The organism is Sphingomonas natans (assembly GCF_030546695.1).
Taxonomy (GTDB): Bacteria; Pseudomonadota; Alphaproteobacteria; order Sphingomonadales; family Sphingomonadaceae; genus Sphingomonas_I; species Sphingomonas_I natans.
The window spans coordinates 516,309-573,979 of record NZ_JAUOTP010000003.1 but is presented as its reverse complement, the minus strand read 5'-3'; the positions used below and the strand labels follow the sequence as shown (position 1 = coordinate 573,979).

Here is a 57,671-nt window from a genome sequence, read left to right as displayed (position 1 = left end):
ATGAGTAGTATAGCGAGTGTTGGGGTGATTGCCGCTAGCGAAGTTATGCGTGAGGGCATATCCAAAGTTCTAGCCAGTCGCGATTTCTCGGTTCCATTAGCAGCCTCATCAATCTGTGAGTTTTGTGCGCAACCGGCGCGTGACGTCGACATCGTGTTGATGGCTCTGGAGCCCAGCAGCGTGGTCGGTGATGTCTGCACAGAGTTGTCAGCAGCGTGCCCGCAAGCGCGTCAGGTTTTGACCGCTTCGAATTTCGAAATTGACGATATTGTCATCGCCTATCAGCGCGGTATCGCTGGCCTCATACTGAGCAGCGGTACACGCGACCAGTTCGCCGCGTCGCTACGCCTTGTCGCCCTGGGCGAGCGAGTGCTTTCCGGCGACGTGGTAGACTTTCTGGTCGAGAGGGGTGCCAGCGAAGATCCTCAGCCGGTCGGGCCTGGCGCTCAACTGTCCGAACGCGAAATCGACACACTGAATCTTCTTGTGCAGGGCGACGCCAACAAGGTTATAGCAAGGCGACTAAATATCAGCGAGGCAACCGTAAAGGTACATGTTAAGGCCATACTGCGGAAGCTTCGATTAACGAACCGAACCCAAGCTGCGCTTTGGGGCGCGCAACGGCACGCTGGTAAGACGCCTATTCGATAACGGGTGTACGAGCACTCCGATGTAACACCGAGAACGGGATAATAATCACTATTTACCCATTGAAAGCTTCTAAGTCACGGGTTTGCGGGTGCTGTGATCCATGCGATCAGAAATCGCAGTATTGTAATCCGTTAGAACAGTGCCCGGCTGAAGCCGGTCATTACGTAATCCGCCTCTCCTCTCCGCGGATGAGGCTCGATGACAGCGGGTCGACGCCACCCGCTGAGTATCTCCCCTGCGGCCACGCCTCGCACCGCCTGATCGCTTGCCTTCCGGCTGCGCGGCGCCGCTGATCGGGACAAGTCGGCCGAATGCTGGTCGTTGACGATCAGCTGCCCCTTGCATCCGGTCTGTCGCAGCTGGATTCGCCGCGCCCGGACCGGGAATGACCGCGCCGGACTCCTGTGCGGATCTGGAACCGCGCGCCATCAATGTCGCTTCCGGCGCTTTCTTTGCCGTGCCCGTGCCACCTGCGGCGAGACGGCGCGGCATCGCAACCCCTTTGGTCGCCCGGGTAGCCGCTACGCGGCGGCCCGCGCCAGCTCCCGACAGGGGTTTCCAGCCACGCATCACCCTGAGCAGAAGCCCTGTCGTTTGCAGGCGTTCGCGGACGAGGCGCGTCAGGTCCGTCGATCGGATTGCGGTCCGACCCGCCGTCTGAAGAACATGGAGAGCCTCTAGAGAGTCATTGAGGTTGGCGGTCGGGTGTACGATGGCCCATCGTATCATATTTCGCTTTTAATGTTGTACCAATCCCGCGCCCAGGCTGTTGCCGGTCAATAATTGTCGACCAGTGAGCGCTTCGACATCGAAGGATCCGCTTCGACAGTGAGCTGGCCTGACTTGCCCACGCGTAACCCCCGATCGCGACCGATCGACCTGCCTTCGCGGTGTTCGCAGCCCGCTATAGCCAGGTCGAGCCACCATCGACCACCACGGTCGCTCCGTTCACATAAGACGATGCCGGGCCGCTCAGATAGGCGATCACGTCGGCAATCTCGTCCGCGGCACCCAGTCGGCCGAGCGCATTGCCTCCCGCCAACCGCTCGCGAATCGCAGGGTCCGCCAGCAGACCGTGGGTCATGGCGGTCTCGATCGTGCCGGGGCAGACGGCATTGACCCGGATGGTCGGTGCTAGTTCGACCGCCATGCACTTGCTGAACATCAGCAATCCGGCCTTCGCCGCGGAATAGGCCGAGACGCCCTTCGCCGGCCGCAACGCGCCGACCGAGGCGACGTTGACGATTGTGGCGAAGCCGGCCCGCTTGAGCGATTCTGCCAGAAATTTGCACATGAGAACGGCGCCCAGCAGATTGACTTTGAGGCTTCTGGCCCATTGATCAAGCGAGAGCTCATCCAGCGAACCCTGGACGAGCACGCCCGCAGCATTCACCAGCCCATCGACGCCGCCGAGTGCGCTCTCGGCCTCCTTCGCGGCCCGCTCGACCTCTTCGGCAACGCTGATGTCGCACACGATCTTGGCCATTCCGGGCGCGACCGCGACGGCATCCAGCGCTGCCCGGTCGCGATCAATCAGCGCAACGCTCGCACCCAAAGCGACGAGACGACGGGCGGCCGCGAGACCAATGCCATTGCCGGCACCTGTAACGACGATCTTACGGCCTTCGAGATCAGGAACCATAGTGACACCCCGGTTATGCTACGAGCCAATTGCATTCGCCGACATCTACCCGCACATCGGCCACCGGGCTAGGATCCAAACGACACGGCGCATGTGCGATGGCTCGCAGACGCCGATCGCAGGGCGGTGGCCCGGACAGGATCAGCGTTGCAACAAGGGACGTCTCGACAATGATGCCAGGTACGGCGCGTGCTTAAGAACGAGTGGCGCCAGAACTGGCCGACGATCTTTGCAGGTACGATCGGGCTCTCGCTGACCACGGTCTATGTCTATTCGATGGGCGCGTTTCTCGGCCCGATCCAGCGGGACACCGGCTGGACGCGTTCCGAAATCAGCTTCGGCCTGACGATCGCGACCACGTGCGCCGCTATTCTCGGACCTTGCGTCGGAGCCGCCATCGATCGTTATGGTCCGCGCAAACTCGCGATCCCCGGCGTCGTCATCTATTGTGTCGCGATCGCGCTTGCCTCGACCGCGCACAGCTTGGCCGGGTGGTGGGCAATCTGGACTCTGATCGGTATCACGAGCGCGGGCGTAAAGCCGACGATCTGGGTGTCCGCGGTCTCGAGCCTGTTCACGAGGGGAAGGGGGCTGGCCCTGGCGATAACGCTGAGTGGCGCCGGCCTCGGTTCCGCTCTGGTTCCGCTCGCTTCGACCGTCCTCATCGCCTCCGCGGGGTGGCGACCGGCTTATGCATGGCTCGCCCTGCTGTGGGGCGGGGTCACCTTTCCGCTGGTGCTCCTGCTGTTCCGAAGCGCGCACGACACGCGCCGGTCCTCCCTGGTGGCCGGCTCCGGCGGGCGTCTGGCCGGGTTTAACGCGCGCGACGCACTGTTCTCGCGCCAGTATCTCTTCATTCTCTGCGCGTCTGCGGTCTGTGCTTTGGTGCAGATGGCGTTCGTCATCTCGCTCATTCCGATGCTGGCAGACGCCGGCATCGGGTCCGCCCGCGCTGCAATGCTCGCAACGATTGTCGGTATAACCTCAATCGCCGGCCGCCTGATCTCCGGGCATCTCGTTGATCGGACCAATCCGCTGTTCGTCGCGAGCGCCAGCCTCGCTATGCCGGCGCTCTCAGCGGCTCTGCTCCTGCTGGCCGGACCCGGCTCCACCGTGGCCTCGACGCTCGCGATCCTGGTTCTCGGCCTTTCGGTCGGCGCCGAACTCGAGGCAGCGACGTTCCTCACGGCGCGATATTTCGGCCTTCGCAGCTTTGGTCTGCTGTTCAGTATCATTGCGAGCAGCGCCACCGTCGCCACCGGCGTCGGCCCGCTGCTGGCCAGCTACGTGCATGACCAGACCGGATCCTATCGCTGGATGCTCATCACGGCCATACCGTTGAGCCTAATGGCCGGAGCGATGATCCTCTCTCTCGGTACGCCCACGCGGCGCGCAACCGAGACCAGCGACTGAGTCTAAGAGCCTGGTGACGCCGGCTTACTGCCAGTTTCAACCGAGATCGAATTAGCGGGCGAGATAGAATGCACACTAGGCATTGCGTTGCCTATTGTGGCGGAGCTGATGCTCGACTAATCCAGCCGCGTTGATCGTGCGCCCTTCAAGCCGATGCGAGGCTGGCGCGCGCCATCGGATAACAATGCCGCGCGCAAGAAGCGGCGAGGGAGGAACTTGATGTATCGCCATCTTCATGTCGCGCGCCAATTGCTGGCGGGCACGGCGGTTTTGGCGGCCTTTCCGGCCTTTTCCCAGGTCAGGCCACCGACGGCGCCGGCTGCGGGCGACGCGGCTCCTGCCACACCCCCGGCCGCCGTCAGTGCCGCCGACGCCAACGACATCATCGTCACGGCGCAGCGTCGCTCTGAACGGCTTGAGGCAGTGCCGCTGTCGATCACCGCGGTTTCGGGATCGAACCTCGTCCGCTCCGGGGTCACCCGCTTCCAGGATCTCGGCAATATCGCGGCCGGCGTCCAGGTGTCGCGCGGCGGCGCCTTTACCCAGCCATCGATCCGGGGCGTCACGACGCTGACAACGGGTCTCGGCTACGAGAATAACGTCGCCGTTTATATCGACGGTTTCTATCAGTCGGACACGCTCGGTATCAACGGAGACCTGGTCAACGTTGCCGACGTGCAAATCCTCAAGGGCCCGCAGGGCACTCTCTATGGCCGCAACGCGACGGGCGGCGCCATCCTCGTCAACACGCTCGATCCGTCCAGTCAGCTCTCCGGAAACTTCAACGTCGCTTATGCACGGTTCAACGACAAGCGCGCCCAGGCGTATCTGTCCGGTCCGTTGGCCGATGATATCGGGTTCAGCATTGCCGGCTACTATCGCAACAGCGACGGGTACATCAAGGATATCGATGCCACAGGAAAGAAGGACTTCGACGCCGCGCCCTTCAAAAGCGCTTCGCTTCGCGCCAAGCTGAAGGCGCACCCTTTCGACGGCGTCAAGCTTACGTTCGGCTATAACCATCTGTACCTGCTCGACGGGCGTGGTCTCGTCTATGTTCAATATGCAAACGCGCCATCTTCGATCAACGCTTTGCCCGGGCGGGCGACCGAGCGTAACACCGCTTCGCTGAACCTTGTGCCGAAGAACACGGTGAAGGTCGACGAAGGCACGCTCAAGAGCGAAGTCGCCACCGGCATCGGCACGCTGACCTCCTACACCGGCTACACCCATCGCTCGGTCTACATCATCTACGATTTCGACGGGTCGAAAGTGCCGCTTTCGAGCACGTCACAGTCGGGCCGGCAGAAAACCTTCCAGGAGCAGGCCGACTACAATATCGATGCGATCAAGAATTTCGAGATCGTCATCGGCGGCCTCTTTTACCGCGACAAGCTTAGTTCAAGCTTCGTCCCATCCTCGTTTGGGGTCAATTCGCCCGAGCAGTTTTCGAATGCCAGCAGCCATGCTGTGGCCGCCTATGCGGACGTCACCTATCATCTGACCGAAAAACTCTTCCTGACGGGCGGAGTTCGGTATAGTCGCGAGCGCAAGCATGTTGACTATCATGTCGCGGCGCCATCGCCGATCCTTCCGGGAAGCACGAACGCCACCTTCTCGGGCGTGGCGCCGCGCGCCGTGCTGCGCTACGAGATCGCGCCGCGGACCAACGTCTATGCCTCGTTCACGGAAGGGTTTCGCAGCGGCACCTTGCCGCAAACGCCGCAGGCGCGGCCGGAATTGCTGATCCCGATCAGCCCCGAAAAAATCAAGGCCTATGAGGTCGGCTTCAAGACGGCCAGTCGAACCATCCGCTTCGATACTGCCGCCTTCTACTATGACTATCGTAACTTGCAGGTCGGCCTGACCGTACCCGATCCGACTTGCACGGGCCTAGGCTGCGCGATCGTGAACGTGATTGGCAACGCGCCGAAAGCACGTAGCTATGGCGGCGAAGCCTCGCTAACGGTCACGCCCGCGCCCGATCTCAATCTCCGCGCAAACGGCGCCTATACTCACGCGCGATACATAAATTTTGCAGGGGCGACGGGCACCGGGCTCAATGCGGTGACCAACCTCAATGTTCCCGGACAGCGGCAGAACTGGAACGGCCAGCAGATGGCGCGGGCGCCAACGTGGAGCGGCAGCTTGGGGGCAGATTATTCGGTACCGTTAGCGGGCGGCAAGATCACGCTAAGCGGAAACGGGACTTATACGAGCTCGTTCGTCGTCGGGAATGCGTCGCTGTACGGACCGACCGGTCCTGCCGCTCTCCAGAACGAACAACGTTTCCGCCAGAAGGCCTATGCGATGCTCAACCTGTCGCTCAACTGGGTCGACGCGAGCAATCATTTCTCGCTGGGCGTCTATTCAGAGAACGTCACGAACACCAAATATCTGGTGATCAGTTCGGGCAGCTCCTTCGGTTCGTTCCGTCAATATGGCGAACCGGTCACCTACGGCGTTCGCGCAGGCTACAAGTTTTAACGCAGCGCCGGGGCCACTCCCCGGCGCTCTCGGAACCGACGCGGGAAACATCCGGGCATGCCATCTCCTCGTGATCGGACTGCGTTCGCCTCTCCAGCCGCCTGGAGGCCGAACGGATCGGCGGCCGATTAGGTCTGGAGCGTCGCCTGCGCGCCTGCGAATTCGACGCATTGTTACAGGCCACGGCCGGCTTGCCGATCGAGGCGATCGACAGGGACACGTTGGCCATCCCGCGCCGCAGAGCGAACGGGGCGATCTGCTCGGCCGGGTGCGCCAGGAGGCCGACAATCCGTTCGGCCGGGGATATATCAGCAACACGGAGCTGAGCTTCCACAACGACTTTCACGAAACACTCTCGTTGGCCTACCCTGAGACGGCAACCAAAGGCGGGGAGAGCGGGCTCGCATCCAGCCTGGCGATCCACAACATCTTGCTGGTCGAGCGACCGGACCTTCTGGAGGCGCTGTACACCGGCTGGTATGATGGCTTGGAGGCCTTCTACAGAATCTTCCGACCGCGCGACGCGCTCGCGCGCACGTTCGTGCCCTATTACTCGGTCACAGACGACGTCGGCAGTTTCCATGGGCTGGGCGCGATGTTCAACGATCGGGCCGCCGCCGAGCAGGACGAGTCGGTACCGGCCCTGCTGGTGAAGGCTCTGGCGGCGGTGCGCGGGATTGCCCATCGCCCCGGGGTCGGCCTATGGTTCAGCTTGCAACCCGGCGAAATGATCTTCTGGCACAACTGGACCCTGCTGCACACGCGTACCGCGTTTGAAAACGCGCCAGGGCGTGAGCGAGAGCTCCTGCGATTGTGGCTGAGGCCACATTGCCGGCGCGTTGCGTCGCCTGTGATCACGCAACGCGCGGATGCGGTTGATCGCATTCATGCGACAGACGGTATAAGTCCTAGTCGGTTCGGACCCGCCCCTGGACACGCAAGGAATCCCGTGGAGGGCAAGTCCGGAGGGACTGCTCGCGGGCCTCTTATTCTAGCGGACGACAGGCGCGATGCTGTCCGACATGCGGTCGAAAGAAGAAAAGCTGTGGGTCAAAGCTGTCAGAGCAAGCCCGTCGACCAAAAACCGTAGATTAGCAACCCAATCGCCGGGATGCTAACGAATACGGCATAAACGTCCGAGCAGGATTCCGTGCGCTCGAAGCGGGCAGTCATCCAATTCCGCATAATCATCTCTCCAGGCTCTGTGTGCTCCGAGACCACATCAGGAGCCGGCTTGGAGGCCGACTTCTTGTGAGGTTCCCGCCGAGGCGGTCTCCGCGGGTTCGATAAGGAGCCCTGCTCTGAGCATTATGCAATGCATAGGCAGCATGTCAATAAGATTACGGCGGTGCGCGAGACGATTTCCGGCGGACAGGGGGCGAGCGGGTGCGCCTGCGCCGAACGCTCCGCAGCCTTGGGGCGGCGGAGCGGAATAGGAATCAGAGGTGCGCTTAGGCGTGTGGGCGCGATACCGCGCGACGGTGCCCGCTTCGAATGCAGTGACGCGTTGGGCGTCAGGTGCTGGCCTGAGCCGCACCCTGTGCCCGCGGGCGGCGCTTGGGCTTAGTGCGCGATGCCTTTGCGATCCGCGGTCCGAACCGTCCGGCGATGAACAGTTCGATCTTGCGCTCTAGTTCGGACGTGCTCGGACGAATGGTGTGCCAGTGTGTGTAGACCATGATCGGCGTGTTGCCGAGGATCAGGTCGACGAACAGGCGCGCGGAGGTCGCATGGTCGTCGGCGGGGATCTGTCCGTCCTCGGCGAGGACGGTGAATACGTGAGTAATATTGTTTAGCACGCGCGCGAACGTGGCGTTGGCGACTTTCTTCATCAGGTCGGGGAACCGCCGGCTCTCTGCGACCATCAGGCGCATGACGTCGACCGAGTGAGGATCTAGAACATATTGAAGCAGTTCTTTGGTTTCTCCAAGAAGCGCATCGAACAGCGACGCATCGCGATCCGGCTCCGACGGCGGCATCAGGGCTGCGACGCGACGGGCGAAGACGACCTCGCGGAAGATCGCCTCCTTGTCGCCGAAATGCTGATACAGCGTACGCGTCGCCACTCCCGAGCGCTTTGCGATGTCGACCAGCGACGTCTCGGCATAGCCTTGCGCGACGAACAATTGCGTCGCCACTTCCATGACATTGGCCTTGCGGCGTTCAAGCTCGGCCGTGGTCGGGCGTCCGGCTTGTCCGCGCGCTGGACCGGGAGCGGGGGCCGGCTCGGCCTGTCGCCGTGCAATGGCCGTCTTCTTCAGCACTCCCGATTCCTCCGTTCGCATTCGACTTTTCGCCTTACGCGTTTCCGCCTTCACGTCGAGAAAGATGACGGTCCTGCTGCATGATGGCAAGCGCGTGGTGCAATCTTTGCCCTCTCAGCGCCCCGTTCATCGGGGTTGCATGCGGATAGCGCCGTCCAGCCGGATCGTTTCCCCATTCATATAGCCGTTGCGCAGCAGCTCGAGCGCGAGACTGGCATATTCGGAGGCGTCGCCCATGCGCGGCGGGAACGGGACCATCGCACCCAGTTTGTCGAGCATGGCCTGGGGGGCGCGCAGCATCATCGGCGTGGCGAACAGGCCGGGCTGGATCGTGTTCACCCGGATGCCGAAGCGCGACAGGTCGCGCGCTACGGGCAGCGTGATGCCGACGATCGCGGCCTTGCCGGCGGAATAAGCGGCCTGGCCCATCTGGCCGTCAGTCGCGGCCGCCGACGCCGTGCTGATGATGGCGCCGCGCTCGCCGGCGATTGGCTCCAGCGTCGCCATGCCGGCCGCGCCGCGCGTGATGCAGCGGAAGGTGCCGACGACGTTCAGCCGGACGACGAGCTCGAACTTGTCGGTCGGGAAAATCGTGATCGCGCCCGTCTCGCGATCCTGCTTGATGGTCGTGATCGCATTGCCGCCGCCGGCGCAGCAGATGAGCGCGCGCTCCTGTCCCTGCACGGCGCGCGCGGCGGCAAAGGCCCGATCGACACTGTCGTCCGACAGCACGTCGCAAGGCACGAACGAGGCGCCAGTTTCGGCGGCGGCGGCAGCGCCGGCTTCCTCGTTCAGATCGAAGATCGCGACGCTGGCGCCTTGCGCGCGCAGCGCCTTGACCGTCGCGAGACCAAGTCCAGACGCGCCGCCGGTGACGACAGCTGACAGAGACGGGTCAATTTTCACGGTTGCTCTCCCTGATCGGATCTGTGCCGGAATGCACGTCGGGGTTTGCAATGCGTCCCGGCGCAGACGCGAGCAAGCGATCCAAAGGCCGCGCGTATCGCGCCGACGATGACTGCCCGCAGCGGCCCTGCGCGGCTATGCCCGCCGTAGCCTTGCAGATACTTCGGACCCCATGATCGGCTGACGACAGACCGCATGATTGCCGGGGACAGACTATCTTATGGCGCAGGTAATGAAGGGCGTACGCGTGCTGGAGGTGGCTCAGTTCACCTTCGTTCCGGCGGCAGGCGCGGTGCTCGCCGACTGGGGCGCGGACGTCATCAAGATCGAGCATCCGGTGCGCGGCGACACGCAGCGTGGCTTCATCAACATGAATGGCCAAGGCGTAGATCCCAACCGCAACCCGATGATGGAGCATCCCAATCGCGGCAAGCGCAGCGTGGGCATCGACGTGTCGACGCCGGAGGGGCAGGAACTGCTCTACGAGATCGCGAAGACGGCTGACGTCTTCCTGACCAATTACCTGCCGTCCGCCCGGCAGAAGAACAAGTTCGACATCGAGCATATCCGGGCCGTCAATCCGAACATTATCTATGCGCGTGGATCGGCCTTCGGCGACAAGGGGGTCGAGCGCGCGGCGGGCGGATTTGACGGGACCGCCTTCTGGACCCGGACGGGCATCGGCCAGGCCATGTCGCCCCCCGAAATCGACGGCATCCTGACCCAGCCGATCGGCGCCTTCGGGGATTCGATCGGCGGCATGTTCATCGCCGGCGGCATTTCGGCGGCCCTGTTCCACCGCGAGCGGACCGGCGAGGCGACGGAGCTCGATGTGTCGCTGCTGTCGACCGCCTGGTGGGCGGCGGGACTCGGCATCAACCAGGCGCTCGAGACAGGCGTGGCGTCGCAGGCGCGGATGCCGGTTTCGGGCGGCATGCCGGGAAATCCGTTCCTCGGCAATTTCAAGACCGCCGACAATCGCACCATCAATCTGTGCACACTGACGCCAGAGCCCTACGCCCAGAGCCTGTTCGACCATATCGGCCGCCCTGAACTCGGCCAGGACCCGCGCTTCGCGACCGGTCGGGCACTCATGGAAAACTGGCAGCCGATGAGCGACATCCTCGTCGAGGCCTTCGCACAGAAGCCCTTCGAATATTGGCGCAGCCATCTGAAGAGCTTCACCGGGCAATGGGCCCCGGCGCAGAGCCTGCTGGAGCTGACGACCGACGAGCAGGCGCTGGCCAACGACATGCTCATCGAAGTCGACGCGATCGACGAGGGTACGCCGTCGATGAAGCTGGTCCGCAACCCCGTGCAGTTCAACCACGCGCCGGTCGAGACCACCCGCGCGCCGCAAGCCTCGGAGCATACCGAATTGTTCCTGATGGAGCTCGGTCTCGAATGGGATCAGATCGAGGCCCTGAAGGCCAAGGGCGCGATCGCCTGAACCGGCCCGCACTGGAGAAGGATCGACATGAAAGCCGGCACGAAACTCAAGAGCGCGGTGTGCGACACCGAGGTCATGGTGATCAAACTCGGACCGGGTAGCATCGAATGCGGCGGTGCCCCGATGGTCGAGGAGCGCACAGGCGACAAAGGCGTGCCCGATCCGGCCTTCGCGGCGGGCACCAAGATGGGCAAGCGCTATAGCGACGCGGCCGCCAGCTTCGAGCTGCTGTGCGTGAAGCCGGGCGCCGGGTCTCTGTCGATCGATGGTGTGGCGTGCCAGCTCAAGGACGCCAAACCCCTCCCTTCCTCCGACTGACGGCATCCTCCGGCCAGCCGCCGGCTGGCCATCAAGGCTGCGGCACCGAAAAGGCGGCCACCACCTGTGGATATCTCTCTGCTTCTCAAAATGGCGGCCGACGCCGAACCCGACCGGGTCGGGCTGACCTGCGACGGTCGCGACTGGACCTATGGCGAACTATGGGGGGCCGCGACCGGCGCCGCCGCGCAGATCGCCGCCAGCGGGGTCGAGCATGTCGCTTTGCTCGACACGGGCAGCGAGGCGGCCGCGATCGCCCTGTTCGGCGCCGCACTCGCCGGCGTGCCCTATTGCCCGCTCAACTACCGGCTCGCCGACGTCGATCTGGGGGCGCTGATCGTCCGCCTCGAGCCGGCTTATGTCGTGGGCGATGCGGCGCGGGTGGGGACGCTGGCGACAGACCCCCGCAACGTCATCCTCGACCGCGCGGACTTCCTCACCGCCGCCCTTGCGACCCAGGATCCCGACCGGGATGCCGGCGAAGGCGCGGGCATCGCCGTCCAGCTGTTCACGAGCGGCACCACGGCCGCGCCCAAGGCCGCGATCCTGCGCCACTTCAATCTCGTGTCCTACATTATCGGATCGGTCGAGTTCGGCGCCGCGGAGGAACAGGATTCCGCCCTCGTGTCGGTGCCGCCTTATCATATCGCCGGCATTTCGGCATTGATGAGCTCCATCTATGCGATGCGCCGCATCCTTCTGCTGCCGGCCTTCGATCCGGCCGAATGGATCGGGCTGGCGCAGGCCCACCGGGTCAGCAACGCCTTCCTGGTGCCGACCATGCTGTCCCGGATCGTGGAAGAGCTGGACAAGACCGACGGGGCCGACCTCTCCAGCCTGCGCGCCATCGCCTATGGCGGCGGCAAGATGCCGATCGAACTGATCGGCAAGGCGCTCGACCTGTTTCCCCAGACCGCGTTCACCAACGCCTATGGGCTCACCGAAACCAGTTCCACGGTCGCGCTGCTTGGACCCGACGAACATCGCGCGGCGCAAGGTTCGGCCGACCCGGCGATCCGGGCTCGGCTCGGCTCGGTCGGCAAGCCGTTGCCCAGCGTCGAGATCGAGATCCGCGACGAAGCCGGCCACGCACTGCCGGCGGGCGAGGCGGGCGAGATCTATGTGCGCGGAGATCAGGTGTCGGGCGAATATAAGGAACGCAGCGCCCTGATCGCGGATGGCTGGTTCCCGACGCGCGATGCCGGTTATCTCGACGCCGACGGCTATCTCTTCCTGTCCGGGCGCGCGGACGACGTGATCGTGCGCGGCGGAGAGAATATGTCGCCGGGCGAGATCGAGGACGTGCTGCTGTCCCATCCGGGCGTCGCCGACGCCGCGGCCGTGGGCATTGCGTCCGCCGAATGGGGCGAAGCGGTCGGGGTCGCGATCGTCCCCAAGGGCGACATCGCCGCGAGCGACGACGATCTGAAGAAGCTGATCCGTGATCGTCTGCGCTCCTCGCGCGTTCCGGAACGGATCGAACGGGTCGAGGCGTTACCCTATAACGAGATGGGCAAGCTCCTGCGCCGCGAGGTCAAGAAGCTGTTTTCGTAAAGGTTGGGCATCATCGCCGATCCGCCTGTCCTTATCCGCAACGCCTCGTTCCGCGATGGCCGGATCGCAGACGTCCGCATCGACGCCGGCCGGATTGCCACGATCGGGGCGCTCGACCCGCGCGGTGGTGAGACGCTGATCGATGCCCGGGGCGGCGCGCTTCTGCCCGGCCTGCACGATCATCATCTTCATCTCGCCGCCACCGCGGTCGCCCGGTCCTCCGTGGGATGCGGGCCTCCGGAAGTAGCCACGGCCCGGGACCTCGCCGCGCGGCTCGGTGAACCCGGAGACGGCTGGCTGCGCGGCGTCGGCTATGATGAGGGGGTGGCCGGACCGATCGACCGCGACTGGCTCGATCGGGTCGCGCCGGACAGGCCGGTCCGGATCCAGCACCGCTCCGGGCGGATGTGGGTCTTCAACAGCGCGGGTCTGGCCAGGCTGCTGGCTGGCGGCGAACCACCGTCGGACCGCCTCGATCGGACCACCGCCCGGCTGTTCGACGACGATGCGTGGCTGCGACGCGCGCTCGGCGGACAGCCGCCTGCGCTCGACGCGATCGCCGCCGACTATGCGGCCCGCGGCGTGACCGGCCTGACCGAGATGAGCCCCAGCAACGGGCGGGACGCCCATCACTGGGTGAGTGAGGAGCAGCGGGCAGGCCGTCTGGCGCAGCGCGTCGTCCTGGCCGGAACCCGCGCGCTGGCGGATCTGGACTATAATCCGTTTCTTGCTCTGGGGCCGGTCAAGATCCACCTGCACGAGGCCGATCTGCCGGATCATGCCGACCTGATCGCCGACATCGTCGCCGCCCACGCCCAGCAGCGCGGTGTCGCCGTCCATTGCGTGACCGAGGTCGAGCTCGTCTACACGATCGCGGCGCTGGAAGAGGCGGGCGTCCACCCCGCCGACCGGATCGAGCATGCCTCGGTGACACCCGACAGCCTCCTTGGCCGGATTGCGGCCCTGAAGACGGCAGTCGTCAGCCAGCCGCTCTTCATCCACGCGCGCGGCGATCGCTATCGGCGGGACATTGATTGCGCCCTCTGGCCGGAGCTGTATCGGCTTCGCGCCTTTGTGGACGCCGGCATTGCGTTGGCCGGAAGCAGCGATGCCCCTTATGGACCGACCGACCCCTGGGCGGCCATGGCCACGGCAGTCTCGCGGCGCACGCGCGAAGGCGCCGTCCTCGGGGGGGAGGAGGCGCTGTCGCCCGAACAGGCCCTCTCGCTCTATCTTGCCGATCCGCTCGATCTTACCCGCACCCGGTTCGTGACCGTCGGCGGCGACGCCGATCTCTGCCTGCTCGCAACATCCTGGCAGGAGGCTCGGGCCGACCTCTCAGACGTCCGGGTCCGCGCCACCTTGATCGCCGGGCGCCTCGTCCATGATCGCGTCGACGAGCCCCCAGCGCAGCGCCGTCGCGGCGCCGATGCGCTTGCCTGACAGCATCAATGCGGCCGCGCGCTGCCGCCCGATGCGGCGCGGAAGCGAGACGCAGCCTCCGGCACCGGGCAGGATCCCCATGCCGATTTCGGGCAATTGGAACCAGGCGTCGGGCGACGCCGTGAGCCGGGGGGCGAAGGCGGCGAGTTCGAGGCCCGATCCGACGCAGCCACCCTGGACGTGCACCTCGTAAATGTCCGGCCGGCGCGCGAGCGCTCTTGCCGGCAGGGTTCGCATGCGCACGGCATGCGCCTCGGCGGGATCGGTTGTGGTGCCGAACTCGGTCAGATCCGCGCCCATGCTGAAGCAGCGCCCTTCGCCTGTCAGACGTACGGCCTCGATCGTCCTGTCGATCGCGGCGACGCTGAACGCATCGAACAACGCGTCGCGCATCGCCCGATCAATCGCATTGCGCGCCGCCGGGCGGTCGAGGCGGACCTCGAGCCGGTTGCCCGCGCGCGAGACGATGACCGCACCGCCAGGATCGATCGGGCCCGGCGTGCGGGCTTCGCGCCAGAGATGATGCTCGCGCCCGCCTTGCAGCATCGCATAAGCGAAGGATTCCGCGGTCAGGGCATCGTCGGCCGCAAGCGACGCCGTTGCGCGGAGGAGCTGGACGAGGGTGGCCGCGGCGCGGGGGCAGCGGGTCATGGTGAGGGCGAGGGCGGCGGGCGGAAGTTCGGGTTCTGCCAGCGCGTCGACGCGATGCGCCTGGGGATGGTCGCGCGCGCCGAGGCCGATGAGCGGAACGGGGGGCAGGGGATCGAGGTCGAGATCGTCCGGCCAGGACGCGAGATCGACGACCAGATAGGCCGGCATCTCGGCCCGCCAGTCGGCCTGCAGCATCCACGGCTCGAGGCGCTCGCCCTCCATGGATCCACGGTGACCGCGACGGATGCCCCTGACAAGGCGCGCAATCGACAAGCGACACCGGCTTCGCCAGGACGATGATATGGAGGGCCTCTCGCGATCATCCTGGACGGCGCTTCCGCAGGCGCTCGCGCGGCTGCTGACCGACCGGTTCGGCGTCGCGCTGGCTTCCACGCCCAGTGCCGGCGATCATCCCGCGCTCGCCTGGCGCCGGGCCGGGCTCATGAACGTGACCGGGCGCCCCGATGGACCAGGCCGCGTCCCGCCGGTCCCGCTCACCACGCTCGCCGATGCGAGCCTCGAGGTCCTGCGGATCCTGTCGGCCAGCACGCGCCTGCCCGCCAGCGGTGCCCTGCTGCTCGGCGAACGATCGCGCCTGCTGGGTCTGGCGCGATCGGGAGACATTTCGGCCAATCGCAGCTGCCGGCTGCTCGCGGCGACGGATGGCCTGCTGGCGATCAACCTGCCGCGCGACGACGACTGGTCGCTCGCGGGAGCGATGGTCCAGACCGACGTCGGCGACTGGGACGCGCTGGCGGCCTTCGTGCGCACCTGGCCGCGCGAGACGCTGGTCGAGCGGGGACGCGTGCTCGGCCTCGCCCTCGCCGCCGATCGACCCGCCGCGCGCCTCGCGGCACCGTTCGATGCGACGGCCTTCCCGCAGGCGCAGGGCCCGCGCACCGGCGCGCCGCTGGTCGTCGATCTCACCTCCTTATGGGCCGGACCGCTCGCCGGAAGCCTGCTGGCGATGGCCGGGGCACGGGTGACCAAGGTCGAAAGCACCACGCGACCGGATGGCGGGCGCGGGGGGCATCCCGGCTTCTTCGATCTGCTCAATGGCGATAAACAGTCGGCGATCTTCGATTTTCGCGACGAGACGGACCTCGCCCGGCTGCGCGACCTCATCGGGGCCGCGGACATCGTCATCGAAGGGTCGCGCCCCCGCGCGCTGCGCGCGCTGGGCGTCGATGCCGAACGCGAGGCCGCCCGGGGCGCGGTCTGGCTCTCGATCACCGGCCATGGCCGACATGACCCGGCCGCCGACTGGATCGGCTATGGCGACGATGCCGCCGTCGCCGGCGGGCTGACCAGCGCGATGCGCGCCAACTGCGGCGAGACGATGTTCGTGGGCGACGCCATCGCCGATCCGCTGACCGGCCTCCTCGCCGCAGCCGCCGGATGGGCCGCCTGGAACGGGGGCGGGGGCCAGCTGATCTCGCTGGCGCTCGCCGAGGTCGTGGCCTTCGCCTGCACGTTCGCCGCCTCCGCCGCGGAGGCGCATGACTGGCAGGTGATGGCCGAGGCCGACGATGCGGACCTCTACGCGCTGCGCTCCCATCCGGCCAAATGATTGCCGAGGCGATATCTCGCCGGCGGGAGCGGCGCCGGCAGCGCTTTGGCTTTGACCGCGGTCGCGTCCCCTCCACAGTCCGGCCGGATCATCAAAAGGGGATGCACGTGACGGACACCGGAGACCATATCCTGGATCGTTTCTATGGTGCGCTGAGCCGGGGCGACGTCGTCGCCGTCATGGCCTGCTGCACCGCCGACGTGCGGGTCTGGCACGGCTTCGATCGCATCCTCCAGAACCGGGCCGCGGCCGCAGCCGGCTACGCGGCCTTCGTCGCGGCCTTTCCCGAGCGCGTCGTCGCCGCCGTCGACCGGCAGCCGACCCCCGGCGGCTGCGTCCAGCAGTTCGTCCTGGCGGTGCGCACGGCGACCGGCGACCGGCGGGCCTGGCCCGTCTGCATCGTCGTCCGGCTCGAAGACGGACTGATCGCGCGGCTCGACGAATATGTCGAGCGCGGCGCCAGCTTCACGCCGGAGGGGGCGCTGACGGCGACATGCGATATTGAGCCAGGCTGACGGCCGCCGGCTCCGATCCCTCCGTGTCGCCGGCCGTCGGATAGCGACCGAGCGATAGGAACAGGATGGCCGACAGCAGGCACAGCGGCAAATAGGCCCATAAGGGATGGGCGTAGGAGCCGGTGGCGTCATAGACCGAGTTCATCGCCAGCGGCGCGAGCGAGGTCAGCAGCGTGATCAGGCCGCCGATCGTCCCGAACAGCAGGCCGAAATTCTGCAAGCCGAAATAACGCGACGTCAGATAGGAGACGAGATCAAGCTCGGCGCCGAGGGTGAACCCGAGAATGAGGATCGCCACCGCCGCCGCGGGCACCGAAGCGGGCTGGGTCAGGAGCAGCAGGCTGGCGGCGATCGGCAGGCAGACGCTGGCGCCGGCGAGCAAGGTGCCCGGAACCCGATCAAGAAGGAAGCCGATGAGCAGCCGTCCGGCGATGGACGTGATGCCGAGCAGAGGGGCAAGACCAGCAGCCTCGGCACGGGTGAGCCCGTTCCAGGTCAGGACCGGCACCAGGTTCATGACGAGCGACAGGACGACCGAGGCGATGATGCCGCCAGCGGCCGCCAGCCGCATGAACTTCCACGACAGCAACTGACGACGGCCGGTGGCCGCCGCCGGTGCGGCCGTCAGGACCGCCGCCGCTGCCCTCCCCGGGATCTTACGCGCTATGTCCTTTATGCTGGTGAACAGGAAATAGACGAGCGGGATCGCGATAAAGCCCCAGAAACTGCTGAGCCCGACAAAACCCAGGCGCCAGCCGAAATGCGAGATCAACGTGTAGCTCAGATAGGGCGTGATCATCGATCCGATGCCGCTGCCGCACAACGCGATCGCGAGCGCGAGACCGCGTCCGGCGGAGAACATGCCCGAAATGGCCGCGGTCCAGACCGAAGGCTGGATGAACAGATTGCCGACCGCGATGAGCCCCCAGACCGCCCACCAGCTCCAGATCGACGGACCGACCGCGCCCAGGAGGACGTTGCAGAGAAACAAGGCGGTCACACCGATGATTCCGATCCTGCGGGGACCGATCCGGTCGATCGCCAGACCCAGAAACGGCGCCAGCACGATCACCACCGGCGCGGTCAAAGCGGGCCCGAGCGAGATGGCGGCCCGGCTCCAGCCGAACGCCTGCTGGAGGGGCTCGATGAAGACGCCCACCGAGTAGCTGTTGATCGTCGACATTGCGACACCCGCCATGGCGGCGATCACGGTGGGCCAGTGCTGGCGCCATTCCGCGCGGCTGTTTCCCTCCAACCGAACCGACACTCGACCCTCCTGATATATTCTGTTTCGGTTCGGACGGTCCGCTTGCGGCCTGCTTGCCCGTCAGGCTGAATATTCGACCCTGTAGTCCGACCGGTCGGGCCTGCGGGTCCACTCCCAATATTGGACGAGCGGCCAGGGCGAATTGGAGATGACCTTGCCCGACTTGTTCCGATACCAGTTGGTGGCGCCCGTATGCGACCAGCTGAACCCGGCGAGCGCTTTGTCCATGCGCGCGGCATAATCGTCATAGACGGGCTGGCGCAGATCGACGGATTTGAGACCGTCCTCCACCATCCAGCGCAGGCAGCCCATGATGTAGCGCGCCTGGCATTCGCCGTTGAAGAACAGATTGCCGTTATAGCCGAGATTGGTGCCCGGCCCGTACATCAGGAAGAGATTGGGAAAATCGGGAACCGTGATGCCGAGATAGGCCCGGGCCTCGTCTCCCCAATATTGATCGATCCGCTTGCCGCCACGGCCGACAATCTCCATCGGCGCCAGATATTCGAGCGCACGAAAGCCGGTGGCATAGACGACGATGTCGGCCGGATGCTCGACGCCTTCGGCATCGATCAGGCCGGTTTCGGTGAAGCGCTGCGCGCCTTGCGTGACCAGGCGCACATTCGGGCGCGAGAAGGCACGGAAGAACCCCCCGTCGCCAAGATTGGGTCGCTTCACATAAGGCGGATATTTGGGAATGAGCTGGTCGAGCAGCGCCGGGTCCTCGCCGATCATGGCCTGCATGCCCCGCGTCAGCCGGTCGCGCGCAGCCGCGTTGGCGGCGCTGATCGAGCCTTCCTCCGTCCAGTCCGGGTCGATCAGCATATGCGCCGGCGCCCCGTCGCCGGCCCAATTGTAGAGGATCAGCCGATACCAGCGGGCATAGCCCGGAAGATGGTCGATCGCCCATTGCTGGCCGGCACCGATTGCGTTGCGATATTCGGGGTGGACGAAGACCCATGTCGGCGAGCGCTGGAAGACACTAACGTCGGCGCCGCGTTCGGCAAGCTCGGGGATGAGCTGGAGCGCGGTTGCCGCCGTGCCGACGACGAGGATCTTCTTGCGCTCTACGTCGAGGCCCTCCGGCCAGCGCGAGGTGTGAAAATGCTGGCCGCGGAAGGCGTCGGCATTTGCGATCTCGGGAATGAGCGGACGATTGAGCTGGCCGACGGCGCTGACGATGGCGCGGACGCGCAGACGCTCTTCGCTGGTGTCGGTGCGCAGCGTGACATCCCACTCGCCGCTCGCCTCGTCATAGACCGCGCGGGTCACGGCGGCGCGATAGCGGATATGCGGGGTCAGACCGAAGCGCTCGCTGGCCTGCGCGAAATAGGCGCGCAGGATCGGCCAGGGGGAGAAGAGTTCCGGCCACGCGAAATCGCGGGTGAAGCTGTAGGAGTAACAGTGGCTCGGAACGTCGACCCGGGCGCCTGGATACCGATTCTCGAACCACGTCCCGCCGGGACCGTCATTCTTCTCGATGATCGTGAACGGGAGACCCGCCTGGCTGAGGCGATAGCCCATCAGCAGGCCCGACAGGCCCGCGCCGATCACGAGCACGGGGGTCGCCGCCTTTTCGGCGTCGCCGACGCTGCGGTCCCAGTCGTCCCGACGCTCGTCCCCGGTGAAGCCGAGCTCTTCGGTCAGCAAGGGACGGTAGCGCGGATCGAGCGTCGCGCCGGCCAGCGTATCGAACATGCGCGCCAGCTCGTCGGCCGTGGGCTGATAGGCAGGCGGACAGCCGGCGTCGCGCCATGCGCGAATGGCGCGCGCGGCATGCTCGCGCAGCGCCGCCGCCGTCTCCGGCGCGATGCCGCCATTCATGTCGGTGCTGTGGAGCGGGCGCGCCGTCGGGCCGGCTTCGTCCAGGATCGCGAGGCTCCCGGTCATATGCACGACCGCCATCAGCAAGGGCATGAGCCCGGCCGACTGCACCGCTGCGTCGATCGCAGCATCGCTCTCGCCTGCACTGTCCAGCCGGGGCGTCAGGCCCGCGAGCACTTGGTTGAAGGGTGCGTCAGCGGTGCTGCTGTGCAGAGGTGCCTCGCCAGCGACCGTGCCGGCGTCAGGCCGCACGGGCGACATCGCTTGAAAACGTCAGATCGGGGCCGGTCGGCAGGGTCATGATCCGCTCGAGCACGCGCGCGGTGTGGAACGCGGTGGTGCCCCAGTCGGCCCGCAAAGCGAGCGCACGCTTCAGGAAGAAGTGCACGTCGATTTCCCAGGTGATGCCCATCGCGCCATGCACCTGTACGGCGGTGCGGGTGGCCAGGTCGGCAGCCTCGCCGGCGACGATCTTTGCATGGCTGATCCGCGCTCTCGACGCGACGCTGTCGAGCGGCAGCTCGGCGGCAGCGGCATAGACCACGGGCCGTGCGAATTCGACCGCCACCTGCGCCGTGGCGATCAGATGCTTGATCGCCTGGTAGCTGCCGATCGGTTTTCCGAACTGGTTGCGTTCCTTGGCATAGGCCACCGCCAGATCGATCGCGCGCTGGCCGATGCCGATAAGCTGGGCCGCCGTCATTACCGCGCCCCGGTCGGCCGTGTCGCCCCAGCCGATCGTCTGCCGCGTCGCCTCCGTCGGCGTCCAGTCGACCCGGAACAGGCGACGGAACGGGTCGATGCTCTCCTGCCGCGTCAGCCCCACATCCTTGGCGTCGACCAGATGCAAGGCGTCGCCATCGGCCAGCAGCAACGTGCCCGCCGTATCGGCGTCGGCGACGAAGCGTCGACCCGGATAGCCGATCGCCACGCTCTCCCCGGCGATGGCAGCGGCGAGGCGCGATGCGTCGCCGAGGGCGGCCAGCAGGGGCACCCCGATGCCGGCCGTCTCGACCAGCGGCTCCGGCAGACCGACATAACCGGCCGCCTCGGCGATGCCGACCAGGTCGACCGGTGCCAGGCCCATCCCGGCGGCCTCGTCGGGCGCCAGGAGGCCGAGCAGGCCCATGTCAACGATCGTCTGCCAGCGCGCGGCATCGCGCGCGGCCTGCGCGGCGAGCATCCGACGCAGATCCGCCGGCTGGCAGGTCTCGACGAGCATCTCGCGCGCGGCCTGGGTGATCGCGAGCTGGTCCTCGGTGAAGGCGAACTGCATGACCTACCTCGGCAGCCCGAGCATTCGCTCGGCGATGATGTTGCGCTGGATCTCGTTGGAGCCGGCATAGATCGGCCCGCCGAGCGCGAAGATATGATAGCCGAGCCAGTCGCCGACATCGCCGCTGTCGCGCGCCTGCGGACTCAGTTCGGCCCTGTCGCCCAGAATATCGAGCGCCGTACGGGCAAGATCGATGTCGAGCTCCGACCAGAAAATCTTGTTCGTCGACGCCTCCGGGCCGATCGTGCCCCCCGCCGCGAGCCGGGACGCCATCGCATAGATGGTCAGGGCATAGGCCTCAGAGTTCATCCAGACCTTCGCCACCCGCTCTCCGATCGAGGCCGGCAGTATGTCCCGGTGCGCCTGGTAGAGCGCGATCAGCTTGCGGACCGCTTCCTGGTAGCGCGCCGGCGATCGCAGCAGCAGCCCGCGTTCGAAGCCTGCGGTTGCCATGCACACGTGCCAGCCCTGGCCCTCCTCGCCGAGGCGATCGGCGGCAGGCACCCGGACATTGTCGAGGAAGATCTCGGCGAACACCTTCTCGCCGTCCATGCGCTCGATGGGGCGCACGGTCACGCCGGGCGCGTCCAACGGAAACAGGATCAGGCTCATCCCCTTGTGGCGCTCGCTTCCGGGCGCCCGGAACAGACCGAAGGCCCAGTCGGCAAAGGTCGCGCGGCTGGACCAGATCTTCTGGCCGTTCAGCACATAGTCGTCGCCGTCGCGGGTCGCCGTCGAGCGGATGCCCGCAAGGTCGCTGCCGGCGCCCGGCTCGGACCAGGCCTGGGCCCATACAATGTCGCCTGCAGCCATCGACGGCAGGAAGCGCCGCTTCTGCTCCTCGGTGCCGAACTCCATCATCGTGGGACCGAGCAGGAAGATGCCGTTCTGATTGACGCGGGTCGGCGCGTTGGCGCGGTAATATTCTTCCTCGAAGATCAGCCAGCGGATGAGATCGAGACCCCGCCCGCCAAGCTCCTCGGGCCAGGTCACCATGCCCCAGCGACCTTCATTGAGCTTGCGCTCCCAGGCGCGATGCGCCTCGAAGCCTTCGCGCGTCAGGTCGAAGGAGGGCAGGGGGCCATCGGGGACATTCGCGTCCATCCACGCGCGAACCTCCGCCCGGAAGGCCCGCTGATCGTCGGTATATTCGAGCTTCACGCCTCGCCCGCCTGCTTCTTGTTTTCGGCAGCCATCGCCTTGCCGTCGAGACCGCCGATCGAATTGCCGACGGTGAGATCGTTCTGGGCGTGGGCGAAGTGATGCATGTGATAGACGGCATCCATCGCGCTGCGCTTGCCGCGCAGCTCCTCGACATGATTGACCGCCTGCTTCGTCAACCAGACCCCGAGGCGCGGCTGGGCGGCGAGCTTGGCCGCGATCCTGGCGGTCTCCTCGCGCAGCTGATCGCGGGGAACGACCCGGTTGACCATCCCGAACTGCTCGGCACGCGCGGCCGTCATCCGCTCGCCGAGCAGGAGGAATTCCTTGGCCACGCGCGGCGGAAGCTCGAAGGCATGCGCGAAATATTCGACGCCCGGTATGCCCATGCGAACCACCGGATCCTGGAAGAAGGCATCCTCCGAGGCGACGATGAGGTCGCAGACCCAGGCGAGCATGAGGCCGCCCGCGATACAGGCACCCTGGACCATCGCAATGGTGGCCTTGGGCGCATCGCGCCAGCGACGACACATGCCGAGATACACTTCCTGCTCGCGCGTATAGAGAAATTCGGCGGCAGGCTTGTTGGTATGATCGGCGAGCAGCAGGGCGCGGTCGAAGCTCTTGTTGACGTCGCGCCCTGGGGTTCCGATGTCGTGACCGGCGGAGAAATGCTTGCCTTCGCCCGCCAGGACGATCGCATGGACGGCGTCGTCGCTGACCGCGCGCTGGAACGCCGCGTCGAGCGCATAGGTCATCTGGCTGTTCTGGGCATTGTTGAAGGTCGGCCTATTCATCGTGATCCAGGCCACGCCGTCGATCGTTTCGAACCGGACCGGCTCTTCGGTCTCGTAGACGATGCCCGCGTCCGACCGTTCAATGAGATCGCTCATGCCACTTCCCTCGTTCTGACCGGCTCCGGTTCGGTGAGCAGCACCAGAGCGTCGACCGCGACCGCGCCCTTGCCCTGCGGCATGACGAGGAGCGGGTTGACCTCCACCTCGCGCAGCCTGCTGCCGCCGGCGAGAACCGCGTCGCCCAGCGCCGCGATCGCCTTGGCCGCCTGCGCCACGTCGGCCTTCGGCGCGCCGCGATAGCCGTCCAACAGGCCGAAGCCCTTGAGGCTGCGCAGCATCGCTTCGGCGCCGGCGGCATCGACCGGCAGGAGACGATGCGTCGCGTCCTTCATCAGTTCGGTCCACACGCCGCCCAGCCCTACGGTCAGCATCCAGCCAAACACGGGATCACGCGTGACACCGGCGAGGATCTCGACCCCGCCCTGAAGCATGGGTTCGAACGTCACGCCTTCGATATGGACGTTCATCGACCTGGCCTTGGCCATCATCTGCTCGAAGGCGTCGACCGCGGCATCGGCCGTCTGCAGGGACAGGCGGATCAGGCCATGCTCGGTCTTGTGCGCGACATCGGGACTGACGAGCTTGGCGACGAGCGGGAAGCCGACCGCTTCGGCCTGGACACGCGCCTCTTGTGCGGTGGTGACCAGCGCGTCGCGCACGACGGGGACGCCGAACAAGGCGAGCGCCTCCTTGCCCTCCGTTTCCGACAGCGCCGAACGATCGTCCGGCAGCTGCGGCCAGGCGGCCGTGGTGACGGCCGGTGCCGTCGCCTGCGCCCGCGCTGTCTTCCAGGCGCCGTACGCAGCGATCGCCTTGGCCGCCCGGTCGAAATCGTCGAAATAGCCGATGCCCGCTTTCGCCAGCGCATCGCGGTCGGCGAGCGCGAACGTATCGATCACGATCAGAGCCTTGCCTGCCGTCGCGGCCGCCTTTTCCACCTGATCGAGCGCGTTCTTCAGGAAGACGCCCGGGAGATAGAGCAGGACGACGTCGATATCGTCGGGCTCGAGCACCAGCCGGATGCATTCCGACAGGAAGTCGTTCGCGTTGACGATGTTGCCGGTCATGTCGACCGGATTGGAGACCATCGAATGACCGGGGATCTGCGCGGCCAGCCCCTGCTGCACCGCGTCCGGGAGCGTGGGCACGTCACCGCCCGCGAGGCTCAGCGCATCGGAGAGGATGGCCCCGGCCGCACCCGATATGGACAGGATCGCGCAATTGCCGCCGCCGATCTTGTCGCCAAGTGTATGGAGGTAGCCGAGATCCGACAGAGTCGAGAGCTCGCTGGCGCGCGCGACGCCGGCCTTGAGGAACGCGGCGTCATAGGCGGCCGTGTCGCCGGCGAGGGCGGCGGTATGCGAACGGGCGGCCGCTGCCCCCTTTTCTGAGGCGCCGACTTTGTAGACGGCAAGGAGCTTGCCGGCGGCCCGGAATCGCGCTGCCGCGGCGAGGAACTTCGCCCCGTCGCGCAGCTCCTCGACATAGCAGAGCGCCGAATGGGTCGAGGCGTCAGCGGCAAGGAAATCGAGATAGTCGCTGAAATCGACATTGGCCTCGTTGCCGGTGTTGATGACATGGCTGAACGTCACGCCGGCACGCCGGGCCATCCGGAACAGGGTGGCGCACATATTGCCCGACTGGGTCAGCAGCGCCGTGTTGCCGGCCGTCTCGCCCGGCTGGAACGACTGGCCGAAGGTCGTGAAGACGGCGTCGGTGAAGTTGGCGTTGCCCATGCAGTTCGGGCCGGCCACGACCATCCCGGTACGCTCGGCGAAGGCGGTCAGCTCGGCCTGCCGGGCGATGCCGTCTGCCTCGTTGGTTTCGGCATAACCCGACGCGTAGACGATCGCGGCGGGGATCCCGAGCGCGTGCGCGCGCTCCAGCTGGTCGAGCGTCGCATCGGCCGACACGGCGACGACCACAAGATCAACCGTCTCCGGCACGTCCTCGATCGCAGGATAGGCCTTCAGCCCCTGCACGGCCGGGCTTTTTGGATTAACTGGGTAGAGCCTTTCGAACTTCGCCCGGATCAGCAGGTCGACAGGCACGCCGCCGATGCGCGCCTTGTTGTCCGAGGCGCCGATGACGGCGATCGAGCGCGGCGCCAGAAGGGGCAGAAGGGTCATGCGCTCACCTTTGCGGCCTTGATGTCATAGTCTTCGGCTTTGAAGTCGGCCGTCAGATTCCGGTAATGGCTGAGGCGCCACGGCGAGTTGGTCACCACCCGGCCGTCCTTGTTGCGATACCAGTTGTTGACGCCGGGATGCGTCCAGACGAGCTGGGCATGTTCGGCGTCGAACACCTGCTGATAGTCGTCGAAGGGCGCGCGGCGCACGTCGAGGCTCGCGGCATCACGTTCGATCAACTCGCGTAACGCCATCATCGTGTAGCGGACCTGGCACTCGCTGTTGAACACAGCACTCCCGCCATGCCCGCCATTGGTGCCGGGGCCATAGAGAATGAACAGGTTCGGAAAGTCGGGCACGGTGATGCCCAGGTGCGCGCGGGGATTGTCGTCGCCCCAATGGTCGCGGATCGACCCGGCCCGTCCAATGATCTCCATCGGGTAGAGAGGGGCCTGCGCCTTGAAGCCGGTCGCGAGGATGATGACGTCGGCGGGATGCTCGACGCCGTCCCGGTCGATCACGCCGGAAGGCGTCACGCGATCGATCCCGCTCGTCACGAGCTCCACATTGTCGCGCGTGAGCGTCTGAAACCAGTTTCCGTCGCGTAGCATCCGCTTGCCGTAAGGCGGGAAGGCGGGGGTCACCTTGGCAAGGAGGGCCTCGTCGCCCTTCAGCTCGGATCGCATATGCTCGATCAGCTGCTCGCGGATCAGCTTGTTCGCTGCATTGAGCGAGGTCTCGGGCTCGGGCCAGTCCGGGTCCTTGCGCAGGGTAGGAAGCATACCGTCCGAAGTCGCGTAGAGCAACTGGAAGCGCCACCACTTCGTGTAGAAGGGGACATGCTCCAGGCCCCATTTCACCCCGTCGCTGACCTGGGCGAACAGAAGCGGATTCTTGCGGGCCCAATGCGGCGACCGCTGAAAGATGGTCAGGTGGCCGACCTTGGGGGCAATCTGGGGCGCGATCTGCATGCCGCTGGCGCCCGTGCCGATCTGGACGACATTCTTGGCCGTGAGGTCGACATCATGATCCCATTGCGCGGAATGGAATTTGGGACCTTCGAACGTATCGAGACCGGCGATCGCCGGGATTGACGGGCGATTGAGAAGGCCCGTGCCGCTGACGAAGGCGTTCGCACTGAGGCTGTATTCGCTGCCATCCGCGCGCCGGATCGACACTTCCCACTTGGCCTCGCTTTCGTTCCAGGTCGCGCGCGTGACCTCCTGCTCGAAGCGAACATGCTCGGCGATACCGGACTCGGCATAGACCGTGCGGATGTAATTGATGACCTCGGGGCCCAGCGCGAAATAATGATCCCACTCCGAAGAGGCTCGGAAGGAGTAGGAATAGAAGTGATTGGGTGTGTCGACGGCAACGCCCGGGTACGTATTCTCGTACCAGGTCCCGCCGACGTCATCATTCTTCTCGATGACAGTGAACGGTATCCCCGCTTCCTTGAGCTTGATGGCCATGGCAAGACCGGAATATCCAAGCCCGACAACCAGCACGTGGAACTGTGCAAGCCTCTCGGCTGGCACCGGCTTGCGCCAGCGCACGGACTTTGCGTCGGTCTGGTCGAAGTTGAGTTCCTCCAGCACCATCGGAAGATATTCGGACGGGACGTTCTGGCCGACCGCGACATCGCACATGCGCTGCAGGCGATCCATGTCCGGGGCGGGGGGCAGGGGCCGCTCGTCCCGGGCATAATCCTTGAAGACGGCGATCGTGCGCGCCCGCAATTCGGCGAACAGGGCGTCGGGGACGTCGACCTCGAAGCTCCAGGCACCTTTGATGTGCGGCTGGAACGCTTCGAGCAGCGATTCATCGCCCGAAAGATGCGTGTACACCAGCAGGAGGGGTACCGGGTCGAGCTGCGCGAGATGGGCGTCGAGAAATTCAGGGTCCGTCGCGGCGAGAGCCCTTACCGCCTGGGTGTCATCGACCTTCGACATGACCTTATTAGTCCGATCTCATTGTAAACGGCACGGACGGAGGCAGTCACCGGGACGCCACCGGATCCGTTTATTTGTCGACGGGCGGGATAACTCGTGCCGCAGATAATGCAATGCCACCTAGGCATTCATCGGCGGGGCGAAGCGGCTTACTCGATGAGTCCGATGACGGCGCCAACGTCGAAGGTCTCGCCGGCCTTGCCGCTGATCCGCAGGATACCGGACGCCGGCGCCTCGACCTCGTTGGTGGATTTGTCGCTCTCGATCGTGAACAGGGGCTGCCCCTCGGTGACCGCGGCGCCCTCCTCGACGAGCCATTCCGCCAGGATGCCTTCCGTCATCGAAAAGCCGATCTTGGGGAGCAGGATCTCGGTTGCCATGGACGTATCGCCTTCCGTGTGGGGGACGGCCTTCGATCGGGCGCGTCCTGAAGCTCGTGATGGATTTTGGCACCGCCCGGATGGGCAGGGCAAGCGCACCGCCGCGAATCCGCCGGGGCGATGCGCGGCCGGTGCCGAGAGATAGAAACCGGCCTGCGGCTCAGCCTGCGACCGTGAGGGCGTGATTGGCGGCAACGAAGCCCCAGACGAAGGACGGGCCGATATTGACGCCCGACCCGGGGCTGGTGCGGCCCATCACCGACGCGGTCGAGACCCCGGTCGCATAGAGACGCGCGATGGGGCTGCCATCTTCGCGAAGCACGCGCGCCTGCTCGTCCGTCACCACCCCGCCCATCGTTCCGACGTCGCCGGGAATGACGGGAATGGCATAGAAGGGGGCCTTGCCGATTGTCCCCAATGTCTCGCTCGGCTTGTGGAAAGGGTCGCCGAGCCAACGGTCATAAGCGCGCGCGCCACGCTTGAAGTCGTCGTCCTTGTTCGCTGCGACGAAGCCGTTGAAGCGATCGACCGTCTTGCGCAGCACCGCCGGGTCGATGGCGAGCAGACCCGCCAAAGCATCGATCGTGTCGGCTTTCTTCAGATATCCCTGCTCATACCATGGGTCGGGTTTCCTGGCGCCCGGCAGCGTACCGGCGATCATGGTGCTCGCCATCGCATCGCTGTCGAAGACGACGTAGCTCGGCAGCGCCGGCACTTCCTTGTCGCGTTCCACCATGCGCTGGCAGAATTCGGTGTAGGAACCGCCTTCGTTGAGATAGCGGACGCCCGACTGGTCGACCAGAATGGCGTGGGGCGCGGCCGCGACATTCTGCGCGCCCGGCTTGATGGGCCACTCCTCGCCGCCCGGCGGCAATGAGAGCGGACTGCCGATCGTCGCATCCATCTGCGCGAGGGCGGCACCTGCGCGCGTCATTTCGAGGATCATCTCGCCCGTATCGGACTCGATCACGCTCGTATGCTTGGTCGAGCTGCCCGGAATATATTGGTCGCGCATCTGCTGGTTCAGCGCGAAGCCGCCCGCGTTCACGAGCACGCCCAGCCGCGCGCCGATCCGCCAAGGCTTGCCGTCCTTCTCGGTCACGACGCCCGTCACCGCGTCGTCTTCCACGATCAATTGGCTGACCGCGGAATTGACGCGAAGATCGACGCCAGCGGTCCGCGCCGCGAGAAACATCTGACCTTGCAAGGCCGCGCCGGCGGTGACATATTTCTTGCCGGTCACCTTGGCGACGAGCGCGCGCACGCCCATCCGCGCCAGCGCCTTCTTGGCGGCCCAGCTCTTTTTCACGTGCGGCAGCTTCATCACGTCTTCGAGCGGTGCCGGCAGATTCAGGAAGTTCGGACGCAGGAGGGACTTGGCATCGCCGAGCCGATTGACGTCGAACAGATCGGCGACGACGGTACGTCCGGGCACGGAGCTTCCGGGCGCCTCGTCATAATAGTCCGGCCACTGCGCGATCCGCGAGAATTTGAGGCCTTTGCCGATCAGGAAGTCCAACATGCGCGGACCCTGGATGAGATAGGCTCGACGTCGCGCGCGCGAGGCCCCTGGCGTGTCGTTATGGTCGCCGACGACATGATCGAGATAGGTGGAGGCTTGCTCAAGACTGTCCGGGACGCCCGCTGCCTTCATGAAAGGATTGTTGGGTATCCACATCACCCCACCGGAGCGCGCGGTCGTGCCGCCGATGAGGTCGGTTTTCTCCAGGATCAGGACCGACTTGCCGGCCGAGCGCATCACCAGGGCCGCGCACATCGAGCCGCCGCCGCTGCCCACCACCACGAAATCCTGGGTCTCGTCGAAACTGCTCATCAATACCTCTGTGGTCTGCGCGAGAGGAGGCGAGCCATTCGTGCGCCCACCGTCATCGGTGTTTCGAGCGTACAAGTCTCGGCCGTGCGAAGCGACGGTCAGAGGATCGTTGGGGCGATGATTGGCGGTCGCAGACGCCGGAAATCGCAGGCCTGATCAGGGCGCGGCAGGCGCCACGCGGCAGTGTGAGCGGGGCGTCAGCCGCCGAGCGAAAGCCGAAGGCCGGCGCCCGTGATCGAGGCGCTCTCGTCGGACAGCAGGAAGGCGATGACGTTGGCGGCCGAAGCGGGCTTCACCCAGCCGCTCGTGTCGGCATCGGGCATGTCCTGACGGTTGGTCGGCGTGTCGATGATGGTCGGAAGGACCGCATTCACCCGGATGCCCTTGGCGCGCACTTCATCGGCCAGGCCCTCGGTCAGCGCCATCACGCCCGCTTTTGAGGCGGCATAAGGGGCCATCCCCGTCGCTACGTTTGCGGCGGCAGCCGCACCGACATTGACGATCGCGCCGCCGGTCGAGAGATAAGCGAGGGCTGCACGCGAGGACACAGCCGCGGTCCGCAGGTTCATGCGAAACATGCGATCCCAGGTTTCGATCGATCCCTCGGCGACCGTCTCCCACACAAAACCGCCCGCGATATTGACGACGCCGTCCAGGCCACCAAGTCGCGCGACGGCTTGCCTGAAAGCGTCCGCTACCGCAGTCTCCTCCGCCAGATCGACGCCACCGAAGATGGGCGCGTCTCCACCTTCGGGCGCAGGCGCCAAATCCACCACGGCCACGTCGAAGCCTTTTGCTCCGAGTGTCTGGCAGACGGCCCGACCCCAAGCGCCAAGACCTCCAGTAACGATCACCTTAAGCGCCATCGCGCCCTCCTGTTTGTGTCTCGCGCGTGGACGCTGCGTGCAGCGTGGTACGGATCCATTCGCCCGCCTGGGCCAGCGCCGCGGTCGAGACGTCGAGAATACCGGCGGCAGCGAGATAGCCATGGGTGACGGCCGCGTCCCGGCGCAGCACTACCGGGACACCACTCGCACTCAGCCGGTCGGCAAATGCCAGTCCCTCTTCGCGAAGCGGATCCAGTTCCGCCAGGCAGATCATGGTGGGCGGAAGATGGGCGGCGTCTGCAACCCGCAGCGGCGACAGCCAGGGATGGCTGCGGTCGATCCCGTCCGGGCAATATTGATCCCAGAACCACGCCATGTCCTTGGTGGACAAAAGCCAGTTCCTGTCGCCGATCTCCTTGTAGGAGGCCGTGTCGAGCGCGGCGTCGGTCACCGGATAGCCGAGGAACATGCCTGCGATTGCGGCCATGCCCTCATCGCGCGCGCGGATCGCGCATGCGGCCACCAGATTACCGCCGGCACTCTCGCCGGCGATGACCAGCGGCGGCCCGCGGTCGGCCGCCCAGGTCAAGGCGGCGTAGGCGTCGTCCAGAGGTTGCGGGAAGGGATGTTCAGGCGCGAGCCGATAGGCAACGCTGATCACTTCGCATCCGGCGGCTGCCGCGAGCCGCCGGCAGGTCGTGTCGGCCTGATCGAGGCCGCCCAGGACCCAACCGCCCGAGTGAAAATAAAGGCACTGACCCAGAACCCCACCTTGGGGCCGATACCGTCGGATCGGGATCGGACCATGCGGTCCAGGGATCACCGCGTCGATGATCTCGGCCAGCTGCGGGAGGTTCACCGGAGACGGCGCCGCGGCGAGACTGGCATCGAGCATCGCACGGGCGTCGCCTGGTGACAGCTGATGGAAGAACGGCCGGCCGGCCTGGGCATAGGCGTCGATGATCGCCCGATAGAACGGGTGCAGCGCGGCGGCGGTATCCGCGTCCGTCATTGCGCCATGCGCCTCAGGCGACCGTCTCCGGCAAATGACGATGCCGCCAGCCTGGCTTCCCCGCAGCGGATCCGCTTCTCAGACAAGGTCGAGCTGCTCGATGAAGTCGAAGATGGCAGCGTTGAAGCTGTCATTGGCATCGCCGGCGACCATATGGTCTGCGCCGGCCACATCGACATATTGCGCATGCGGTGCGAGCGCGAGGAATTCGTCCACGCCCTGGCGGCTCACCACCCGGCTCTTGCCGCCGCGGACAAGCAGGGTCGGTGCGGAGAGGTTGGCGGCCGCGCTCTCGAGAAGAGCCGGATCCGGCGCCTTGTTGCCGGACGCCGGTCGGATGAATGCGGGGTCCCAATGCCATCTGTAGCGACCATCCTCGTGCAGGCGCAGATTGCGCAGCAGCCCTGATGTATCCTTGGGCCGTGGCCGGTGCGGCAGGTAAGCGGAGACGGCATCGGCCGCCTCGTCGAGCGAGGCGAAGCCGTCCGGTGCGCTCGTCATGAACGCTCCGATTTCCCGCGTGCCTTCCGGCTCCAGCCGGATGGAGACATCGACCAGGATGAGGGCCGCGACGGGTGGAGGCGGGGCGGCCGCGACGACCAGACCCACCAGGCCGCCCATCGACGCACCGACGATGACCGGAGCCCGTTCGAGCGAGGCCATCACCAGGCGCACGTCCGCGCAGAAGGTCTCCATGGCATAGACGCCGTCGGGCGCCCAGTCGCTCTCGCCGTGCCCGCGCAGGTCGAGAGTGACGGCGTGAAAGCCGCGGCGCGCGGCCTCGATGACCGCATTGCCCCAGCTGTGCCGGGTCTGCCCGCCGCCATGCAGGAACAGGATCGGCTGTCCCTTCAGCGGTCCGGAAACATCGGCCGCGAGGGAGACGCCGTCACCCAGAAATCGTCTCGCTTCCAGCGTCGGCTGCATGTCTGGTCTCGTCGAACTGTCGGATTTCGGCCGATGTTGCAGCGTTCGCATGCCCTGTCACGCCACCTGGCCACTTCTTCGTCCAGGCGATGCCTTGAGGGTCTGCGATACCATGCGGGCGATATGTCGTGCCGATCCGGCCTCCTTGATTGCGGCTCTCCGATGGCGCGGACATGCTGCGCGAAATCGTGAAGAATTCCAGGGGACGATGAGTGGCGCTCTATACCACAATCCATCTGCACAACGTGCCTGTGGAGCGGACCGAGGAGTATGCGGCCTGGTTCGACGGTCCGCACCGCCTGGCTCTCGGCGGCCTGCGCGGTCTGCGAATGGCGGATCGGTTCGAGGTCACCAAAGACCAGATCAGCGGTCCCGATGCGCCGCAGCCCTGGCGCTATATGAGCGTCTATGAGTTCGATCTGCCCGACCCCGCGATCGATGTTCCAGCCCTCGGGCCGCTGGTGGCGGATGCCCGGGACGCCGGCCTGGTCGCCGACGACGATACCGAGCGCCTGTATACCTATCGGCTGTTCGGCGACTGGAAGGGCAGCCCCAACTGGCAGAAGGACAAGCCGTTTTCGGGGATCAGCATCATTCTCGGCAATTACACGATCGGCCGGTATCGCGAATATCAGGACTGGTACGAAAACGTGCACAGCGTCGAGGTCGCCAACGTGCCCGGGCATGTCGCCATGATCCGCGGGGAGCTGTCGCCGATCCAGGTCGAACCCAAACGCTATTGCCCGGGAGACCAGCTGGTGATGACCGCGCAGCAGACCGACGATCTGGCCTTCACCGTCGAGGACTTTGCCGCCCGCGCGCTCGGGCACAGCCCGAGCGGGATCGCGATGCTGCCACGGTCGAGCGCCGGCTCCCTGGCGAGGACCGTGCACTATTTCAGCAAGATCAGCGGAACGGAATTCTGGCCGGGCGGCGTGGCTTATGGTGGGGACTGGTCGCCATATCCGGGGCGCGGGCCGTCCGCGAGATGAGGGTATCGCCCTAGCGATGCTCGTCCGGTTGCCGCCCGGCCGCCACGACGTCATGAAAGCCCGCCGCTCCGTCGGCATCAATCACAGGAAGAGGCGCGATTATTATGCCTGGCAAGGTCATTGTCATTACAGGCGCGAACGGCGGTCTCGGTCGCGCCATCTCGCAGCGCTTCGCCGCCGACGGCGACACGGTGATCATGCTCGGCCGCACCCTCTCCAAGGTGCAGGCGGTAGCCGATGAGATCGGCGAAAATGCCGTGGCGATCGAGTGCGAGGTCTCGTCTCCGGATTCGGTCCGGGCTGCCTTCGCGCAGATCGCCGAGCGTTACCCGCGCATCGACGCGCTGATCAACAATGCAGCGGTATTTCAGATGCTGGTGCTGGAGGAAGCGAGCGACAAGCAGATCATCGATGCGGTGATGGCGAACCTGGCCGGGCCGATGCTGTGCGCCCGTTCTGCAATCCCGCTGCTCGGCGCTGGCGGACACATCATCAATGTGTCGTCGGAGTCGGTCGAGGTCACACTCCCGCACCTCATTCCGTATCAGGCGACCAAAGCGGGTCTCGAGCAGTTCAGCCGGGATCTCAACCTGGAGCTCATGGGCAAGGGCATCCGCGTGACCACCGTCCGGGCGGGCCAGATGACCGGCCCCGGTTCGTCGGCCGAACATGATGCGGTTGCTGCCGGGCGGTTTTTCGAAGCCGCAACCAAGCGTGGCCATCACGTCATGGAGCGCGGAATTTCGCAATATGCCTCCACGGTTCATATCTTCCGCACCGTCATCGACGCGCCGGCCGACGTGCATATCGGTGTCGTCAGCTTCCAGAGCCGGCCGGCCGGCTGAGGGCGCAACGCGCTCCAGACCGACCCAGAAAGGACCAACGTCATGACCCTGTTTTCGGATGGCCAGCTCTACATCGCCGGCAAACTTCGGGACGCCGAAGGCGGTGCGAAATATGAAGATATCGGCCCGTGGACCGGCGAGATCGTCGCCTATGCCGCCGATGCTTCGGCTGCCGACATGGAAGAGGCCATCGCGGCGGCGCGCCACGCCTTCGATGAGACGGACTGGTCGACCAATATCGCCCTGCGCCGTAAGCTGGTGAAAAAGCTTGGCGAAGCGCTGAAGGCCGAGCGGGAGCGTCTGTCCGAGATTGCACGACACGAAGTGGGAGCCGCCGTGCTGGGCGTTCGCATCGCGCATGTCGACGGCCCGCTCAACGACATCGACACCCTGTTCGAGATTTTCGATACGATCGAATGGGAAAAGCCGCTCGGCGATCGCTCGAGCTGGGGCATCGCCAGCAAGCGCACGCTCGTCAAGGAAGCGGCCGGCGTGGTGGGCGTCATCACACCCTGGAACGTACCTTTCTATATCACGGTCGGGAAGGTGATCCCGGCGCTCCTCGCTGGCTGCACCGTCATCATCAAGCCGGCTCCCGACACGCCCCTGCTCAGCGCCATCGTCGGGGAACTTGCCGCCAAGGTGGGGTTCCCCGCGGGCGTGCTGAATGTCGTGACGGGCAAGGATCCGGCCTTGCTCGGTGAGATGCTGACGACCGACAAGCGGGTGGACCTCATCTCTTTCACGGGGTCGACCGGCGTCGGCAAGCGCATCATGGAAAAGGGCGCCGATACGCTGAAGCGCATCTTCCTCGAGCTCGGCGGCAAATCTGCCGCCATTCTGTTGGAGGACACGCCCGATTTCGCCACCGCGGTGGCCCAGTCGATCGTATGCTTCCATGCCGGGCAGGGCTGCGCGACGATCACCCGTCTGCTCGTGCCGCGCAGTCGCTATGACGAGGCGGTGGCCGTGCTCGAAGCCGCCTATGCCGGATATTCGCAGGCCTGGGGCGATTTCGAGGACCCGAACAACGTCATGGGCCCGCTCATCTCGGCCCGCCAGCGCGACCGGGTGATGGGCTTTATCGAGGCTGGGAAAGCCGAAGGTGCTCGCCTCATCGCCGGCGGCAACGTCGCGTCCGACAAGGGCAATGGATTTTTCGTCGAGCCGACCTGCTTCGTCGATGTCACGAACGACATGAAGATCGCCCGCGAGGAGATTTTCGGACCGGTGCTTGTCGTGATCCCGTTCGAGGACGAGGAAGATGCGATCCGCATCGCAAACGACAGCGATTATGGCCTGTCGGGCGCGGTGCGCTCGGCGGATCCCGAACGCGCGATGCGCGTCGCCAAGCGCATTCGAACCGGCACGGTCGGCGTGAACGGCGGCCTGTCGATCGCAGTTGATCTTCCCTTTGGAGGATACAAGCAGAGCGGTATCGGCAAGGAATGGGGCGCCGAAGGGTTTGACGAATATCTCGAGACCAAGGTCATCTCGGTCGGTGCCTGAGGAAGCGGACCGATCATGATCCGGCGTCTCAGGACCGGGTCTCGGTCGGTCACCCGCTACAAAAAGGGATGAAAGCTGGCTTCTCATGAAGACGCAAGCAAACCAAACAAGGGCTGATCCTGCGCCGGAGCGGTCCTGCGTCGATAGCAAGCCCGCCACCCACAATCTGTCGGGGCAGAGGCTTGGCCGAAAAGGGCAGGAAACCCGAGAGCGCATCATCAAGACGATGGAGAAGCTGCTCGACGACCCTGACGCGGTGCCGATCACGCTGAGCGCCATCGCGCGCGAGGCGGGCATGGGGATGTCGGCGCTCTATCTCTACTTCCCCGACATCGGCGATCTGCTGCTTGCGGTGCTGCGCAGGTCCGCCGACCAGCAGGGGGATGCGTTCGTCGACTGTCTTCAGGTGCGTTGGCCGGACGATCAGCTGCGCGAGCGCAGCGTCGCCTTCGTCCGCGCGCATTTCGACTTCTGGCAGCGCCATGCGCGGTTGATGCAGATGCGCAACAATTTCGCCGATGCCGGGGACGAGCGTCTCACGGCCTATCGACAGGAGACGAGCGCCCCGCTGATCGCCTTGCTGCACCAACAGATGTGGCCTGCGGCCGAGCCACCGGGCGAGGGCGACACGGAGAGTATCGACTGTGCCACGGTCCTCTTCACGGGTCTTGAGCGCGTCGCGACCGTGCTAATCAACCCGAACTTCGCGGCCAATGCGCGCCTCGAGGGTGAGGATGCACGTCTGACCTATATCGTTCGCCTGGCTCGAGCCGAAGCCCGACTGGTCGAAATCGCCATCCGCGAGATGCGCGGCTAGCCGCGCGGGTTCGCCAGGAGACAGCTGTTGAAGGATCGTTACGACTATATCATCGTCGGCGCTGGATCCGCCGGATGTGCGCTAGCGGAACGCCTGTCTGCCGATCGCGGGAACAGCGTGCTGCTCGTCGAAAGCGGCCCGGCGGACAAGAATCCGTTTATCCATATGCCCCGCGGGATTGGCGTCATCGCCAATCCGGGAAGCAAGGTCATCTGGGAATATGACGTGCAGACCGGTGGCAATGGCCCGAGCGAGCGCTGGTTCCGCGGCAAGACGCTGGGCGGGTCGAGCTCGGTCAATGGCATGGTCTATATGCGAGGCGCGCCTATGGACTATGACGGCTGGGCCGCAGCGGGTTGCGAAGGCTGGGACTGGAAGTCGGTCGAGCAGAAGTTCGTCGAACTCGAAAATCATGATCTCGGTGCGGGCGAATCGCGAGGAGGGCATGGGCCGCTCAGGCTGACGACACATCCCAAGGGGGATGCGCTCTTCGACGATATCATCGCGGCGGGCGAGGAGATGGGCATTGCCCGCGTCGCCGACGTGAACAATCCGAAGACGACCCGCGAAGGGGGGCTCGGCTACCAGCCGACCACGCGCCACCGCGGACGCAGGGAAAGCGCCGCCAAGGCATTCCTGACCGATGCCAAGACCCGCAGCAATTTCGAGATTGCGACAGAGACCGATGCCCTGCGGATCGAGTTCGAGGGCAAGCGCGCGGTAGCGATCAGGCTGCGCAGCAAGGATGGCGCGATCCAGTCCGTGCGCGCCGACAAGGAAATCATCGTCTCGGGCGGCGCATTTCAAACGCCGAAACTGCTTCAACTGTCCGGTATCGGGGATGCTGCGCTGCTGCGGTCGCTCGGTATCGACGTCGTGGTCGATGCGCCGAACGTCGGCAAGAATTTGCGCGAGCATCGCCACACGGACCTGCGCCTCAGAGTGAAGGGCAACAGTCAGAACGCATCGCTCAGCGGCAAGCGTGCCATCGTGACGGCCCTGCGTTACTTCCTGTTCAAGAGCGGCCCGATGAGCCACGCTGCGCATGAGGTCGGCGGCTTTGCCAAGTCGAGCGACGATCTGGATCATGCCGATCTCCAGTTCGGACTGATGTCTCTCTCGAGCAGCGTCGACAAGGCCGGCAAGATCGGGCTGGATCCCTTTCCCGGCATCACGTTCGTGACCTATTTTACCCGTCCCGAAAGCCAGGGCGAGGTTCGTATCCAGTCCTCCGATCCGGATGCGCCACTCTATGTAAACGTCAATTTCCTCTCCGCGGAGATCGACCGCAAGAAGTTCGTCGCCGCGACACGGTGGAACCGACGCCTCGCGGCGCAGCCCGCCTTGACCAAATGGGTCGAGGAGGAATTGCTGCCCGGGCCTGCGATCCAGACCGACGAAGATATCCTGGCGAACGCCATGTCGTTTGGAGGAACGTGCTTCCATTCAGCAGGCACGGCGCGGATGGGAACCGATGACAAGGCCGTGGTCGACTGCCGCCTGCGCGTGCGCGGTGTCGAAGGACTGCGGGTCTGCGACACGTCCTTCTTCCCGACACTGGTGTCAGGCAACACGAATGGGCCTGCCATGATGGCCGGGCTCATGGCCGCGGATTTCATCCTGAGCGATCACGCGCACAGTGCCTGAACAGGCCGCAGGCTCGAACGTCTGTCTGCTCATGCCGCTTCGCAGCCCTTGGGATGGCAGGCGGACAGACGGTCTCGAACAGGCAGGCCCACTGCCTTCGTCGAGCGGATTATAAACAAGGGGGCCCAGCGCGGTCCTCACTGTCGAGGATGATGGGGATGCAGATCGATATCGTCATTCGCAACGGGACCGTCTTCGACGGAACGTCGACAGAGCCCAGGAATGTCGATGTCGCCATCAGCGGCGGCGTCATCGTGAAGGTCGGCGAGGTTCCGGAATCCGGCATCGTAGAGTTCGATGCAAAGGATAAGATCGTGACGCCGGGCTTCGTCGATCTTCACACGCATTACGATGGTCAGGCGATCTGGTCGGCGCGCCTGTCGCCTTCCTCGGCAAACGGCGTGACGACCGCTGTCATGGGAAGTTGTGGCGTCGGCTTTGCACCCTGCCGCCTTGAGGACAGGGACCTGCTCCTGGCGGTCACCGAAGGGGTTGAAGATATTCCCGATGCCGTGATGGCGGAGGGGCTGAGCTGGGATTGGGAGACCTATCCCCAATATCTGGATGCCCTGGAGCGGCGCGCCCATGACATCGATATCGCCTCCATGCTGCCGCACATGCCGCTGCGGGTATATGCCATGGGACAGCGCGGTGCAGATCGTGAGGCGGCGACGCAGGATGATCTGCGGCGGATGGCCGATCTGACCAGGGAAGCCATCCGGGCTGGGGCGATGGGTGTCAGCACCTCTCAGCTCTTCACGCATCGCACGCGAGATGGGGATCCGGTGCCGACATTCGGTGTCGCCGAGCAGGAACTGCATGTCATTGCCGAGGCGATGAAGGAGGCGGGCGGCGGCGTCTGGCAAGCATCCGCCATCGCCGATATGAACAGTGTCCACGCGAGCGACGATCTCGAGATGTTCCACCGTGTCGTGGCGAGCGGAGCGGCGAGCGGCTCGTTTTCGCTCGGCCAGTCGCAGTGGCGCGATATGCTGCAGCAGGTGGCGCGCATGAACGCCAGGGGCAGCGAGATCAGGGCGCAGGTCTACCCCCGTCGGTTCGGCCTTTACGTCAACTTCGATCTCACGATCCATCCATTCTGCCTGTGCCCCAGTTTCCGCGCCATCGCCCACCTGCCGATGACGGACAAACTGACCAGGCTTCGCGATCCTGGCTTCCGATCAAGACTGTTGTCGGAGGAGCCCATCGACATCGGCCTGCCGTTCCACACGATCGGTCGCAATTTTCATTTGATGTATCCCTGCGGTGAGACACCGGAGTACGAACCTCGTGCCGATCAAAGTGTGGCAGCCATGGCACGAGCTCGCGGGATCGACCCGCTAGCGCTTGCCTATGACTTGATGCTCGCTGACGACGGCAGGGCCATGTTCTTTCTGCAATACACCGATTACGCAGACAGAAGCCTCGACTTCATGCCGGAGCTGCTGCGAAACGCCGACACGGTTCTGGGCCTAGCCGATGCCGGCGCGCATTACGGAATGATCTGCGACGGTACCTACCCGACCTTTCTGCTGAGCTACTGGACGCGGGACCGGACGCGAGAGCGCCTCGGGGTTGGAGAAGTCGTCCGAATGCTGACTTCGCAACCGGCGGACGCCATGCGGCTTCGGGACCGTGGTCGGCTCGCACCAGGGTACAAGGCCGATCTCAACATCATCGACCATGACCGGTTGAGCATGGCCGTGCCTGAAGTCGTCTACGATCTGCCTGCTGGGGGCAAGCGTATCAACCAGCCTGTCCGGGGCTATGCGGCAACCTTCGTGAACGGGACGCTCATCCGACGCGATGACCAGCCGACCGATCAACTGCCGGGCCGGCTCGTCCGGGGCAGCCGGCCGATGCCCGTACAGTGAAACCCCGGCCGAACGGACGGGGCAGGGCTTCACGGCTTCACGGCATCACGACACCGCCATTGGGGCGAAGGACCTGGCCCGTCACGAAGCGGCTTGCATCCGACACGAGATAAAGGATCGCCAGAGCAATGTCTCGCGGCCGTCCGGTCGTGCCGAGCGGGGTGGCTGCGGCACGGTCTCGCAGGAAGGCCTCTCGTCGCTCGGGATCGATCCGTCCCTGCTCATCACAATAGGCACCGGCGACCAAGGCGGTTTCAACGAAGCCGGGTGCAATCGCGTTGACCCGGCAATTGAACGATCCGAACTCGACCGCCGCCGTGCGCGTCAACATGTTGATCGAAGCCTTGGTCATTGCGTAGCCGGACAGCGCGGCGACGGGATTGTCCGCGGCGGCCGACGAGATATTCACGATGGCGCCGCCACCACGGGGCTTCATCACGCGGCCTGCCGCAGCACAGCCCCAATAGGTGCCTTTCAGGTTGATGTTGAGCAAGCGGTCGAGCGTCGCTTCCTCTGCCTCTAGGATCGCGAACGGGTGAAGTATCCCGGCACCGTTGACCCAGGCATCGACCTTTCCGAGCGCCTGCACGGCGGCGTCGGCCAGGTCGTCCACCGCGCTGCGGTCTGCAATGTCGACCGGAAGTGGCGCCGCTGTTCGACCGCGCTCCCTCACAAGCCGAGCGGTTTCGGCAAGACCGTCGGCGTTGATGTCCGCGAGCACTAGATCGGCGCCCGCTTCGGCCAGAACGCAGGCAGCCTCCTGACCGATTCCGGAGCCAGCGCCGGTCACGACGGCGACGCGACCGTCCATGGCAAAGTCGCGAATGAGGGTCTCATGCATGCTGGGGACCCGCACTGACGAGGTCGCGGCGATCTGGCGGTCGGATCACGGTGCGGGCTTCGCCACCGCAGGATCCCAATAATCGCGCCAGCTTGTGATCTTGCCATCCGCATCAAGCTCGAAGGCCGCTGCGACCGGAATTGTGATCACTTGTCCGTCGACCCGCAAAATGTGTTCGACGCGCTCCATCAGAACCAGTCTGTCGGACGAAAGAATTGTCCGGACCTCGCACCTGTAGGATTGGAACAGGCTCATGTAACGCGCCCACAAAGTGCGGATTGCCTCGTAGCCGCGCACGGGCTCCGCACCAGGATCGGGAAGAAATATCGCGTCCCGCGCGATACCCAGCATCACCGACTCCAGATCGAGCCGATGCCAGGCCTCGAACAGGCCCAGCACGACAGCGGATGCCTCTTTCGGATCATTCATGGGTGCTTCTCCAGCCGGGGGACAGGCCAAGTCGTTCAGGGACGACCGCTGCCGGGCGTTTCGACCCGCACCGTGCCAATGGCGCCACGACGTTCGCGCCTGGTCGCGGACGGGTCATGATCCCGGGCGAGGCAGACAAAGAGATCGCGCCGATCCGCTCCGCCCAGCATGCAGGCGTAGGGCTTCAGCCGACCGGTCTCGATCCGTTCCAGCACATGACCTGACGGATGCACGCGGATCACGGCATGGGCGCGGGGCGAGGCGACCCAGATGCAACCCTCCGCATCGAGGCAAATGCCGTCAGGGACCTCATCGGGTCCGAGCTGCGCGAAAATGCGACGATCCGACAGAGCGCCGCCGGTGCCGATCTTGAACCGGATCAATCGCCGCTCACGCGATTCCGCGACAACGAGATAGCTGTGATCGTCGTCGATGACGGACCCGTTCGGGGTCATCATGTCCTCGGCCGCCACCGCGACCGCACCATCGGGCCGGATCAGCAGGACTGACGTGGACCGCGCTTCCTCGTCCGGGCGAAAGCCGACCTCGCCGACATAGGAATATCCGGCCTGATCGACGACCATATCGTTGGCATGATGGCGGAAGTGGCCCGACAGGTCGGCATGACGCACAAGCTGCCCGTCGACGCCCCTGCGATAGACGCACAACTCCGCCATCGACACGACAATCAGATCGCCATTCGGCAACCAGCCCATTCCGGCGGGGCCGCCTGGCACCTCGAACGCGCTGACGACATCACCGTCGGGGCTCATTTGAATGACCTTGCCGTCATGGCAATCTGCAAACCAGAGCGAGCCCCCGCGCCATCTCGGGCATTCAGGAAAGACCAGCCGGTCGAGCAGGATTTTGATCGTTGTCATTGTTCGCGCCCGGTCCGGTTTGGGGCGGCACCGACGATCCTGATGGTCATCGTTCCATGACCTCCAGCAGGTATCCGTCAATGTCGCGGTAGAAAGCGATCCGCAGAGAGTTGCCGCCGAATTCGAGAGCCTTGATCGGTGCGACAATCGTCCCGCCGGCTGCCACCAATCGATGCTCGAACGCGTCAAGATCAGCGGTATCGAAGGCGATGGTGACATCGCCGGCGGCCGAGGTCGTACCATCGAGATAAGCAAGGATGGCCAATTCCATGCCGCCCTCCGGTTTGCGGAAGATGACCTCGGCAATGGGGCGACCGGCGAGATCCGCCTCAACCCATTGACCCTCGCCATATTCGCACACCGTCCGGTAGAAGGCAGCGGACCTGTCGAGGTTGTTGACGATGAGCTTTGCGAAAGCAAACCTGGCGCCGGCGAAATCGTTTATCATGCTCCAAGCGTCCGGCACGAAGAGGTCGGGGCGGATACGCCCGCTCGTGGAGATCGACCCGTGTCGATCCGTCCTGCTGCTTGCTTGTCCATGCCATCCTCTTAGCGCGCCGCCGGTTCATCGTCAGCCTGTCCGCGGTCGGTTTATTGCTGCAAGAACGCAATGCACCATATGCGTTCTATCTTCGCAAGTCCGTGGGATGGCTTTACCGAGCGATCGTGTATCGTTACAGTGTGTAACAATTTAGGCTCGAAGCCAAACGGCGATGGGAGAGTTGCCATGAATTTTCGCTTGCTTATCAAAGGTGGAACCGTCGTCGATGGTTCGGGTGCGGCGGCCTATCCGTCGGATGTCCGAGTCAGTGGCGGTCGGATCACCGAAATCGGTCAGGCGCTTTCGAGCACGGTCGGCGAGCGCGTGATCGATGCGACCGGCTGCTACGTGACACCCGGATTCATCGAATCGCACAACCACTGGGATGGGGGTGTCTGGTGGGCACCGAACATGGAGCCTTTGCCGGCTTACGGGATCACGACCTCCATCAACGGCAATTGCGGATTCTCGATGGCGCCGGCGCCCAAGAACCCCGAAGATCGACAGAGCATCATCGAGATCTTCAATTTCTTCGAGGACATCCCCGAAGAACCGATGGAAAAGAATGTGCCATGGGACTGGGAAACCTGGAGCGAGTATAAGGCGTCGATGCTGCGCAATGTGACGGTTCCAGTGAACTTCGCCGCATTCTGCGGGCATATCCCCATGCGGCTCTATGTGATGGGGCAGGAGGCGTGGACTCGCGCGGCAACGTCTGACGAGATCCAGAAGATGTGCGCCTTGCTCGACGATGCGCTTGCCGCGGGTGCCCTGGGCCTGTCCTCCAACCAGCTTGACCATGACAAGTTTGAGCGACCGCTCCCCTCGCAACTGGCAGACGATGCCGAATATCGCGCCCTGCTGGAGGTGGTCGCGCGCTATGACGGCGCGACCTTCCAGGTTGTCGTCGATCATTTCTTCCACATGACCGGGCCCAAGCAGGTCGAGCGGCTGGGACGGATGGCGAAGGAAACCGGCGCGCGGATGCACTGGCTGGGTCTGCCGACCCTCAAATACGCCCTTGAGGGCGGAAAGCCGTCCGCCCTGCTGCACGAGCAGTTCAAGGCGGAAGGTGGCGCCGAGATCTGGACTGCCTATCATCATGTCTCGCCGACCTCCGTCATCAATTTTGGGCGGTCGCTGGTGTTTGCGCAGAACGGAAATCCGGTCTGGCAGGAGGTCGTCAACGCCAAGACGTGGGACGAGAAAAGTGCGCTCCTGACCGATCCCGACTGGCTGGCGCGGGCGCGCGTCGCCTGGGATCAGGATACCTACTCGCACTCCTACCTGCGCGACTCCACGAAGCTGACCTTCAAGGAGAGCGAGTCCGGGTGGGGGCCGGTCGGCATCACCCTTGCGGATTATATCGAGCAGTCGGGTATCGCCCATCCGTCGGATGCCTTGGCAGATTGGGTTTTCAAGAACGGAGCCGAGTCCGTCGTCCACAAGCAATCCCTGCCGAACGATGATGATGCGATGCTGGCGATGTTTCGCGACAGCCGCTCGGTCGGCAACGTTTCCGACGGCGGCGCGCACGGCAAGATGTTCTGCGGCAATGGTGACAACGTGCTGCTGCTGACCGAATATGTTCGCGATCGCGCCATTCTGTCGATCGAGGAGGCGGTGCACGTCATGACCGGGAAGCTCGCCTATTTCTTTGGTCTGAACGATCGCGGCTTGATCGAGCAGGGCAAGGTTGCCGACATCGCGGTCTTCAACCTCGCCGAGATCGAGCGGCGTCCGGAAGAGAAGATCTGGGATGTGCTGGATGGCAAGGGCGGGCGAACCTACCGCTACACGCGGGCCCCCGCGCCGATGCGGCTGACCCTCGTCAACGGTGTCCCGATCTTTGACAACGGTGCCTTTACGGGGCGCTTCCCGGGCGACTTCATCGGGCCCGAGCAGAGCATGGTTCTGGCGATGGCGGCCGAATGAGGGCGCCCGCCACGAGTTGGGACGCGCGCGAGGAGGCGGCGGAAACGCCGTTTCCTTCCAACCAGTCTGCTTGTGGCGCACCAGAGCCGCGTGGACGCAAGGGCTATCGCGAGAAAATCCTTGCCGCCTCGCTCGAGCTGTTTCGGGGAAAAGGATATTTCCCGGTTTCCATCGAAGAGATTGCGGCCGCTGCGGACACCAGTCGCATGACGGTCTACCGGCATTTCACGGGCAAGGCTGCCATTGCGGGCGAACTGTTCGTGCGCGCCGCGGCGTCGACGACCCCGGTCTATCTGCGGATCGCGGACGGCGACTTCCGCTCCTATTCGGCGGTCCGGGCATGGATTGTCGAGATTTTTGCGACCGACAGGGCGAACCGGCAATTGCTCCGGGTGTTCACGCAGGCCAATGCGGAGCATCAGGAATTCACCGGGCACGCGCAGACCTTCATCGCCGACATCGTGGCAGGGCTGGGCCGCTCAATCCCGGCATTTGCCATAGACCGCACCCGTGAGAGCCAAAAGCGGCGATGGCTCGAGGCGTGGCTGCTGATCTATGAACTGCTCGACCAGAGCAATCGTGCGGCATGGGATCGTCTCGACGCCAACGAGCCGTTGATGATCGACATTATCGCGACCCGCTTCGTGGAATTCGTGCGCCAGTCGACGGGTCGGTCGGCCACTGCAGGCACCGCCGAGGCGATATCCGCGCCGGTCGATTGTGGGGCGACGGGCATCCACGGTACGCGACAGCATTCTTAGAGACACGTGATGAGGTCATCGGAATGGATGATGCGGCATCGTTGCCAGAGCGCTGGATCAACCTGAGCGGAAAAGTGGCGCTGGTAACAGGCGCTGCTTCCGGAATCGGTCAGGCCGCGGCCCTGTCCTTGGCCGGTGCGGGAGCGATCGTGCTCGCGTTGGATCGCGATGCGGACGGCGCGCAGGATGTCGCGAAAGCGATCCGCCGGGAGGGAGGCCAGGCCGACGCGCGCGCCCTCGACGTGACGAGCCAGGCACAGTGGGACGAAACGACGCGCTGGGTCCGTGAGACGCGGGGCACCATCGACATCCTCGTCAACAGCGCCGGCGTGGCCCTGTCGGATCGTGCCGGCGACACGGAACTCGATGTCTACCAGCGAACCTTCGCGATCAACGTCGAAGGCTCGCTGCTCGGCATGGCCGCCGCGCTCGAGTTCATGCGGGCGGCGGGGAAGGGGGCCATCGTCAACCTGTCCTCGACCGCCTCGCTGCAGGGCAATCCGATCATGGCCTCCTATGGCGCGAGCAAGGCCGCAATCTCGCATTTCACGCGCAGTGCCGCCAAGGAGACGATGCGAGCAGGCCACGACATCCGCATCAATGCGGTGCTCCCGGGCCTCATCGAAACCGCGATGGCCGATGACTTCCATGCCATATTTGACAAGGTCGGCCCCCGCGACGCGTTCGTGAAAATGATCACGACAGGTCGTGCTGGAAGACCGGAGGAAGTTGCCGATCTTATCCTCTATCTTGTCTCCGATCATGCGAGCTTCATTTCCGGAGCCTGTATCGTCATCGATCGCGCGGCCAGCGCCTGAGGCGATCCGACGACTATCCTCAGCTTCGAACCATCACCATTTCAGGACCACGACATGACAGCCGACTTCTCCCGATTTGGATTTAACGCCCCAAGTCTTTCGATCACGCCTTCTGCGGAGAAGGAATGGGCCTACGCCCTCCCGTTCAAGGAAGTGGCCGATATCGTCGCTGCCGCGGATCGTCTCGGATACGACCATGTTTCCTGCGCCGAACATATCGGCGTGCCGAGCACGGAAGCGCAGCGTCGAGGCGTGCGATATTATGATCCGCTCGCCACGTTCGGCTATTTTGCAGCGATCACCACGAACATTCGTTTTACAACCGCCGTCCTGGTTCTTGGATATCACCATCCCCTGGAGATCGCGAAGCGCTACGGCACGCTCGACACGGTGAGTGGAGGACGCCTCGTCCTCGGCCTGGGCGTGGGAACACTCAAGGAGGAATTCGACCTTCTCGGCATCGGCGGGGCCGAGTTCACCGAACGCGGCGCGCGTGGTGATGATGCCCTTCGCGCGCTGCGCGCCTCGCTCGGCCAGCCCGAGCCCGAATATCACGGGCCCTATTACGACTTTGCTGGGCTTACGATCGATCCTTGCGCTGTGCAGAGCCACGTTCCTCTCTGGATCGGGGGGCGCACCAAGCTTTCCATCCAGCGCGCGGTCGAACTTGGCGACGGCTGGATGCCCTTCGGCCTCAGCACGGAAGAGATGAAGGTCATGATCGCAACGGCGAAGGCCAGTCCCGCCTACGAGGCCCGTGAGCGGCCGCTGGATTTCGTGCTGCCGCCGCAGGTGCGTGTCGATCCGGTCGGCGCGCCAGAAAAGGCGGCGGAGATCATTCGCGGCCTGTTCGATGCCGGCGCGACCAAGCTGACCCTGAGCTTCACCGCTGACTCGACCAGCCACTATCTCGAACAGCTGGAAGGCGTCGGCTCACTCGACGTGTGACGGAGCGCGCCTGCGAGCGCGCTACCAGACCGCCTCGAGAAACCGGCTGATTTCTCGATTGATCTCGTCTCCCTCCGGGGAACCGGGAAAACCGGTGTGCGCCCCGGCCTCGAGAAGGTGCAATTGCGCCGGGACGCCCGCTTTGCGCAGCGCCCGGTGCATGCGCACGGTGTTCGAGAGGTAGAGATCGCGTGTGCCGCTCGTGAGCAATGTCGGCGGGAAATCGGCGAGATCGCCGAACAGAGGCGACAGGTAGGGATGGCTGAGGTCATGCCCGCCGGCGTACAGAAGATTGACCGGCATGAGGCTGCGCAGCCCGGGATCGATGCCGAGGTTGGTGTGGAAGCTGTCTCCGGATTCGGTCAGATCAAGCTCCGGGGTGTTGAGGATGACGCCAGCGGGCAAAGGCAATCCCTCATCCCTCGCGCGCAGCATGACTGCGGCCGCCAAGTTCCCGCCGGCCGATCCCCCGCTCACGACGATCTCCTGCGGGGCGCGTTCCTGTAGAAGCGCCCGATAGACGGTGACACCATCATCGAGCGCGGCCGGATAGGGATGGTCCGGCGGCATGCGATAATCGACCGCCCACACGCGGCGGTTGAGGCGCGCCGCGAGGCCCGTCCCCATCAGCTCGCACAGCTCGCCGGCGCAGGTGATCAGGCCCCCGCCGTGAAACTCGAGGATCACGCCACGATCTTCGGCCGGCAGGTCTCGAGGCGTGATCAGGAACACGCCTGCTTCGCCGACGGCGCGCGTCTCGACCTCGGACGTGACCGCCGCCCGACCGTTGATGTGGCGCAGGAGCGGGAGGATCGCCTGCTCCGAGCTGTTTACATACGCGCGCCACGCGTCCAGGTCGTCAATGCCCGGATACGCCTGCAATTCCGGGAAGGGGCCAAGATAGGCGCGCGCCGCATCGCTCACATGGCTGGGAAGCGGAATGAAGCGGGCAGGAACCAGAAGCGCCTCCGCTCCGCGGACATCGTCAGCCATCGAGCATCCTAGCCTGTCATAGTTTTCCGGTGAGTTCGGGGACGATCTTGAACAGGTCCCCCACCAGGCCGATGTCGGCGACCTGGAAGATCGGGGCGTCCTCGTCCTTGTTGATCGCGATGATCGTCTTGCTGTCCTTCATGCCGGCCAGGTGCTGGATCGCGCCCGAAATGCCGACCGCAACATACACTTCCGGCGCCACGATCTTGCCCGTCTGCCCGACCTGATAGTCGTTCGGCGCATAGCCCGCATCCACCGCCGCCCGGCTCGCGCCCACGCCCGCGCCGAGCTTGTCGGCCAGCGGATCGACGATCTCGTGGAATTTTTCCGAAGAGCCCAAAGCGCGACCGCCCGAGACGATGATCTTGGCGGATGTCAGCTCAGGACGTTCGGACTTGGCGATTTCCGCACTCACGAAGCGCGACAGGCCGGAGTCGCTGCCCGAGGCCGCTTCGATGGAGGCGCTGCCGCCTTCGCGGCCCGCCTTTTCGAAAGCCGTGCCGCGGACCGTAATGACCTTCTTGGCGTCGCTCGACTGGACCGTCGCGACCGCGTTGCCGGCATAGATCGGACGCGTGAACGTGTCCGCAGCTTCCACCGACAGGATGTCGCTGATCTGCATCACGTCCAGCAGGGCCGCGACGCACGGGGCGATATTCTTGCCATTCGACGTGGCGGGCGCGACGAACGCGTCATAACCCGCCATCAGGCTCACGACGGCCGGTGCGACATTTTCGGGCAGCGCATGTTCGAATGCCGCATCGTCCAGCGTCACCACCTTGGCGACACCGTTGATCTTCGATGCCGCATCAGCCACGCCACCGATGCGGGCACCTGCGACGAGCGCATGGACGTCGCCCAGTTTGGCAGCGGCGGTGATCGCCGAGAGCGTCGCGTCCTTGACCGCGCCTGCCTCATGCTCGACCCAGACCAATACGCTCATGCCGCCACTCCCATCGCCTTCAGCTTGGCCACCAGTTCATCGACATCGGCGATCTTGACGCCCGCCGACCGCTTCGGCGGCTCGGCCACCTTCAGCGTCTTCAGGCGGGCTGCGATGTCCACGCCCAGATCGGCCGGGGCCTTCGTGGTCAGCGGCTTGGACTTGGCCTTCATGATGTTCGGCAGCGACGCATAGCGCGGCTCGTTCAGGCGCAGATCCGTCGTTACGATCGCAGGCAGCTTCAGGCTCACCGTCTCGAGGCCGCCGTCTACCTCACGCGTGACACTCACGCTCTCGCCCGACACCTCGACCTTGCTCGCGAACGTGCCCTGGCCCCAGCCCAGCAACGCCGCCAGCATCTGGCCGGTCTGGTTGCTGTCGTCGTCGATCGCCTGCTTGCCCAGGATCACGAGGCGCGGAGCCTCCTCGGCTGCGATCGCCTTCAGGATCTTGGCCACGCCCAAAGGCTCGACTTCGTCGTCTGTCTGCACGAGGATCGCGCGGTCCGCTCCCATAGCGAGTGCGGTCCGCAGCGTCTCCTGCGCCTTCTGCGGGCCGACCGACACGACCACCACCTCGGTGGCTGTGCCTTTCTCCTTCAGGCGGATCGCTTCCTCGACGGCAATCTCGTCGAACGGATTCATCGACATCTTCACGTTCGCCAGATCGACGCCCGACCCGTCCATCTTCACGCGCGGCTTCACGTTATAGTCGATCACCCGCTTCACGGGGACTAGTATCTTCATCGTCTACTCCCAATCAAAACGATGAACCATTTGGTCCGAATTGTGGAAAGAGACAGGCAGGCGCGACAGCAGTTGAGCGTCCGCTCATCTGACAACTATGCCGCCTGATCTGTCGGTTGCTTGAAACGGTAGCGGACCGGAAGCTCCTTCACCCCGCTCACGAAGGTCGCCTCGGTGAAACGAGGGGTCCCGACGAGTTCGATATGGTCGATGCGAGCCAGGAACTCGCGCAGGAAAGATCCAAGCTCCATTTTCGCCAGATGCTGGCCGAGACAGAGATGCGGTCCGGTCCCGAAAGCCAGATGGCGGTTGGGCTTGCGATCGATGCGAAAGGCGAATGGGTCCTCGAACACCGTCTCGTCGCGATTGGCGGAGGGGTAGGATAGGAGGAGCACGTCATCCTTTTTGATTGCCTTGCCAGCAATCTGGCAGTCCTCGACCGCGGTGCGGCAGAAATGACGAACCGGGGTCGACCAGCGGATGATTTCGTCGACGGCGCTCGGAATGAGCGCGGGATCGGCGCGCAATTTTTCCAGCTGATCGGGGTTCTGCAGCAGGGCAAGCATTCCGCCCGCCAGGCTGTAGCTCGTCGTATCGTGTCCTGCGGTTGCGAGGATCACGAAATAGCCGAAGACGTCGCGCTCTTCGAGATAGGCGTCGTCGATAGTCGCGGTGGCGATCACCGTCGCAATGTCGTCGCGCGGATTGATCCTGCGATCCGCGATGATCGGCTGAAAATAGTCGAACATCCGCTTCATGGCGGCCATGCCGGTCGTCGCGCCGGCATCATCCGCTGCACCGGCAAATTCCGGGTCCTGACTCGACAATTGCTGCTGGGTGAGCCGCAACATCAACGCTTCATCCTGTGGCGGCACGCCCAGGATCGTCATGATCACGCGCAGCGGGTACCACATTGCGATCTCGCCGGCGAAATCGCAGCTCCCGCCCTTGCCGGCCATGCGATCGACGAATTCGGCGGCGAGCCTCTCGATATCGAGACGGATCGTGTTGAGCGCTTTCGGCAGGAACCGGGACTGGCTGATCGCGCGGAACACGCGATGTTCGCTGCCGTCCATCGCCACAAGATTGCGCATGAAGGATTGATAACCCTGACCTTCACGGCGGGTATGAGCCTCGTAGGCGAGGGGAAGAACCGCCTGTCGCGGTGCGTTGATGAATCGCGATGCGTCGAGTTCGATCGCCGTCAGATCGGCGTGGCGTGTCACCAGCCAGAACGGGATCGTCGTCCCGGACTCCACGCGCGGAAGCGGGTCCGTGCGACGCAGCCGGGCCAGAAGGCCGTGCAACGCAGCGTCATCGGTGAAAGTGCGGGCGTCGGTGATGGCCTCGGCAGGGAGATCGTTCTCGATCATGGCAGCTTCTCCAATTCAGGCCGCAAGCCCGGACGGTCACACGGGGGCATGGGCGCTCAAGTCCCCTCTGAACGGCGTTTCCAAGACACCACGCTCGCCGGGATGAAGTGCGAAAACGCCGCCGTTTCTGTCGAAACCCGGCGCGTCCACATTGACCTTCATCTTGGTCGAGGTGACGTAGAGCGTCGCCAGATCGGGCCCACCGAACGCCGGCTTCGTCGGGTTCGAGAATGGAAGCGTGATGGTCCGGTCGAGCGTCCCGTCGGGAAGATAGCGGCGCAGTTCGGCCTGGCCGACGAGCGTCAGCCAATAGCCCCCATCTGCGTCCACGGTGGCGCCATCGATATGCCCGCGATCTTCCGCCGCCAGCGAGATGAATGTGCGCGCGCCGGAAAGCTCGCCCGTTTCCGGGTCGAGATCATAGGCTTGAACCGTGCGTCGCGGCGTGTTCGCGGCATACATGGTTCGTCCGTCCGGACTGAAGGCGAGGCCATTGCTGACGGTGATGTTGTCGATCACCCGGGTCAGGACGTCACCGTCGAGGCGAAAGTAGCAGCCGCCCGCGGCAGAGCGGTCGGCCGGGAAATGATGATCGAGGGTGCCGATCCAGAAGCGCCCCTGTCGATCGCAATGACATTCGTGCAGCTTCACATGCTCGGGAAGAGGCGATGCGACACGCAGGGACAGAGCATTCGTCGGCGGGTCGAAATCGTAAAGCCCATCAGCCAGTCCGACGAGAAGGGTGCCGTCTGCCTTATGTACGAAGCCGCCGACGCGGTTCGGCATCGGCCACACGTCGTGCGCCCCGGTAGCAGGTGTCCAGCGATGGATTTCGGGAGGCTGCTCGCAATTCACCCACCACAAGGCTTGCTCTGCCGGCGACCAGATCGGTGTTTCGCCGAGATATTGATCGACATCCAAGACCAGAGTCACGTCAGACATCGTTGCTCCATTTCCGCCATTTGGGGTGGACTTAAAGGCTCCGACCGGACGATCGGCTTGACGGCTCGTCCGTCAGCGCATGAGGAAACGGCTGTAGCAGAGCGGCGCGCAGGACAGGACCGACTGCTCGCAGATATCACTCCGGTGATGCCTTGATGTGTAGGCAGCCGCAGTGCGGGCTGTCGGCCGCCTCCCTCCGCCCGATCGGGCGCTCAGGCGGTCGTGAGGGCATGCTTTGCAGCGATATAGCCCCATACAAAGGATGGCCCGACGCTGGCACCCGCGCCGGGATAGGATCTGCCCATGACGGAGGCTGTGGAGACGCCGGTTGCGTAGAGCCCTGGGATCGGGCTGCCGTCCTCGCGCAAAACCCGTGCATTGGGATCGGTGACGACGCCGCCATAGGTGCCGACATCGCCCGGGACAACCGGCATCGCATAGAAAGGTCCCTTGGCGATCGCACCCAGCGACGCATTGGGCTTGTGGAAGCTGTCGCCCAGCCACTGGTCGTACGCGCGGTCACCTCGTTGGAAATCGTCGTCGTGATTCTTGGCAACGAAGCCGTTGAAACGGTCCACCGTCGTGCGAAGCCTGTCGGGCGGTATGTTGATCAGCGGCGCCAGCGCTTCCAGCGTGTCAGCCTTTTTCAGGAAACCTTCTTGAAACCAGCGATCAGGCTTTTTCGATCCGGGCATGGTTCCGGCCAGCATATATTTCGAGATGTAGTCGGCATCGAAGATTTCCCAGCTCGGGATCGCCGGTACCTCGCGGTTGCGCTCCAGCATATTCTTGCAGAATGCCATGTAGGAGCCCGCCTCGTTCATGTAGCGGACCCCAGACTGATCGACCACGATCGCATGCGGCGCCGCCATGCCCTGGACGACCGGCTTCACCGGATCCTTCTCCTGTCCGGGCGGGATCGACATCTGGTTGCCGACCATCTCTTCCATCTGCGCGATCGCCGCACCGTGGCGCATCATCTCGAGGATCATCTCGCCGGTGTCGCCCTCGGCGGTGTTGGTCCACTGCGCCGAGGTGCCGGGCTGATACTGGTCCCGCATGGCCTGATTGTGCGCGAAGCCGCCGGCGTTGACGAGGACGCCCAGGCGCGCGCCGATCCGCACCGTCTTGCCGTCCATCTCGCTGACGACGCCCGTGATCGCGCCATCCTGCTCGATCAATTCTCGAACCGGCGCGTCGGTCCGGAACTCCACCCCGGCTTTCACAGCCGCCTGGAGCATCCGACCCTGGAGCGCGCCGCCGGCGGTCACATAATGTTTGCCGCGCACCTTGGCGAAGATCGTCCGCAGGCCGACCTTGAGCATGATCTTCTTGCTCGCCCACGACCGCTTGAAGTCCGGCAGCTGTAATGCCTCCTCGAGAGTCGCGAACAGCGTGAGGAAATTGGGCCGCAGCCGCGCCTTCCAAGGACCGAGTTCATTGACGTCGAACAGTTCCGCAACGACGGTACGACCCGGCTCCGAACTTCCGGGTCGCTCGTCATTATAGTCGGGCCAGTAGGAAACGCGGGTGAATTTTAGACCCTGGCCGAGCAGGAACTCGATCATCTTCGGTCCTTCGATCAGGTAGGCCTGCCGGCGTGCCCGCGTCGCGCCCGGTGTGTCATTATGGTCGCCCACGACGCTGTCGAGATAGGCGGTCGCTTTCTCGAGGCTGTCCTCAACGCCATCGCGCTTCATGAACGGATTGTTGGGTATCCACATCACGCCGCCGGACCGCGCGGTCGTTCCGCCGATCAGGTTGGTTTTCTCGATGATCAGTACGCTCTTCCCGGCAGCGCGCATGGCGAGGGCCGAGCACATCGATCCGCCGCCGCTACCGACGACAACGAAATCATATGTCTCGTCGAAACCGCTCATCCGTCCATTCTCCCTGGCGCAATCTCGCCGGCATCTGACCTGTTCAAGTCTCGGCCGACGCTGCGCTCTCGATCGCCTGCTTCGAAGTCTTGACATGGGTCCGCTTCAGCTCGCGCTTTACGAACAGCCAGGCGCCGTCCCGTCTTTCGTAATCTTCATGATAGAATCCAAAGCCCTGCATCCAACAGTTGGCGCCATCTTCTTCCCAGAAGATATTGTCTTCCATCGCCCAGATCCCCGTTGCCTTGTCAGGCGCGGTGAAGGTGATTTCCGGCGTGTGGGAATGGTGGACGGAGACGACCTGGGGACCAAGCCTCTCGCGCACGTTCCGCATCATCTCGTCAGCACCGATCCAGGGCTCCAGACCTTCATGATGGGATTCATGGTCGGGCGCGTGCAGCGAACGATAGAGGTCCCAATCCTTCGTATCGACGGCACGATCCCGACGCGCCTTGAGAAGCTTGATGTCCTCAAGCGCGAGCAGCGTGTCGAGAGAAGACGTTGCGTTCACCCCGACCTTATCCTCGAACTGGGTCTTGCGATGAAGCCTGCCGCCCAATTCGCCGTCCCGGCGATATCGGGATTGAGCAGGCTCGCCCCTTCACTGTGATCCATCCGGTGCACTTGCCGTCCTAGAAGGCGAATTCCGCCCGGACACCGTAGGTGCGCGGATCGCCGTAGGAGCCGCCAAGCACGAACTGGCTCTCCAATACGCTCGATAGATAGTTCCGGTTGGTCAGGTTCTTGCCCCACGCCACGAGGCGCAGCCCCTTGATCGCACTCGGCGAAAAAGAGAGCTCGGCGTCGAGGAGCGCATAGCGCCCCTGCCGCACGGTGTTGGCGGCGTCGTAGCTGATCCCGGAATTGTAATTGCCGCCGACATAGGCGCCGAACTGTCCGATTTCCGTACTTTTCTGGAAGCGAACCGATGCGTTGCCCGACAGCTTCGGCGCGCGCGGCAGTCTATTGCCGCTGGCGTCGATCGCCGTGACGTCGAACCCGAAGCCCCCAGCGTTGGGCAGATACGCCACCGCGTTGAGGAACTTGGTGTAATGAGCGTCGAGATAGGCTGCGCCGACGGTGAATGTGAGACCCTGGACAGCTTCCCAGGTGAGATCACCATCAATGCCCTTGATACGAGCGGACGCGGCGTTGCGATAGAATTCGACCGGCGGGGAATAAGTGTAGACCTGCAGATCTTTGTAATCGTAGTAAAATGCCGCGATGTTCAGGTTAAGTCCGGTCGCCAGTCGTCCTTTGTAGCCGACCTCGTAGGCATAGACCTTCTCGGGCTGAACCGGCTTCACATAGGGTGGGAAAGGGGCATCGCCCGAATTGACGTAACCGCTTTTGAAGCCTTGGGAATAGCTTGCGTAGACATTGCTCGACGGGTTCAGCGCATAGCGGAGTGTCGCACGCGGCGTGAACCGTTTGAAGGCGATCTTGCCGCGCGGATCCGGCAGCAATACGTTGCCCACGTCCGGGCCGAAGAGGACAGAGTGGTTGTCGGCGGTCTTTTGCGTCTCATAGCTGTACCGGCCGCCGACCGTCAAGCTTAGGCTGTCCGTGATATCGTATCCGACCTCGGCATAAGCGGCATAGCTGCGCTTACGATTTCGCGAAAATTGGTGGATGTAGAGGGTCGGCGTGCCGAAGTTCGGATACACGAAGAGGGGGCCGCCTGCGAAATATCCGGTGAAGTCGCCGGGGACGCCCCGTTCGGTCAGGGCCAGATAAAAAAGTCCCGCTGACACCGTCATTCGGCCCAGCTTGCGCGATGTGAAATTGAGTTCCTGAATGAAATTTCGGTTCTTCAGGGTCAGGTCGTTGACGATGCCGAGGTTGGCCGCGGTGTAGTCGACATCGGCAACATCGTGAACGTGGACACGGCTGAGCGCGGTCGTCGAGTTGATCGTACCCAGGTCGAGCTCGAGCTTGCCGATCAGATTGACCCCGCTTGTCTTGATCTCGGTGATCGGCAGCACGTTGAGGGCGAACTGATGCGGCCTCATCGTTAGCGCGATGGGGATGCCATAGGCGTCGGCCAGGGCGTAGCCGAGCGCGGTGCCGGGACCGACCGGCTGGCCCGCATAAATGCCGCCATCCGAGCGCTTGCTGGAATAGGCGCCGACGATCAGCGAAAGGGTCTCGGTCGGCTTGAACAGAATGCGTCCACGAATGAGATGCGAGGTCAGCCCCCGGTCCCTGCCGCCGCGCAGAATATCGTGATTGTAGCCGTCCCGATTCTCGTAGGCACCGGCGATCGACACCGCGATCTTCTCGTCGACGATCGGCCCGGTGATATAGCCCCTCAAGGCAATGTCGTCGTAATTTCCGTAGCTTGCGCTCATTCGTCCCGCGAGGTCGAAGCGCGGCGTCACTGTGTTGATGGTGATGGCGCCGCCGGCCGCATTCTGACCGTACAGCGTTCCTTGCGGTCCCTTGAGAATCTCGACCGACTGAACGTCGGGCAGATCCAGCAACTGTCCCGACTGCGACGGCTGGTAGATGCCGTCCACGTAAACCGCGACATTGCTGCTGTCGCCAAGGCCCGCACCGGCCGATGAAATGCCGCGGATGGCAGGCTGAAGGAAGCCGCCGTAGAAGGGCAGCTGGACGCCAGGTGTCACGCGCTGGATGTCGACCATATTGTTTATGCCCGATTGGATCAGCCGGTCCTGGGTCAGGGCCGTGATCGAGATGGGCACGTCACGCAGCCGCTCAGAACGGCGCTGCGCGGTGACCACAATGTCTCCGATGTCCTGTGCCGAGGTCGGGCTCGGGGCGGCGGCGGGGGACGGGCTGCTGGATGGGGGCGTTTGCGCGGTTGCCGCTACGGCGCCGCTCGACAGCAGCACGAACAACATCGATCGAGCGGATGCTCTGGACATGCGATCTCTCCCCTAAGTCGAACTCTTGCGGCTCTCCCGGGCATCTAGGCATCGTCGCTGCGATAATGCAATAGGGCATGTGCGTTCCTATCGGCGGGCGGACGCGTGGCTGCGTGCTGCGGTCCAGCGCGCGCAGGCAGCTGGCCGCCCTGGATAAGTCGGCGGATTTTCAGCTTTCTAGCGTCATGATGCGTAGGGTGGAACGCCCCTGGATGGCCTCCCGTCGATCGGTCGGGCGCGCTCGATCCGGACGGCAGGCGGAAGCCGTCTCCGACAGAAAATGCTTGATCTCAGGAGCATTATTCCGCCACTGGCTGGGCAGGCCGAGCCCTGCGTGGAGAGGCGTTGAGGGGCAGTGTGTCGATCGATGCGATGCCCGAAACCGGTGAATGAAGCGAGGTTTCCCGCATGAATCCGATCAGGAAGGCGTTGCAGGGAGAAGCGGCGACGCTTGGAAGCTGGTATGGCATCCGATGCAACCTGATAGCGGAACGGTTCGGCGCCATCGGGTTCGACTGGGTCATCGTCGATCTGCAACACGGCACGGCGAGCTGGGACGGACTGCTTTCCCTGCTCCAATCCCTGCAGCTCGGAGGCACTTATTCCCTCGTCAGAGTCGGCGGCCATGATCCCGCCGAAATCGGGCGCGCGCTCGATATCGGCGCGGTGGGCGTCGTCGTTCCTATGGTCTCGACGCCCGAGCAGGCCAAGCTGGTGGCCGACGCCACGCGCTACCCGCCGCATGGTACTCGATC

At 64.6% G+C, this 57,671-nt stretch carries 49 protein-coding genes (1 of these 49 only partly in view); 21 read left to right on the top strand and 28 right to left on the bottom strand.

Features of this window, described 5'->3' with window-relative positions; translation table 11 throughout:
• The first annotated feature begins 45 nt into the window (after positions 1 to 45).
• Positions 46 to 651: a LuxR C-terminal-related transcriptional regulator gene (locus Q4F19_RS09445; protein ID WP_303541866.1), complete on the top strand. Its 606-nt coding sequence runs from the start codon at positions 46 to 48 to the stop codon at positions 649 to 651.
• 904 nt (positions 652 to 1,555) lie between these two features.
• Here Q4F19_RS09445 and Q4F19_RS09440 read toward each other — a convergent pair.
• Complete coding sequence (locus Q4F19_RS09440) at positions 1,556 to 2,293, bottom strand: SDR family NAD(P)-dependent oxidoreductase (RefSeq protein WP_303541864.1); 738 nt, start codon at positions 2,291 to 2,293, stop codon at positions 1,556 to 1,558.
• A 189-nt stretch (positions 2,294 to 2,482) separates the two neighbouring features.
• Here Q4F19_RS09440 and Q4F19_RS09435 point away from each other — a divergent pair, with 189 nt between their 5' ends.
• The 3 genes from Q4F19_RS09435 (at position 2,483) to Q4F19_RS09425 (ending at position 7,283) form a co-directional block, all read left to right on the top strand.
• Positions 2,483 to 3,706, top strand: coding sequence for an MFS transporter (locus Q4F19_RS09435; RefSeq protein ID WP_303541862.1), 1,224 nt, complete (start codon positions 2,483 to 2,485; stop codon positions 3,704 to 3,706).
• 219 nt (positions 3,707 to 3,925) lie between these two features.
• Positions 3,926 to 6,193, top strand: a complete 2,268-nt coding sequence (locus Q4F19_RS09430) for a TonB-dependent receptor (protein ID WP_303541860.1) — start codon at positions 3,926 to 3,928, stop codon at positions 6,191 to 6,193.
• A complete protein-coding gene (locus Q4F19_RS09425) occupies positions 6,147 to 7,283 on the top strand; it encodes a TauD/TfdA family dioxygenase (RefSeq protein WP_341850178.1) in 1,137 nt (378 codons plus the stop codon). Before Q4F19_RS09430 ends, Q4F19_RS09425 begins: the two co-directional genes overlap by 47 nt.
• Before the next feature lie 424 nt (positions 7,284 to 7,707).
• On the opposite strand, the gene Q4F19_RS09420 is transcribed toward Q4F19_RS09425, so the two are convergent.
• Both Q4F19_RS09420 and Q4F19_RS09415 read right to left on the bottom strand, forming a co-directional pair.
• The gene (locus Q4F19_RS09420; protein ID WP_303541856.1) at positions 7,708 to 8,457 is read right to left on the bottom strand and encodes a TetR/AcrR family transcriptional regulator; all 750 of its coding nucleotides are present in this window, start codon (positions 8,455 to 8,457) and stop codon (positions 7,708 to 7,710) included.
• Between the two features lie 126 nt (positions 8,458 to 8,583).
• On the bottom strand, positions 8,584 to 9,363 hold the full coding sequence (locus Q4F19_RS09415) for an SDR family oxidoreductase (protein ID WP_303541854.1): 780 nt from the start codon (positions 9,361 to 9,363) through the stop codon (positions 8,584 to 8,586).
• Between the two features lie 220 nt (positions 9,364 to 9,583).
• Here Q4F19_RS09415 and Q4F19_RS09410 point away from each other — a divergent pair, with 220 nt between their 5' ends.
• The 4 genes from Q4F19_RS09410 (at position 9,584) to Q4F19_RS09395 (ending at position 14,128) form a co-directional block, all read left to right on the top strand.
• Positions 9,584 to 10,813 carry a CaiB/BaiF CoA transferase family protein gene (locus Q4F19_RS09410; RefSeq protein ID WP_303541852.1) on the top strand — a complete coding sequence of 410 codons (1,230 nt, stop codon included), beginning with the start codon at positions 9,584 to 9,586 and terminating at the stop codon, positions 10,811 to 10,813.
• Between the two features lie 27 nt (positions 10,814 to 10,840).
• Positions 10,841 to 11,131: a hypothetical protein gene (locus Q4F19_RS09405; protein WP_303541850.1), complete on the top strand. Its 291-nt coding sequence runs from the start codon at positions 10,841 to 10,843 to the stop codon at positions 11,129 to 11,131.
• A 66-nt stretch (positions 11,132 to 11,197) separates the two neighbouring features.
• Positions 11,198 to 12,685, top strand: coding sequence for a class I adenylate-forming enzyme family protein (locus Q4F19_RS09400; protein ID WP_303541848.1), 1,488 nt, complete (start codon positions 11,198 to 11,200; stop codon positions 12,683 to 12,685).
• A gap of 3 nt (positions 12,686 to 12,688) precedes the next feature.
• Positions 12,689 to 14,128, top strand: a complete 1,440-nt coding sequence (locus Q4F19_RS09395; RefSeq protein ID WP_341850177.1) for an amidohydrolase family protein — start codon at positions 12,689 to 12,691, stop codon at positions 14,126 to 14,128.
• On the opposite strand, the gene Q4F19_RS09390 is transcribed toward Q4F19_RS09395, so the two are convergent.
• Positions 14,024 to 15,001 (bottom strand): enoyl-CoA hydratase/isomerase family protein, encoded by a 978-nt coding sequence (locus tag Q4F19_RS09390; RefSeq protein ID WP_303541846.1) that lies wholly within the window; start codon positions 14,999 to 15,001, stop codon positions 14,024 to 14,026. The genes Q4F19_RS09395 and Q4F19_RS09390 overlap by 105 nt on opposite strands.
• A 79-nt stretch (positions 15,002 to 15,080) precedes the next feature.
• Between Q4F19_RS09390 and Q4F19_RS09385 the strand changes: the two genes are divergently transcribed.
• Complete coding sequence (locus Q4F19_RS09385) at positions 15,081 to 16,349, top strand: CoA transferase (protein ID WP_303541844.1); 1,269 nt, start codon at positions 15,081 to 15,083, stop codon at positions 16,347 to 16,349.
• A 107-nt stretch (positions 16,350 to 16,456) separates the two neighbouring features.
• Positions 16,457 to 16,864 carry a nuclear transport factor 2 family protein gene (locus tag Q4F19_RS09380; RefSeq protein WP_303541842.1) on the top strand — a complete coding sequence of 136 codons (408 nt, stop codon included), beginning with the start codon at positions 16,457 to 16,459 and terminating at the stop codon, positions 16,862 to 16,864.
• Here Q4F19_RS09380 and Q4F19_RS09375 read toward each other — a convergent pair.
• The 12 genes from Q4F19_RS09375 to Q4F19_RS09320 form a co-directional block, all read right to left on the bottom strand.
• A complete protein-coding gene (locus tag Q4F19_RS09375) occupies positions 16,815 to 18,131 on the bottom strand; it encodes an MFS transporter (protein ID WP_303541841.1) in 1,317 nt (438 codons plus the stop codon). The genes Q4F19_RS09380 and Q4F19_RS09375 overlap by 50 nt on opposite strands.
• Positions 18,132 to 18,191: 60 nt before the next feature.
• Complete coding sequence (locus tag Q4F19_RS09370) at positions 18,192 to 20,207, bottom strand: flavin-containing monooxygenase (RefSeq protein WP_303541839.1); 2,016 nt, start codon at positions 20,205 to 20,207, stop codon at positions 18,192 to 18,194.
• Complete coding sequence (locus tag Q4F19_RS09365; protein ID WP_303541837.1) at positions 20,197 to 21,231, bottom strand: acyl-CoA dehydrogenase family protein; 1,035 nt, start codon at positions 21,229 to 21,231, stop codon at positions 20,197 to 20,199. The genes Q4F19_RS09370 and Q4F19_RS09365 overlap by 11 nt, the downstream gene beginning before the upstream one ends.
• 3 nt (positions 21,232 to 21,234) lie before the next feature.
• A complete protein-coding gene (locus tag Q4F19_RS09360) occupies positions 21,235 to 22,392 on the bottom strand; it encodes an acyl-CoA dehydrogenase family protein (RefSeq protein ID WP_303541835.1) in 1,158 nt (385 codons plus the stop codon).
• On the bottom strand, positions 22,389 to 23,285 hold the full coding sequence (locus tag Q4F19_RS09355) for an enoyl-CoA hydratase (protein ID WP_303541834.1): 897 nt from the start codon (positions 23,283 to 23,285) through the stop codon (positions 22,389 to 22,391). Before Q4F19_RS09355 ends, Q4F19_RS09360 begins: the two co-directional genes overlap by 4 nt.
• Positions 23,282 to 25,378: an acetate--CoA ligase family protein gene (locus tag Q4F19_RS09350; protein WP_303541833.1), complete on the bottom strand. Its 2,097-nt coding sequence runs from the start codon at positions 25,376 to 25,378 to the stop codon at positions 23,282 to 23,284. Before Q4F19_RS09350 ends, Q4F19_RS09355 begins: the two co-directional genes overlap by 4 nt.
• On the bottom strand, positions 25,375 to 27,330 hold the full coding sequence (locus Q4F19_RS09345; protein ID WP_303541832.1) for a flavin-containing monooxygenase: 1,956 nt from the start codon (positions 27,328 to 27,330) through the stop codon (positions 25,375 to 25,377). The genes Q4F19_RS09350 and Q4F19_RS09345 overlap by 4 nt, the downstream gene beginning before the upstream one ends.
• A gap of 149 nt (positions 27,331 to 27,479) precedes the next feature.
• Positions 27,480 to 27,710: a biotin/lipoyl-containing protein gene (locus tag Q4F19_RS09340; RefSeq protein WP_303541831.1), complete on the bottom strand. Its 231-nt coding sequence runs from the start codon at positions 27,708 to 27,710 to the stop codon at positions 27,480 to 27,482.
• Between the two features lie 160 nt (positions 27,711 to 27,870).
• A complete protein-coding gene (locus tag Q4F19_RS09335) occupies positions 27,871 to 29,544 on the bottom strand; it encodes an FAD-binding protein (protein ID WP_303541830.1) in 1,674 nt (557 codons plus the stop codon).
• 197 nt (positions 29,545 to 29,741) lie between these two features.
• Positions 29,742 to 30,410, bottom strand: a complete 669-nt coding sequence (locus tag Q4F19_RS09330) for an SDR family oxidoreductase (protein ID WP_303541829.1) — start codon at positions 30,408 to 30,410, stop codon at positions 29,742 to 29,744.
• Complete coding sequence (locus Q4F19_RS09325) at positions 30,400 to 31,383, bottom strand: alpha/beta hydrolase (protein ID WP_303541828.1); 984 nt, start codon at positions 31,381 to 31,383, stop codon at positions 30,400 to 30,402. The genes Q4F19_RS09330 and Q4F19_RS09325 overlap by 11 nt, the downstream gene beginning before the upstream one ends.
• Before the next feature lie 78 nt (positions 31,384 to 31,461).
• Positions 31,462 to 32,310, bottom strand: a complete 849-nt coding sequence (locus Q4F19_RS09320; protein WP_303541827.1) for an alpha/beta fold hydrolase — start codon at positions 32,308 to 32,310, stop codon at positions 31,462 to 31,464.
• Positions 32,311 to 32,522: 212 nt separating this feature from the next.
• On the opposite strand from Q4F19_RS09320, the gene Q4F19_RS09315 reads away from it, so the two are divergent.
• From Q4F19_RS09315 to Q4F19_RS09290, 6 genes are all read left to right on the top strand, one after another.
• The gene (locus tag Q4F19_RS09315) at positions 32,523 to 33,302 is read left to right on the top strand and encodes a hypothetical protein (RefSeq protein WP_303541826.1); all 780 of its coding nucleotides are present in this window, start codon (positions 32,523 to 32,525) and stop codon (positions 33,300 to 33,302) included.
• Between the two features lie 104 nt (positions 33,303 to 33,406).
• Positions 33,407 to 34,147: an SDR family oxidoreductase gene (locus Q4F19_RS09310; protein WP_303541825.1), complete on the top strand. Its 741-nt coding sequence runs from the start codon at positions 33,407 to 33,409 to the stop codon at positions 34,145 to 34,147.
• Positions 34,148 to 34,189: 42 nt separating this feature from the next.
• Entirely contained in the window at positions 34,190 to 35,656 is a 1,467-nt protein-coding gene (locus Q4F19_RS09305; RefSeq protein WP_303541824.1) for an aldehyde dehydrogenase family protein, read from the top strand.
• Positions 35,657 to 35,882: 226 nt separating this feature from the next.
• The gene (locus Q4F19_RS09300; RefSeq protein WP_303541823.1) at positions 35,883 to 36,473 is read left to right on the top strand and encodes a TetR/AcrR family transcriptional regulator; all 591 of its coding nucleotides are present in this window, start codon (positions 35,883 to 35,885) and stop codon (positions 36,471 to 36,473) included.
• A gap of 27 nt (positions 36,474 to 36,500) precedes the next feature.
• Positions 36,501 to 38,120 carry a GMC family oxidoreductase gene (locus Q4F19_RS09295; protein WP_303541822.1) on the top strand — a complete coding sequence of 540 codons (1,620 nt, stop codon included), beginning with the start codon at positions 36,501 to 36,503 and terminating at the stop codon, positions 38,118 to 38,120.
• 158 nt (positions 38,121 to 38,278) lie between these two features.
• A complete protein-coding gene (locus Q4F19_RS09290; RefSeq protein ID WP_303541821.1) occupies positions 38,279 to 39,994 on the top strand; it encodes an N-acyl-D-amino-acid deacylase family protein in 1,716 nt (571 codons plus the stop codon).
• Between the two features lie 37 nt (positions 39,995 to 40,031).
• Here the strand turns inward: Q4F19_RS09290 and Q4F19_RS09285 are convergent, their stop codons facing one another.
• The 4 genes from Q4F19_RS09285 to Q4F19_RS09270 all read right to left on the bottom strand — a co-directional run bounded on the left by Q4F19_RS09285 (position 40,032) and on the right by Q4F19_RS09270 (position 42,593).
• Complete coding sequence (locus Q4F19_RS09285; RefSeq protein WP_303541820.1) at positions 40,032 to 40,835, bottom strand: SDR family NAD(P)-dependent oxidoreductase; 804 nt, start codon at positions 40,833 to 40,835, stop codon at positions 40,032 to 40,034.
• Positions 40,836 to 40,880: 45 nt separating this feature from the next.
• On the bottom strand, positions 40,881 to 41,234 hold the full coding sequence (locus tag Q4F19_RS09280; RefSeq protein WP_303541819.1) for a nuclear transport factor 2 family protein: 354 nt from the start codon (positions 41,232 to 41,234) through the stop codon (positions 40,881 to 40,883).
• A gap of 65 nt (positions 41,235 to 41,299) precedes the next feature.
• The gene (locus tag Q4F19_RS09275; protein WP_303541971.1) at positions 41,300 to 42,145 is read right to left on the bottom strand and encodes an SMP-30/gluconolactonase/LRE family protein; all 846 of its coding nucleotides are present in this window, start codon (positions 42,143 to 42,145) and stop codon (positions 41,300 to 41,302) included.
• A 46-nt stretch (positions 42,146 to 42,191) separates the two neighbouring features.
• Entirely contained in the window at positions 42,192 to 42,593 is a 402-nt protein-coding gene (locus Q4F19_RS09270; RefSeq protein WP_303541818.1) for a VOC family protein, read from the bottom strand.
• Between the two features lie 162 nt (positions 42,594 to 42,755).
• Here Q4F19_RS09270 and Q4F19_RS09265 point away from each other — a divergent pair, with 162 nt between their 5' ends.
• Genes Q4F19_RS09265 through Q4F19_RS09250 form a run of 4 tightly spaced genes read left to right on the top strand, consistent with a single transcriptional unit; the run spans position 42,756 to position 47,148 of the window.
• The gene (locus Q4F19_RS09265) at positions 42,756 to 44,621 is read left to right on the top strand and encodes an N-acyl-D-amino-acid deacylase family protein (protein ID WP_303541817.1); all 1,866 of its coding nucleotides are present in this window, start codon (positions 42,756 to 42,758) and stop codon (positions 44,619 to 44,621) included.
• The gene (locus tag Q4F19_RS09260) at positions 44,618 to 45,382 is read left to right on the top strand and encodes a TetR/AcrR family transcriptional regulator (RefSeq protein WP_303541816.1); all 765 of its coding nucleotides are present in this window, start codon (positions 44,618 to 44,620) and stop codon (positions 45,380 to 45,382) included. Before Q4F19_RS09265 ends, Q4F19_RS09260 begins: the two co-directional genes overlap by 4 nt.
• A 23-nt stretch (positions 45,383 to 45,405) precedes the next feature.
• Positions 45,406 to 46,200, top strand: coding sequence for an SDR family NAD(P)-dependent oxidoreductase (locus Q4F19_RS09255; protein ID WP_303541815.1), 795 nt, complete (start codon positions 45,406 to 45,408; stop codon positions 46,198 to 46,200).
• A 54-nt stretch (positions 46,201 to 46,254) separates the two neighbouring features.
• Complete coding sequence (locus Q4F19_RS09250; protein WP_303541814.1) at positions 46,255 to 47,148, top strand: LLM class F420-dependent oxidoreductase; 894 nt, start codon at positions 46,255 to 46,257, stop codon at positions 47,146 to 47,148.
• Between the two features lie 21 nt (positions 47,149 to 47,169).
• Here the strand turns inward: Q4F19_RS09250 and Q4F19_RS09245 are convergent, their stop codons facing one another.
• The 8 genes from Q4F19_RS09245 to Q4F19_RS09210 all read right to left on the bottom strand — a co-directional run bounded on the left by Q4F19_RS09245 (position 47,170) and on the right by Q4F19_RS09210 (position 56,892).
• Positions 47,170 to 48,141, bottom strand: a complete 972-nt coding sequence (locus Q4F19_RS09245) for an alpha/beta hydrolase (protein ID WP_303541813.1) — start codon at positions 48,139 to 48,141, stop codon at positions 47,170 to 47,172.
• A gap of 16 nt (positions 48,142 to 48,157) precedes the next feature.
• A complete protein-coding gene (locus Q4F19_RS09240; protein WP_303541812.1) occupies positions 48,158 to 49,084 on the bottom strand; it encodes an electron transfer flavoprotein subunit alpha/FixB family protein in 927 nt (308 codons plus the stop codon).
• Positions 49,081 to 49,830, bottom strand: a complete 750-nt coding sequence (locus tag Q4F19_RS09235; protein ID WP_303541811.1) for an electron transfer flavoprotein subunit beta/FixA family protein — start codon at positions 49,828 to 49,830, stop codon at positions 49,081 to 49,083. Before Q4F19_RS09235 ends, Q4F19_RS09240 begins: the two co-directional genes overlap by 4 nt.
• 95 nt (positions 49,831 to 49,925) lie before the next feature.
• Positions 49,926 to 51,203, bottom strand: coding sequence for a cytochrome P450 (locus Q4F19_RS09230; protein ID WP_303541809.1), 1,278 nt, complete (start codon positions 51,201 to 51,203; stop codon positions 49,926 to 49,928).
• Positions 51,204 to 51,239: 36 nt separating this feature from the next.
• Positions 51,240 to 52,124, bottom strand: coding sequence for an SMP-30/gluconolactonase/LRE family protein (locus Q4F19_RS09225; protein ID WP_303541807.1), 885 nt, complete (start codon positions 52,122 to 52,124; stop codon positions 51,240 to 51,242).
• Positions 52,125 to 52,357: 233 nt separating this feature from the next.
• On the bottom strand, positions 52,358 to 54,025 hold the full coding sequence (locus Q4F19_RS09220; protein WP_303541806.1) for an FAD-dependent oxidoreductase: 1,668 nt from the start codon (positions 54,023 to 54,025) through the stop codon (positions 52,358 to 52,360).
• A 43-nt stretch (positions 54,026 to 54,068) separates the two neighbouring features.
• Positions 54,069 to 54,584 (bottom strand): nuclear transport factor 2 family protein, encoded by a 516-nt coding sequence (locus tag Q4F19_RS09215; RefSeq protein ID WP_303541805.1) that lies wholly within the window; start codon positions 54,582 to 54,584, stop codon positions 54,069 to 54,071.
• 73 nt (positions 54,585 to 54,657) lie between these two features.
• A complete protein-coding gene (locus Q4F19_RS09210; RefSeq protein WP_303541803.1) occupies positions 54,658 to 56,892 on the bottom strand; it encodes a TonB-dependent receptor in 2,235 nt (744 codons plus the stop codon).
• A 432-nt stretch (positions 56,893 to 57,324) separates the two neighbouring features.
• Between Q4F19_RS09210 and Q4F19_RS09205 the strand changes: the two genes are divergently transcribed.
• A protein-coding gene (locus tag Q4F19_RS09205; RefSeq protein WP_303541801.1) for an HpcH/HpaI aldolase family protein crosses the window boundary here: on the top strand, positions 57,325 to 57,671 show its beginning. It continues 448 nt past the right edge of the window; 347 of the gene's 795 nt are visible here — the first part of the coding sequence; the start codon lies at positions 57,325 to 57,327; its stop codon lies off the right edge, out of view.

Excerpts from the sequence above, each read along its gene's own strand:
- Q4F19_RS09250 (WP_303541814.1), top strand. The coding sequence starts at position 46,255 with ATGACAGCCGACTTCTCCCGATTTGGATTTAACGCCCCAAGTCTTTCG.
- Q4F19_RS09275 (WP_303541971.1), bottom strand. The coding sequence starts at position 42,145 with ATGACAACGATCAAAATCCTGCTCGACCGGCTGGTCTTTCCTGAATGC.
- Q4F19_RS09430 (WP_303541860.1), top strand. The coding sequence starts at position 3,926 with ATGTATCGCCATCTTCATGTCGCGCGCCAATTGCTGGCGGGCACGGCG.
- Q4F19_RS09255 (WP_303541815.1), top strand. The coding sequence starts at position 45,406 with ATGGATGATGCGGCATCGTTGCCAGAGCGCTGGATCAACCTGAGCGGA.
- Q4F19_RS09330 (WP_303541829.1), bottom strand. The coding sequence starts at position 30,410 with ATGGCGCTTAAGGTGATCGTTACTGGAGGTCTTGGCGCTTGGGGTCGG.
- Q4F19_RS09410 (WP_303541852.1), top strand. The coding sequence starts at position 9,584 with ATGGCGCAGGTAATGAAGGGCGTACGCGTGCTGGAGGTGGCTCAGTTC.
- Q4F19_RS09285 (WP_303541820.1), bottom strand. The coding sequence starts at position 40,835 with ATGCATGAGACCCTCATTCGCGACTTTGCCATGGACGGTCGCGTCGCC.
- Q4F19_RS09445 (WP_303541866.1), top strand. The coding sequence starts at position 46 with ATGCGTGAGGGCATATCCAAAGTTCTAGCCAGTCGCGATTTCTCGGTT.
- Q4F19_RS09265 (WP_303541817.1), top strand. The coding sequence starts at position 42,756 with ATGCACCATATGCGTTCTATCTTCGCAAGTCCGTGGGATGGCTTTACC.
- Q4F19_RS09320 (WP_303541827.1), bottom strand. The coding sequence starts at position 32,310 with ATGCAGCCGACGCTGGAAGCGAGACGATTTCTGGGTGACGGCGTCTCC.
- Q4F19_RS09440 (WP_303541864.1), bottom strand. The coding sequence starts at position 2,293 with ATGGTTCCTGATCTCGAAGGCCGTAAGATCGTCGTTACAGGTGCCGGC.
- Q4F19_RS09240 (WP_303541812.1), bottom strand. The coding sequence starts at position 49,084 with ATGAGCGTATTGGTCTGGGTCGAGCATGAGGCAGGCGCGGTCAAGGAC.
- Q4F19_RS09310 (WP_303541825.1), top strand. The coding sequence starts at position 33,407 with ATGCCTGGCAAGGTCATTGTCATTACAGGCGCGAACGGCGGTCTCGGT.
- Q4F19_RS09355 (WP_303541834.1), bottom strand. The coding sequence starts at position 23,285 with ATGAGCGATCTCATTGAACGGTCGGACGCGGGCATCGTCTACGAGACC.
- Q4F19_RS09305 (WP_303541824.1), top strand. The coding sequence starts at position 34,190 with ATGACCCTGTTTTCGGATGGCCAGCTCTACATCGCCGGCAAACTTCGG.
- Q4F19_RS09220 (WP_303541806.1), bottom strand. The coding sequence starts at position 54,025 with ATGAGCGGTTTCGACGAGACATATGATTTCGTTGTCGTCGGTAGCGGC.
- Q4F19_RS09210 (WP_303541803.1), bottom strand. The coding sequence starts at position 56,892 with ATGTTGTTCGTGCTGCTGTCGAGCGGCGCCGTAGCGGCAACCGCGCAA.
- Q4F19_RS09340 (WP_303541831.1), bottom strand. The coding sequence starts at position 27,710 with ATGGCAACCGAGATCCTGCTCCCCAAGATCGGCTTTTCGATGACGGAA.
- Q4F19_RS09335 (WP_303541830.1), bottom strand. The coding sequence starts at position 29,544 with ATGAGCAGTTTCGACGAGACCCAGGATTTCGTGGTGGTGGGCAGCGGC.
- Q4F19_RS09245 (WP_303541813.1), bottom strand. The coding sequence starts at position 48,141 with ATGGCTGACGATGTCCGCGGAGCGGAGGCGCTTCTGGTTCCTGCCCGC.
- Q4F19_RS09365 (WP_303541837.1), bottom strand. The coding sequence starts at position 21,231 with ATGCAGTTCGCCTTCACCGAGGACCAGCTCGCGATCACCCAGGCCGCG.
- Q4F19_RS09345 (WP_303541832.1), bottom strand. The coding sequence starts at position 27,330 with ATGTCGAAGGTCGATGACACCCAGGCGGTAAGGGCTCTCGCCGCGACG.
- Q4F19_RS09385 (WP_303541844.1), top strand. The coding sequence starts at position 15,081 with ATGGAGGGCCTCTCGCGATCATCCTGGACGGCGCTTCCGCAGGCGCTC.
- Q4F19_RS09350 (WP_303541833.1), bottom strand. The coding sequence starts at position 25,378 with ATGACCCTTCTGCCCCTTCTGGCGCCGCGCTCGATCGCCGTCATCGGC.
- Q4F19_RS09390 (WP_303541846.1), bottom strand. The coding sequence starts at position 15,001 with ATGGAGGGCGAGCGCCTCGAGCCGTGGATGCTGCAGGCCGACTGGCGG.
- Q4F19_RS09325 (WP_303541828.1), bottom strand. The coding sequence starts at position 31,383 with ATGACGGACGCGGATACCGCCGCCGCGCTGCACCCGTTCTATCGGGCG.
- Q4F19_RS09425 (WP_341850178.1), top strand. The coding sequence starts at position 6,147 with ATGGCGAACCGGTCACCTACGGCGTTCGCGCAGGCTACAAGTTTTAAC.
- Q4F19_RS09235 (WP_303541811.1), bottom strand. The coding sequence starts at position 49,830 with ATGAAGATACTAGTCCCCGTGAAGCGGGTGATCGACTATAACGTGAAG.
- Q4F19_RS09270 (WP_303541818.1), bottom strand. The coding sequence starts at position 42,593 with ATGATAAACGATTTCGCCGGCGCCAGGTTTGCTTTCGCAAAGCTCATC.
- Q4F19_RS09405 (WP_303541850.1), top strand. The coding sequence starts at position 10,841 with ATGAAAGCCGGCACGAAACTCAAGAGCGCGGTGTGCGACACCGAGGTC.
- Q4F19_RS09290 (WP_303541821.1), top strand. The coding sequence starts at position 38,279 with ATGCAGATCGATATCGTCATTCGCAACGGGACCGTCTTCGACGGAACG.
- Q4F19_RS09300 (WP_303541823.1), top strand. The coding sequence starts at position 35,883 with ATGGAGAAGCTGCTCGACGACCCTGACGCGGTGCCGATCACGCTGAGC.
- Q4F19_RS09260 (WP_303541816.1), top strand. The coding sequence starts at position 44,618 with ATGAGGGCGCCCGCCACGAGTTGGGACGCGCGCGAGGAGGCGGCGGAA.
- Q4F19_RS09230 (WP_303541809.1), bottom strand. The coding sequence starts at position 51,203 with ATGATCGAGAACGATCTCCCTGCCGAGGCCATCACCGACGCCCGCACT.